This window comes from Acidobacteriota bacterium, assembly GCA_020349885.1.
In the GTDB taxonomy this organism is placed as follows: Bacteria; Acidobacteriota.
This window is the reverse complement of the sequence record CP070701.1, coordinates 277,169-334,839: the sequence shown is the minus strand read 5'-3', so window position 1 is coordinate 334,839 and position 57,671 is coordinate 277,169. Positions and strand designations below refer to the sequence as shown.

General features: G+C 63.2%; 43 protein-coding genes and 2 tRNA genes (1 of these 45 cut by a window edge). 14 read left to right on the top strand and 31 right to left on the bottom strand.

Annotated features, from left to right (window positions below):
- Positions 1-63, top strand: partial view of a GFA family protein gene (locus JSV08_01470; protein ID UCF81120.1) — the 3' portion only. The gene continues 366 nt to the left of window position 1, outside the view; only the last 63 of its 429 coding nucleotides appear in the window; its start codon lies beyond the left edge, outside the window; it ends in the stop codon at positions 61-63.
- A 141-nt stretch (positions 64-204) separates the two neighbouring features.
- Complete coding sequence (locus JSV08_01465; GenBank protein ID UCF81119.1) at positions 205-651, top strand: GFA family protein; 447 nt, start codon at positions 205-207, stop codon at positions 649-651.
- 139 nt (positions 652-790) lie between these two features.
- Here JSV08_01465 and JSV08_01460 read toward each other — a convergent pair whose 3' ends face one another.
- From JSV08_01460 to JSV08_01420, 9 genes are all read right to left on the bottom strand, one after another.
- Positions 791-1,186, bottom strand: a complete 396-nt coding sequence (locus JSV08_01460; protein ID UCF81118.1) for a hypothetical protein — start codon at positions 1,184-1,186, stop codon at positions 791-793.
- Positions 1,183-2,319 carry a hypothetical protein gene (locus tag JSV08_01455; GenBank protein ID UCF81117.1) on the bottom strand — a complete coding sequence of 379 codons (1,137 nt, stop codon included), beginning with the start codon at positions 2,317-2,319 and terminating at the stop codon, positions 1,183-1,185. Before JSV08_01455 ends, JSV08_01460 begins: the two co-directional genes overlap by 4 nt.
- Position 2,320: 1 nt before the next feature.
- Positions 2,321-3,445 (bottom strand): SUMF1/EgtB/PvdO family nonheme iron enzyme, encoded by a 1,125-nt coding sequence (locus JSV08_01450; protein UCF81116.1) that lies wholly within the window; start codon positions 3,443-3,445, stop codon positions 2,321-2,323.
- The gene (locus tag JSV08_01445; protein ID UCF81115.1) at positions 3,429-4,481 is read right to left on the bottom strand and encodes an SUMF1/EgtB/PvdO family nonheme iron enzyme; all 1,053 of its coding nucleotides are present in this window, start codon (positions 4,479-4,481) and stop codon (positions 3,429-3,431) included. Before JSV08_01445 ends, JSV08_01450 begins: the two co-directional genes overlap by 17 nt.
- An 81-nt stretch (positions 4,482-4,562) precedes the next feature.
- Entirely contained in the window at positions 4,563-7,742 is a 3,180-nt protein-coding gene (locus JSV08_01440; GenBank protein UCF81114.1) for a hypothetical protein, read from the bottom strand.
- Positions 7,743-7,744: 2 nt separating this feature from the next.
- Positions 7,745-9,655 (bottom strand): beta-propeller fold lactonase family protein, encoded by a 1,911-nt coding sequence (locus tag JSV08_01435; protein UCF81113.1) that lies wholly within the window; start codon positions 9,653-9,655, stop codon positions 7,745-7,747.
- 2 nt (positions 9,656-9,657) lie between these two features.
- Positions 9,658-10,401, bottom strand: a complete 744-nt coding sequence (locus JSV08_01430; GenBank protein ID UCF81112.1) for a c-type cytochrome — start codon at positions 10,399-10,401, stop codon at positions 9,658-9,660.
- A 425-nt stretch (positions 10,402-10,826) separates the two neighbouring features.
- Positions 10,827-12,170, bottom strand: coding sequence for a sigma-54-dependent Fis family transcriptional regulator (locus tag JSV08_01425; GenBank protein UCF81111.1), 1,344 nt, complete (start codon positions 12,168-12,170; stop codon positions 10,827-10,829).
- Positions 12,170-14,206: a hypothetical protein gene (locus JSV08_01420; protein ID UCF81110.1), complete on the bottom strand. Its 2,037-nt coding sequence runs from the start codon at positions 14,204-14,206 to the stop codon at positions 12,170-12,172. Before JSV08_01420 ends, JSV08_01425 begins: the two co-directional genes overlap by 1 nt.
- A gap of 529 nt (positions 14,207-14,735) precedes the next feature.
- Here JSV08_01420 and JSV08_01415 point away from each other — a divergent pair.
- The gene (locus JSV08_01415) at positions 14,736-15,290 is read left to right on the top strand and encodes a hemerythrin domain-containing protein (protein ID UCF81109.1); all 555 of its coding nucleotides are present in this window, start codon (positions 14,736-14,738) and stop codon (positions 15,288-15,290) included.
- Positions 15,291-15,297: 7 nt separating this feature from the next.
- On the opposite strand, the gene JSV08_01410 is transcribed toward JSV08_01415, so the two are convergent.
- The 6 genes from JSV08_01410 to JSV08_01385 all read right to left on the bottom strand — a co-directional run bounded on the left by JSV08_01410 (position 15,298) and on the right by JSV08_01385 (position 26,932).
- Positions 15,298-15,750 carry a hypothetical protein gene (locus tag JSV08_01410; protein ID UCF81108.1) on the bottom strand — a complete coding sequence of 151 codons (453 nt, stop codon included), beginning with the start codon at positions 15,748-15,750 and terminating at the stop codon, positions 15,298-15,300.
- A 25-nt stretch (positions 15,751-15,775) separates the two neighbouring features.
- Complete coding sequence (locus JSV08_01405; protein ID UCF81107.1) at positions 15,776-16,963, bottom strand: aminopeptidase P family protein; 1,188 nt, start codon at positions 16,961-16,963, stop codon at positions 15,776-15,778.
- 53 nt (positions 16,964-17,016) lie between these two features.
- Positions 17,017-23,952, bottom strand: coding sequence for a hypothetical protein (locus tag JSV08_01400; GenBank protein ID UCF81106.1), 6,936 nt, complete (start codon positions 23,950-23,952; stop codon positions 17,017-17,019).
- A gap of 76 nt (positions 23,953-24,028) precedes the next feature.
- Positions 24,029-25,297: a hypothetical protein gene (locus tag JSV08_01395; GenBank protein UCF81105.1), complete on the bottom strand. Its 1,269-nt coding sequence runs from the start codon at positions 25,295-25,297 to the stop codon at positions 24,029-24,031.
- Between the two features lie 19 nt (positions 25,298-25,316).
- On the bottom strand, positions 25,317-25,754 hold the full coding sequence (locus tag JSV08_01390; protein ID UCF81104.1) for a hypothetical protein: 438 nt from the start codon (positions 25,752-25,754) through the stop codon (positions 25,317-25,319).
- A gap of 14 nt (positions 25,755-25,768) precedes the next feature.
- Positions 25,769-26,932, bottom strand: coding sequence for a radical SAM protein (locus tag JSV08_01385; protein ID UCF81103.1), 1,164 nt, complete (start codon positions 26,930-26,932; stop codon positions 25,769-25,771).
- A 318-nt stretch (positions 26,933-27,250) separates the two neighbouring features.
- Between JSV08_01385 and JSV08_01380 the strand changes: the two genes are divergently transcribed.
- Positions 27,251-28,162 carry a universal stress protein gene (locus JSV08_01380; protein ID UCF81102.1) on the top strand — a complete coding sequence of 304 codons (912 nt, stop codon included), beginning with the start codon at positions 27,251-27,253 and terminating at the stop codon, positions 28,160-28,162.
- A 21-nt stretch (positions 28,163-28,183) separates the two neighbouring features.
- Here the strand turns inward: JSV08_01380 and JSV08_01375 are convergent, their stop codons facing one another.
- From JSV08_01375 to JSV08_01360, 4 genes are read right to left on the bottom strand one after another with little or no spacing between them, the layout of a single operon-like run.
- Complete coding sequence (locus JSV08_01375; GenBank protein UCF81101.1) at positions 28,184-29,473, bottom strand: thiolase family protein; 1,290 nt, start codon at positions 29,471-29,473, stop codon at positions 28,184-28,186.
- Positions 29,473-30,276, bottom strand: a complete 804-nt coding sequence (locus JSV08_01370; protein UCF81100.1) for an ABC transporter permease — start codon at positions 30,274-30,276, stop codon at positions 29,473-29,475. The genes JSV08_01375 and JSV08_01370 overlap by 1 nt, the downstream gene beginning before the upstream one ends.
- Complete coding sequence (locus JSV08_01365; protein ID UCF81099.1) at positions 30,273-31,067, bottom strand: ABC transporter ATP-binding protein; 795 nt, start codon at positions 31,065-31,067, stop codon at positions 30,273-30,275. The genes JSV08_01370 and JSV08_01365 overlap by 4 nt, the downstream gene beginning before the upstream one ends.
- Entirely contained in the window at positions 31,064-31,777 is a 714-nt protein-coding gene (locus tag JSV08_01360) for an endonuclease III domain-containing protein (GenBank protein UCF81098.1), read from the bottom strand. Before JSV08_01360 ends, JSV08_01365 begins: the two co-directional genes overlap by 4 nt.
- Before the next feature lie 89 nt (positions 31,778-31,866).
- On the opposite strand from JSV08_01360, the gene mfd reads away from it, so the two are divergent.
- Positions 31,867-35,367 (top strand): transcription-repair coupling factor, encoded by a 3,501-nt coding sequence (gene mfd, locus JSV08_01355; protein UCF81097.1) that lies wholly within the window; start codon positions 31,867-31,869, stop codon positions 35,365-35,367.
- Positions 35,368-35,432: 65 nt separating this feature from the next.
- Here mfd and JSV08_01350 read toward each other — a convergent pair whose 3' ends face one another.
- Both JSV08_01350 and JSV08_01345 read right to left on the bottom strand, forming a co-directional pair.
- Positions 35,433-35,714, bottom strand: coding sequence for a hypothetical protein (locus JSV08_01350; protein ID UCF81096.1), 282 nt, complete (start codon positions 35,712-35,714; stop codon positions 35,433-35,435).
- 36 nt (positions 35,715-35,750) lie between these two features.
- Positions 35,751-39,032: a response regulator gene (locus JSV08_01345; protein ID UCF81095.1), complete on the bottom strand. Its 3,282-nt coding sequence runs from the start codon at positions 39,030-39,032 to the stop codon at positions 35,751-35,753.
- A 201-nt stretch (positions 39,033-39,233) separates the two neighbouring features.
- Between JSV08_01345 and radC the strand changes: the two genes are divergently transcribed.
- Positions 39,234-39,986 (top strand): DNA repair protein RadC, encoded by a 753-nt coding sequence (gene radC / locus JSV08_01340; GenBank protein UCF81094.1) that lies wholly within the window; start codon positions 39,234-39,236, stop codon positions 39,984-39,986.
- Positions 39,987-40,070: 84 nt separating this feature from the next.
- Here radC and JSV08_01335 read toward each other — a convergent pair whose 3' ends face one another.
- Together JSV08_01335 and JSV08_01330 are read right to left on the bottom strand one after the other, a co-directional pair.
- Positions 40,071-41,237: a threonine synthase gene (locus JSV08_01335; protein ID UCF81093.1), complete on the bottom strand. Its 1,167-nt coding sequence runs from the start codon at positions 41,235-41,237 to the stop codon at positions 40,071-40,073.
- A gap of 109 nt (positions 41,238-41,346) precedes the next feature.
- A complete protein-coding gene (locus tag JSV08_01330) occupies positions 41,347-42,018 on the bottom strand; it encodes a hypothetical protein (GenBank protein UCF81092.1) in 672 nt (223 codons plus the stop codon).
- A gap of 150 nt (positions 42,019-42,168) precedes the next feature.
- Here JSV08_01330 and JSV08_01325 point away from each other — a divergent pair, with 150 nt between their 5' ends.
- From JSV08_01325 to JSV08_01315, 3 genes are all read left to right on the top strand, one after another.
- Entirely contained in the window at positions 42,169-43,134 is a 966-nt protein-coding gene (locus JSV08_01325; GenBank protein UCF81091.1) for an ABC transporter ATP-binding protein, read from the top strand.
- Positions 43,135-43,445: 311 nt separating this feature from the next.
- On the top strand, positions 43,446-43,778 hold the full coding sequence (locus JSV08_01320; GenBank protein ID UCF81808.1) for a hypothetical protein: 333 nt from the start codon (positions 43,446-43,448) through the stop codon (positions 43,776-43,778).
- On the top strand, positions 43,775-44,821 hold the full coding sequence (locus tag JSV08_01315) for a dipeptide ABC transporter ATP-binding protein (GenBank protein UCF81090.1): 1,047 nt from the start codon (positions 43,775-43,777) through the stop codon (positions 44,819-44,821). Before JSV08_01320 ends, JSV08_01315 begins: the two co-directional genes overlap by 4 nt.
- A gap of 25 nt (positions 44,822-44,846) precedes the next feature.
- Here the strand turns inward: JSV08_01315 and purE are convergent, their stop codons facing one another.
- The 6 genes from purE to JSV08_01285 all read right to left on the bottom strand — a co-directional run bounded on the left by purE (position 44,847) and on the right by JSV08_01285 (position 50,860).
- Positions 44,847-45,410: a 5-(carboxyamino)imidazole ribonucleotide mutase gene (gene purE / locus JSV08_01310; GenBank protein ID UCF81089.1), complete on the bottom strand. Its 564-nt coding sequence runs from the start codon at positions 45,408-45,410 to the stop codon at positions 44,847-44,849.
- Positions 45,411-45,412: 2 nt separating this feature from the next.
- The gene (gene purD, locus JSV08_01305) at positions 45,413-46,714 is read right to left on the bottom strand and encodes a phosphoribosylamine--glycine ligase (protein ID UCF81088.1); all 1,302 of its coding nucleotides are present in this window, start codon (positions 46,712-46,714) and stop codon (positions 45,413-45,415) included.
- A 198-nt stretch (positions 46,715-46,912) separates the two neighbouring features.
- A complete protein-coding gene (locus JSV08_01300; protein UCF81087.1) occupies positions 46,913-47,710 on the bottom strand; it encodes a phosphatidate cytidylyltransferase in 798 nt (265 codons plus the stop codon).
- 24 nt (positions 47,711-47,734) lie between these two features.
- Complete coding sequence (ftsH, locus tag JSV08_01295) at positions 47,735-49,627, bottom strand: ATP-dependent zinc metalloprotease FtsH (GenBank protein ID UCF81086.1); 1,893 nt, start codon at positions 49,625-49,627, stop codon at positions 47,735-47,737.
- Between the two features lie 390 nt (positions 49,628-50,017).
- A tRNA-Ser gene (locus JSV08_01290) sits at positions 50,018-50,110 on the bottom strand.
- A 42-nt stretch (positions 50,111-50,152) separates the two neighbouring features.
- Positions 50,153-50,860 (bottom strand): hypothetical protein, encoded by a 708-nt coding sequence (locus tag JSV08_01285; protein UCF81085.1) that lies wholly within the window; start codon positions 50,858-50,860, stop codon positions 50,153-50,155.
- A 128-nt stretch (positions 50,861-50,988) separates the two neighbouring features.
- Here JSV08_01285 and JSV08_01280 point away from each other — a divergent pair, with 128 nt between their 5' ends.
- Positions 50,989-52,485, top strand: coding sequence for a hypothetical protein (locus JSV08_01280; GenBank protein ID UCF81084.1), 1,497 nt, complete (start codon positions 50,989-50,991; stop codon positions 52,483-52,485).
- A 134-nt stretch (positions 52,486-52,619) separates the two neighbouring features.
- Here the strand turns inward: JSV08_01280 and JSV08_01275 are convergent, their stop codons facing one another.
- Complete coding sequence (locus JSV08_01275) at positions 52,620-53,516, bottom strand: hypothetical protein (protein UCF81083.1); 897 nt, start codon at positions 53,514-53,516, stop codon at positions 52,620-52,622.
- A gap of 228 nt (positions 53,517-53,744) precedes the next feature.
- On the bottom strand, positions 53,745-54,365 hold the full coding sequence (locus tag JSV08_01270; protein UCF81082.1) for a hypothetical protein: 621 nt from the start codon (positions 54,363-54,365) through the stop codon (positions 53,745-53,747).
- Between the two features lie 822 nt (positions 54,366-55,187).
- Between JSV08_01270 and JSV08_01265 the strand changes: the two genes are divergently transcribed.
- The 4 genes from JSV08_01265 to JSV08_01250 all read left to right on the top strand — a co-directional run bounded on the left by JSV08_01265 (position 55,188) and on the right by JSV08_01250 (position 57,664).
- Positions 55,188-55,790, top strand: a complete 603-nt coding sequence (locus JSV08_01265) for a sigma-70 family RNA polymerase sigma factor (GenBank protein UCF81081.1) — start codon at positions 55,188-55,190, stop codon at positions 55,788-55,790.
- Position 55,791: 1 nt separating this feature from the next.
- A complete protein-coding gene (locus tag JSV08_01260; GenBank protein ID UCF81080.1) occupies positions 55,792-56,448 on the top strand; it encodes a hypothetical protein in 657 nt (218 codons plus the stop codon).
- 18 nt (positions 56,449-56,466) lie between these two features.
- A complete protein-coding gene (locus JSV08_01255) occupies positions 56,467-57,438 on the top strand; it encodes a PDZ domain-containing protein (GenBank protein ID UCF81079.1) in 972 nt (323 codons plus the stop codon).
- A gap of 149 nt (positions 57,439-57,587) precedes the next feature.
- Positions 57,588-57,664, top strand: a tRNA-Met gene (locus JSV08_01250).
- Positions 57,665-57,671: the final 7 nt, after the last annotated feature.

Below are 57,671 nucleotides of genomic sequence, written 5' to 3'. Positions count from 1 at the left end.
TGGTTTGCGATCACGGACTCCCTGCCCCAGCACGGCGGGGAATCCGGAACCGAGCCCAAGTAGCAAAGAGCGGATCGCCCCTCTGAAGCGGTGGCCGGGAACGTGCGCCACGGGGCGTGCGCTCCGGGCCGGGGTTTGCGCGCTCTTGGAGCGCTACGATGAGGCGGGAAAGCAACAATAAATAAATGAAAGAGAGGTTTCTCTGTGGGAAATGAAAGCTCCAAAAAAGTAACCGGTTCCTGTCTGTGCGGAGCCGTCAAATTCGAGGCCACGCCCCCGGGCCTTTACTTCATTCACTGCCACTGCTCCAACTGCCGGCGGGCGCACGGAGCGGCCTTCGTGACGTGGACGGGCTTCAAGAACGAGAATTTCAAAATCACCTCGAGCCCCGACAACCTGACGCGCTACCACACGGACACCAACGCCACGCGGAGTTTCTGCAAAAAATGCGGCAGCACGCTCTTCTTCGAGTCGCGGGAGGGGGAAGGGGAAGCGGAAGAGGAGGTAGCCGTGGCGCTGGCCAACCTCAACGGGGAGCCCGGCCTCGAGCCAGAAGGCCACTATTTCGTCGACCACAAGGCGAAGTGGTTTCCGATCACGGACTCCCTGCCCCAGTACGGCGGGGAATCCGGAGACGAACCCAAGAAGTAAAGCGCCGGTCATCCCACTGAAGCGGTGCGGCCGGGTCCCGACTCCCCGACCGAAGGCCGGGGGCCGAGGATGCTCGACACAAGTCGGCAGGCGTGCGCCCCGGGGCGTGGTGGTCTGCGCGAACTAGAGACGCAAGCCTCTACCCGGCCGTCTCTTTCCACACGCCGCACACCAGCTTTCCGGCGCATAGCCCCAGAGCTCCCGACACGGCCAGCCCCTTGAGGAGCACCGGAAGGGGCAGATTCATGCTGGCCGCGGCCGCCATGAGCACGGCGACGAGCACCGTGAGCACGACGGCCTCGCCTATGTTATCGAGCGTGAATACGCCCACCAGCCCCGCGAGGCCGCCGGCGAGGGCGGCAAATACCGTTGGCATCAAGCCCAGCCACCACCCGGCCACGGCCGCTGAGACCGCCGCGGCGAGCAGGAAGCCGACGGCGTAGACGAGGGCGCCTGGCTCTTCGGGACCGCCGAAGTCTTCGGGGGCGGGCTCTGTCGGGGTGACAGGCGAGCTACACGATTCGGGCTCTTTCAACAAACGGCCGTGGCCTCGATCTCGATCAGAAGCTCCGGACGGCAGATATCCGTTATGAGCGTGACGGACGGAAACGCCGGCAGGCACAACAAGCGGCTGATCCTTTGGTAGGCCTCGAGAGACTCCTCGTTCTTGCAAAACACGGTGGCCATGCAGATGTCCTTCAAGCTTCCTCCCTCCGCCTCGAGGATCGACGCGATATTAAGAAGCGTCTCCATCGCCTGGCCTTCGGGGTCGTCCAGGTACACGGTCTTGCCTTCCTCGTTGATGCTTGCGGTTCCCGACACGAAGACCATCTTCTTTTCCTCCATGTCAACCACTGCCCCGCGGGAGAAGGCGGAGCCGTACGAAAATGCCTCGTTTTGCCGCTTGTTCCCAAGCAGGCGAGCCTGAACCTCGCCGGATTCTCCGGGGCTCAGCGCGAGGACGTCCATGAGGCATTCCTCGTCGCCGCCCCGCCCCTGGATCCCCGTGCTTGCGGGCAGGTAGCTGTCGCCGTTTTCACGGATGAGGCCATGTTTTTTGAAGTGGGCGGTCCGGGCGGCGTTGAATTTCCCGTACCAGTTCCCGAACCAGGAAATGTAAATCCAGGTTCTCACGACGTGCAAAAAAGACAAGCCGTGCGCGTCGAGGCAGCGGGTGGCGTTGTTGAACATCTGTTCGGCCTGCCTGGGGGCGTCGGGAGGCTGCGCCCCGTTGCTGTTTTTTCCACGAACGCTGGGGAGGTACACGAATCGACCACCTGCCGCCGACCAGGAGCGTCCTTTGATGTTTCCCGGGCATTCGATCGTGGAAACGGCCGCTTCGCCCCGGTTGCGAGGAGAAATCCCCCACAACTGGACGCCGGAAAAGTCCTCGGTCGAGGACGGGCAGCCTTCGATGAAAGTGAGTGGGAGCGAAGGATCCAGCCCATGCTCCCGGAAGACCGCTTTCCGGGTTTCCAAAATCTCCCGCTTCGCGGACAATTTTCCGTAGAGCTTTTCCTGGATGGGTTGTATGCCTTTCTCGGCCAGGAACGCGCCGACCTCCGCCAAGGCCGGCCGCGGGGGTTTCTTAAGTGGCTGGCCTCCTTCCCCGCCCAGCGTGAGGAAATATTCGGTGTATTCCGACCGTTCGACTGTGTGTATTTTCATTTTATTTCGCCTCCATAACGCAACGAAAACCCGTGTCCGCGGCCCAGTAGGAAGGGTTGCTCCAAAGCCTTCTGGCGCAGCGAACGTTGTACCGGGCCTGTCCCGGCATGGTTCCGGACCAACCGCCGCCGCGGAGAGTTTTTCGTGTATTTGATTCGCGCCCCTGTCGGGGTGTGCGAAGAAGATCAGGGTTATTCTGCCGCCATTCCGACAAATCCGAGACCCGTGAAGGATCGTAGTAATTCTCCTTGTACCAGTCCGAGTCTCTGGGACCCTTGGGGTCTTTCGAATTCCGTGAAAAGTCGTAGTAATTCTCCCCGTACCAGTCCGAAACCCATTCCCACACGTTGCCGGCCATGTCCATGCACCCGTAGGGGCTTGCTCCACCGGGAAAACTGCCTACGGGAAGAGGCCCGGCCTCGGGCTCATGCCCGGTGCGGCATCGCTCGGGATCCCAGCTGTCGCCCCAGGGATAGCGGCGGCCGTCCGCACCGCGCGCGGCCTTTTCCCACTCGGCCTCCGTGGGAAGCCGCTTGCCGGCCCACCGCGCGTAGGCCGCGGCGTCCCTCCACGACACGCCGCGCACGGGGAGGCGCACCTGACTCTTTACAAGCTCCTGAATCTTTTCCTCTGTCTTTTCCCCGGTCTTTTCCTCTTTCGCCATGTGGCGTAGAGCCTCGACGGCCGAGCGCCAGCGGAGCCCGGCCAGCCGCTTCCGGGTCGCCTCTTCCTCGTCGGTGTTTTCAGAAGGAATTTTCTCGAACTCATCGAGCGTCATGCCGTAGCGCTTCTCGTAGTAGGCAACGAGGTCGAGGCACCCTTTCGCAGAGAAGCGGAACCAGGGGCCTTCCACCTTGTCGAACGCCTCCGCCGCGCGGACGAACTCGGCGAACTGGGCGTTCGTCACCTCGTGGGCGTCGATAAAGAAGGGCGAGACGTAAACCCGGTGCGCCGGAGATTCATCGGGGCTGCCGTCGTCCGAGCCCATTAAGAACTGCCCCCCGGGTACCAGCACCATGCCGGCGGGCCGGTTCTCCACCGCATGACTCCACGGGGCCGGCGCCCCGGCCGCCAGAAGGAGCAGAAGAATGACGCAGCAAACGGTTTCTTTACAAGTCTTTGGCACAGCGAAATCCCAACGTGAAGTTTCGAAACTCCGGTTCATAGAAAAAGCGCTCGGCGCACCGCGCGTAGCTCGGATAGTTCTGTGAGCCCCCTCCCCGGACGGCACGTTGCGCCCCCGCCTCGGGCCCCGGAGGGTCGGTATCCGGCGCGGTGCTGTAATAATCGCTTCGGTACCAGTCCGCGCACCACTCCAGGACGTTCCCCGCCATGTCGTAGCAGCCGACGGGGCTCACGCCTTTCTCGAAGCTTCCCACGGGGGCGGGATAGATGAAGCCGTCCTTCTCGTACCCCTTGGCGGAGATGTCCATGCCCTTCTTCTCGCCGCCCAGGTTGGCGTATCCCCAGTGCCAGTCGTCCCCCCAGGGCCAGCGTCGGCCGTCGAGCCCGCGGGCGGCGCGCTCCCATTCCGCCTCGGTGGGCAGCCGCTTTCCGGCCCAGGCCGCGTAGGCGAAGGCGTCGAACCAATCGATCCCGACCACCGGAGTGTCGTCCGCGGTGAAGGTCTCCGAGTGAAACGGCGTCGTCCGCGCATAGTCGGAATCCGCAAGGAGAGGGTTATAATCGCGCCAGTACCTCGGAGTATGGTCTTTGTCCCGAGGCTCCTCCGGATGGCAGCGCCCGTGATCGCCCGTGGCTTGGATCCACTCGAGGAATTTCCGGTACCGGGCGTTCGTCACCTCGTAGCGGTCGATGGCGAAGCCGTCGAGTCCGACCGTCCGCGCTGGGCGCTCGTCCTCGTGGCGCCACGCGGGAGCCGCGTGCGCGAGCACCACCTCGAGGGGACGCAGCGGCTTTTCCTCCGGTAGCTCGCGCAACTCGGGATGAGTCTCGGACGTGCCCATCACGAATTCCCCGGCGGGCACCACCACCATTTGAGACTCGTCCCGCCCGTGGATAATCTCGCGGACGGCCTCCTGCGGAAACCCTTCCGGCCCCTTCCGCTCCGCGCCGGCCCGCGTCAAGAACCAAGCCGCGCCCGCCGCGACGACGAGCAGCAGCAGTATGCCTAAGACCCAGCGAATCAAGCTACCCGTCATAAGGCGTACCGCGTGTGCAGCGGCGCGGGCGTCCGCCCCGCGCCTGGAATTACATTGCTCATAATCTCAACGCCCATGGTTCTACTCGATGGTCAGCATGAAGTTGACCAGATCGTCGATTTGCTGCGCCCGGAGGTGCGAAGTGCCGCCGTGCGTGTCCATGCCCATCCGCGCCTTCGAGGCGAAGTGCAACTTCGCCATCTCGGACCGCTCCTTGTACCAGATCGTTTCGTTGAAGCCGACTTCCCGGCGCCCCGGCCTTTCGGGGATTCCGCCGAGGAGCGGGTTGTACTTGAGCTCGCGGAGGGCGAGGTGTCCGGGCGTGGCCGCCACTTCGCGCAGCGTTCGCGCCAGCCCGTTGTGCAGGAAGACGGGAGGCCGGTCCCATATGCCCCGCAGCTGGCTGATCGTGACGTTTCCCTGCTCTTCCTCCGCCCGTCCGGTGTCCCACGGCTCGAGGTCCCGCGCGTACCGGTTTATCGCGTCCAGGCGGTTCATCCCGATAAGGGTGAATGCCCCGTCCCGGGCCGTGAAGGTGACCACCGGCGGCATCGCCTGTTCCCTGCTCCTGTACGAATACATACCCCCCTCCTTGTCCGTGAAGTCGCCCTGGCCCACGAGGTTCTTCCTCGTAAACGCGGGGGGAGTGTGGCACGCGCTGCATCCGACCTGGGGCTCGAAAAACACCTCCCGTCCGCGCAGCACGGATTCGTTCGTCGGATCGTACGGGTTGGGAAGAAGGTGCGGCTCGGCAATCTGCCACTCCCCCACGAAGCGCACGAGGTCGCGCATGGCGAACGCTTTCCCGAAAAACTTCATCGATAAATCCCGAAACATCTCGTCCCGGCGCTCTTCCCTGTTCGCATCGAAGGTCGTCGAGGAGTCCATGCTGGCTTGCACGTCGTCGGTGCCCGTGAGCTCGTAATGGGCTTTAATCCAGGTCAGGTCGTATCCCGGCACGGGGCGCATGAAGTCGTCGGCGGGATTGTGCTCCATGATCATGGAGCGCGGCTCGAAGGCCGAGATCACGCCCTCGTAGAAAAACGGCTGGACCTCGAACAGCCCGCGCATCTGGGGCACGCCCATCGTTCCCCCGTTGACCAGGTGGCCGACCGGGTCGTCCGGAGAGACGAACTCCTGCCCGACGACCTGGCTGACGCCCCACGGTCTGCTGTCCCCCATGTCGAGGTAGTGGCAGTGAAAGCAGGACGTGTCGCCGTCCGAGGAAAAGACGCTGGTGTGCGCGAAGATCTCTCCGCGCTCCGCGTTGGTGTCGGGAACGGGGCGCTTCAGAACGGAGGGGTCGACGACCATTTCCCTGGAATCACCCGTCGCGGTGTCGATCACGGAGAGCGTGCCGCCGAGAAAGTTGGCGACGAAAATTTTTCCGTCCGCGGGGGTGTTTTCCGGGCCAGCCGCGATTCCGATGGGCTGCATCCCCACCGTGTAGACGGTGACCGGCGCGAGGTAGTCGCTGGGCTCCGCGGCGTCCGGGTTGATCTTCCACTCCTGCACCTGGTTGCTTCCCTGCATCGTGACGAAGAGGCGATCGCCCACGAGCGCCATGTTGAACGGGAGCGCCCCCACGACGCGCATGAGATCCGGCGGAATGTCGCCCTTGAAGTCGCCGAACGTCGATTCGGCCGTGTCCGACGTGTACCGCACCCACTTCCTGTGGGCCTCGTACCGATTCGCGACCAGGATATGCTCTAGTTTTCCCGCCGGCGGGTCTTCGGGAATCGACAGCTTGCTGAGATTAACGATAACTATATCGTTCTGGAGGTCGCGGAACTTGATTTCGGAAGTGCCGTCCACGGCCTGGAAAGGCCCGAGGACCGTCTGCTCCGATTTGGGAAAAACCTTGCCCGTCTTGATGTCCCGCCAGACCGAAAAGTGCGCGGCCGGGTTGGTGCGATCCCAGGTTTCTCCCCCGTAAGGATCGCGCTCCCTCGCCCCCCCGAAGCCGATCCCCGCCGTCGAGGCGATGAGATAGTCGGCTCCCGTCGGGGGATGGTGGTAGACCTTGAGATCGTTCACGAAGTTCTGAATGAAGATCGCCCCGACCTCCCGAAGGCTCCGCGTGTCCACGATCGCGATGTCCTGCGTGCCCGTGTTCCCGATGAACAGGTACCGCTCGTCCGTGCTCAACGTGCAAAACCTCGGCTTGCTGCGGGGATTCCCCACGGGGATGCCGGGCCCCACCGACGCCTTGTTTATCCATTCCGCAACCGCCTGGTAGTCGGGGTCCTCCGGCGGATTGTGGAACACGACAGTGCCCCCGGCGTGCCTCAGGTTTTTCGGCTCTATGTTCGCGTAGCCGCCGAACTGCGTTCCGACGACGGCGCGAAGCAGGCGGCTTTCCGAAGCGCTCCCGGGTTGAACGTGCGAGACCGCCGACAGAAAGCTGCGCAGCGGGTCTTCCCCCGCGAAGAAGCCCCCCTCGGATTCCGCGTGGCAGTCGCCGCACTTCTCCTGAAGTATCGTGTGAATGCTTTTCTGGCCGGAATCGCCGTCGAAGAACTCCTTGTCGTCCAGCCCCCCGAGCTCGCGCACCCCGGTACGGAACGTGTCGCCGTCCGCGTCGACTTCGACGACGAAAACCTGGTCGAGGTAGCGGTCGGTAACGTAGCACGTCCGGCCGTCCCGGGTGAAGGCGGCGTCCTGGCAGTAGAAGTCGAGCGGAACCTCCGAGACCACCGCGTCGGTCCGGGTATCGATCACGGACGCAAAGTTCGAAAACCGGCTGTTGACCCACAGGAACCTGCCACCGGGGTGCATTCTCAACTTGAAGGGGCTTGACGCCGCGGGGCCGGCTTCCCCGTCCGGCTTTAGAGGAATTCGCCCGACGACTTTTTCACGCGCAACGTCGTAGACGGCCACCTCGCTGCCCGGCTCAAGCTCTGAGCCTTGCAGGCCGACGTAGACCTTCGTGCCGTCCGTGCTGACGGCCACGTCGATTGGATGATCCCGCCGCGGCTGCGGCTCCGGGCTCGGATGGGGATTCTTCACGGGGACAAGATTGGTCCTTTCGTAAGGCAGGCCGTAAGCCCAGCGCCGGCTGGTCAGTATTCCAAACCGGGAAAGCGGCGTGGGAATTTCCTCCCGGAGCCCGCCCGGCTGGGTCTTCTTCGCGGAAAGCATGGTTGCCGAGAAGAAGGAAATCGTTGAAACCGCGAGCGCGGCCAGCCACACCCACCGCAGCCAGTCCGTCTCACGCCGCATCGCGCGCTCCGATTCGGTCTCGCAGGATTCGTTCGGCATGCCTAAAGCGTCCTCAAGTACGCGACCATGTCGTCGAGGTCTTCTTCAGAAAATCCTCTCACGAGACCGTGGGTCCCGTTCGGGTTATGGTCGGTAAAAATTTCCTTGAGCGTCTTGGCGCGTCCGTCGTGCAGGTAGGGCGCCGTGCGGTAGCAGTCGCGGAGGGCGGGCGTGTCGAAGCGCGAGCGCAGATCGATTTCCGCCGCCAGCCCGAGGTCATGCTTTCGGTTGTCGGAGTATGAGGGGGCCATGTGGCACACGTCGCAGCGCGCTTGCCGGTACAGCCGTTCGCCGCGCTCCACGGCCTCGGTGTTCTTGCCGCGATGGGGATTCGGCATCCGCCGCAGCGAGCCGATGTAGGCCAGCAGCGGTTCGTGGTATTCCGGGTCGGGAAGGAACCCCATAAAGCGCTGGCCCGCGGCCACCGCGACCTCCATGTCCTTACGCACGCCCGACCACATGGCCGGCGGCGTGTCGTGGATGTCGCGGAGGGATTTGACGTTCTTCGGGTTTCCGGCGCCGTCGTTCAGGAGGTCCCAGTTGAAGGCGTCCATCGTGGCGTCCTCCTGGTGGCAGCTGGCGCAGGAGGCCCACCTCTGAAACGTAACAATCGCGTCGTTGAACAATAGCTCGCCCTTTCGCCGAAGCGTCATTTCCTGCGGCGGGCCGAGCCGGACGACCTCTCGGACGGCGCCGGTCGAGGCATCCAGGAGGGAGACGGTGTCGCTGAAGTAGTTGCACACCCACAGCTCGTTTCTTTCCTCGTGGAGCGCTATGCCTCTCGGCCCCAGGCCGCCGGCGTCCACGCGCCTTGCAATATTGCGCAGCAAGAGAATTTCAACGTCCCTCGCCAGGCGCGCCACCTCCTCTGGATAGCTTTCTTTAGCCAGGGATACCGCTTTTTTGAGGTCCACAATCGCGACCTCGTGGACCCCCGCTAGCGAAACGTAAAGCCGCTTGTCGTCGGAGGACACCACCGCGCCCCACGGGTTGGACGCTCCGTCAAGCAGATGGTCCAGAAGAAGGGTAACGAAAAAGCCGGAAGTTTCGAGATCGAGGACGGAGAAGCCGTTCGAGTGCGTGAACCCCCGCTCCAACTGCGTGGGGATGGCTAGGTCGCGGGAGACCAGGTGCACGACGAATGACCATTTACCGCTTCGCGAGCAGGCGACCTGGCGCGGCAGCGCGCCCTCTCCGAGCTTCCTCGTTTCCAGCACCTGACCGGAAGCCGGATCGACCAGCGACACGTCCCGCGAGAGGCCGTTTGTGACCACGAGCCGCGCGCCGTCCGGCGTTTCCGCCACGTAGCGCGGGTTCCTTCCCACCGGCGTTTCGAACACCGTCTCGCCGGTCTTGGCGTCGATGATGGAAAGGGTGTCGGACAGGGAGTTGGCAACGTAGAGCTTCTTTCCGTCGGCAGATACCGTCACGCCGTAGGGGCCGTAACCCGTCTCGATTTTTCGCATGTGGCGCCGTCTCTCAACGTCCAGCACGGCCAGGGCGTTTGCGTAGAGGCTCGTGACGTAGAGCGTGCGGCCGTCCAGAGAGAGGGCGGCGTGGGCCGGCTGGGGAGGCACGGGAATCTCGTCCACCACCTTCAGCGCCCGCGCGTCCAGCACGCTGACGGAGTCGGACGTCTGGTTCACCACGTAGGCCCGGCGGCCGTCCGGAGAGAAACAGACGTGCATCGGAGAGCGGTATACGGGCTTGCTCTCGGCCTCCGTAATCACGGTGGCCTCCGGCGCCGCGGGCCGTCTGATAAGCGCGGGACTGTCGGGGCTTATCAGCACGGGCTCGTTATCGCCGAAATAGTCTCTGGAAGGCTGTCCATCGGGACTGCCGCTGATGACGATCAGCAGGGTCCAGGCAACGACCGTGAAACCAAGCAATGTTCTTAACGCAAACGATTTCATCTTCATCCCCTTCTCAGCCATTGGATATAGGCGACGATTTTGTCCACGTCCTCTTTGGAAAGATGTTCCCGGTAGGCGGGCATGGGGGTTTTCTGATTCTTGAGGAAATAGCGAGCCAGGGGATTGGCCTCGAGACGGCTGATGGTTCCGTCAAGTATCCACTCCCGCAGCTCCTCCTCGTTCCGCACCAGTTTTCCGAAATCCCTTCCGTCCCAGGGCGGAATGAAGCCCTTGAAGCTTCCGGGATTCGGAACGCCTCCATGCCCTCCCGGCCCGTGACAGCCGAAGCAGCCCGTCCGCGCGGCGATCTTTTTTCCTTCGTAGGCGTTTTCGGGCATCTCCGGCTCATACCAGGACACGGCCTGGAAGTACGCCACCAGATCATCCAATTCTTGGGAAGACAGGAGTCCCTCGTAGGCGGGCATGGGAACGAGGGGTTCCGGCTCTTCCTCGCCGCCGGCCGTTTCCTCTGAGACGGCAAGGAAGCGCTGCGACACTCCGTACAGAATCCACTCTCGAATCTCATCCTCGGTCTCGTGGTAGATAACGTCGGCTCCTATATCCCAGGCGGGCACAATGTTCTCCAGGGAGCCCGGATTGGCGATGCCCCCGGTTCCCTCCGGACCGTGACAGGCAAAACACCCCAGCCGCCAGGCGATTTCTTGCCCACGAATGGCCGCGGTGCGCTCCGGCCTTCGGAGTTGGAAGTACAGGATTCCTCCGAGCCCGATGACGGCGACGCCCACAGCGAGCCACCAAAGCCTGCGCCTCTTTATCGGCTTTCCCTCAAGAAAAGAAGAGGTTCCAACCCGCTCCTCTCACGAGGAAAGCCACAATGCCCCGGTCGGGGATTATTGTTGGCAAACATAAAACGTTAAAGAAAAGCAATTGCCGTGCCAGCTTTCCCTTCGGGTCGGAAACCCGTATGCGTTTCGCCCGCAACTCGTTGAAAATAAAGGGTTTTTTCGCAATCCGGGACCGACTCTCCGCGTCACCGTCACGCCCGCTCCGGCCCGGGGCGGGTGGTCAACCGCTGACGCCAGGGGGGATCGTTTGCTGCTTAAAGGAAAATTGTCTTTTATTTACAAGACGTTATAGCGCCATGGTCAGAATTTGAACAGGCTTCTCTTACTAACCATCGGCCGGGAATTCGGTGATGGCCGGGCTTAGGCTAAAGCTTTGCTTTCAGGGTGTTTCGGGAAATGCCGAGGATGCGCGCGGCCTCGGAGATGTTGCCCCCCGTCGCTTCCAGGACGTGGTTGATGTACTGGCGTTCGAGCTCGCCGAGGCTGGCCAGGGAGCCCGGAGCAAAGAAGCCGTGCCGCTTGATGAAAGCGGAGGTCTGGAGCTCCGCGGGCAGGTGCTTTACGTCCACCTCGCCCTGCTCCGACAAAAGGGCCGCGCGCTCCACAACGTTGCAGAGCTCCCGGACGTTGCCGGGCCAGGGGTAGGCGAGGAGAACCTCCTCGGCCGCGGGGGTAAGCGACAGGTTCCCCTTCCGCAGGTCGACGGCCAATTGGTTCAGGTAGAATCTTGCGAGAACTATGATGTCCTTCCCGCGGCTTCTCAGGGGGGGGACGTCGATCTGAAAGACTTTCAATCGAAAGTAGAGGTCTTCCCGAAAGTCCCCGGAGCGGACGAGGGCCGGAAGGTCGCGGTTGGTCGTGGCCACGATGCGGACGTTCGCCCGCACCTCGCGCTGCCCTCCCACCCTGCGGAACGGATGCCCTTCGATGACGCGAAGAAACTTCGCCTGGAGCCCAGGCTTCATCTCCGAAATTTCGTCGAGGAAAAGGGTGCCGCCGTCGGCCATCTCGAAAAGCCCCGGCCGCGCCTCCTTCGCGTCGGTGAAGGCGCCTTTTTCGTGGCCGAAGATTTCGCTTTCAAGAAGATTCTCCGAAAAAGCGCTGCAGTTCGCCTTCACCATGGGATCGCCGGCCCTCGAGGACGACCGGTGGACGGAGTCGGCCACCAGCTCCTTGCCCGTCCCCGTCTCGCCGACCACAAGTACCGGCGTGTCCGCCTCGCTCACTTTTTGTATCTGGCTCCTCAGGGACACGATGCAGGGGCTTTCCCCCAGAATTTCTCCGACGCCGCCCCGCCTGCGCTTTTCGTGCTCCAGCCTCCGCACCTCCTGGCGGAGGCCGCGGGTCTCGAGCGCTTTTTCGACCGTCAGGTGCAGCCCTTCGAGCTCGAAGGGCTTTACGATGAAATCGTGGGCCCCCTCCTTCAGGGTGCGGACGGCCGTCTTTATCTCGGGAAACGCCGTCATCATGATGACCAGGATCTCGCGGTCGATCTCGAGGGCCGAATGGAGCACCTCGAGGCCGGAGGCGTCCGGCAGCTGAACGTCGAGGAGAACCAGATCGACCTTCTGCGCGTGCAGGATTCGCTTGGCCTCGGATACCTCCGCCGCGCAAAGCACGTCGTACGCGTGCTTGCGGAACGACTTTTCCAGGGAGGCGCTGAGGCTCTCGTCGTCTTCGACAATCAGCAGGGTTATTTTTTCGTGCATCAGACTCGCGGCCGGTCTTCGGTGCGGGCGGGCGGCCTTCCGGGAAGCTCCACCGTGATGGTCGTTCCGGCGCCGGGCGCGCTTTTCACGCGGATCGCGCCGCCGTGCTCCTCGATAATCTGGCGGCATATCGCCAGCCCGAGACCCGTGCCCTCGGGCTTCGTCGTGAAGAACGGGTCCCAGATTTTTCCCAGGCGCTCGGGGGCTATGCCCTTGCCCCGGTCGACGACCTCGAGAAAAGCTCCCGCGCTCGGGTCCTGAATGTTCGCGCTCTCGCACCCGAGCCCCGTCCTGACGAGAATCTCCGCGCCGGGCGAGGAGGCGTCCGCGGCGTTGAAAAGCAGATTGATAAGGAGCTGTCGAAGCTGGTTTCCGTCCCCGCGGACGTGCGGCGTGTCGCCCGCGAGCTCCAGGCGCGGGGTGACCTTCCTTCGCTGGAGCTCCGAGTCCACGAGAAGGGCCACCTCTTTAACCAGATCCACCAGCGACACGTCCTGGAAGTTCGGATGGCTGAGTCTGGCCAGGCGCGAGAACGACCGGAGGAACATGGAAAGGCGGTCCACCTCCTTCATGGTCTCTTCGAGAAGCGCCTGGCAGTCGGGACAATTTTTCCCGTCCTCCTGGGCAACCTGGATCTTCGTTTTGAGGGCGGCGAGGGGATTTCCGATCTCGTGCATGACGCCGGCGGTCATCTGTCCGATGGACGACAGCTTGTCGGCGCGCGCAAGGCCGGTCTGCAGCTTGCTCAGCCGCTCCGTCTGGCGCGCGACCTCAGCCGCGAGCTCCTCGTCCCACGTGCCGAGCCGCTCCTGGGCCTCCCGGAGTCTCTGCGTCATGACGTTGATGTCCGACGCCAGGCCCTCGATCGTGCCCCCCGTTGCGACCTCGGCCTGCTTCCACAGGTTGCCCGCCACGACTTCCCGCGTGGCCTGGCGCAGGAGCGACATCGGGCGTGAAAGGTAGTGGGACACGAGTACGCCCGTGACGGCGGCCGCGGTGACGACCAGCACCAGCACCACGGAAAGGAAAACCGGAAGAGGCCGGACGCGGCTGCTGATGGCGGCCTCGGGGTAGGCGATCAAAAGCCACCACCGGCGGGCGCTCGCCTTTTCGCCGAACGCGATGGGCGCGGACAGCACCAGGTGGCTGGCGGTCTCAAGGGCCCGCTGCCTGCTCCCGTCCTGCAGGATGGCGGAAACTTCCGCCGGAGAGTAATCCGCGGAGAGGCGGCGCTGCGCCTCCAGCCGGTAGAGATGGCGTTTTTCCTCCGAGTCGCCGAAATAGCTCAGGTACGCGCCGTCGTCTCCGACAAGCCATGCCTCGGTATTGGGGGGAAAGGGGCTTATCAACGAGAAAAGGTAATCGGCGTAGACGTTTATCACCACCAGGCCCCCTCCCCCCTCCCCGTCCCCCTCGACGGGCGTGACGTAACGGACGACCTCCCGGTGGGGCACCTCCACCTTTCCGCGCTCGATGTTCAGGTCCATGGGCGAGATGTACACCTCTCCAGGCTCCAGCGCCATGCCGGCTTTCACGTAGTAGCGCGTGCTCTTGTCCTGCAATTCCTCGGGGGGAACGACGGACGGCTGACCGTTTTCGACGTTCAGCCGCACGACCTCGCGCCCCGTGCTGTCGAGGTACCTAAGCTGGTAGTAGGCGCGCCTGCCCTGGGAGAAGAGGAGAAACTCCCGCTCCGCCTCCTTCCGCAGGGCGGCGATCCGCCCGGTCGTTCCCGACGCTTCCGCGGCGGCGAGGCCGCGTATCACCCTGCTCTGGGCCAGGAAGCGCAGGTCCTTGAAAACAGCTTGGAGGAATTCCTGCACCTCCTGCGCCCTCGAAACCGTGTCGAACCCTATGAGCTGGACGGTGCTCTCCTTCAGTGAGCCCCGCGTGCGCGAGATGCTGAAAACGCCGACGACCATCGCCGGAATGATGGCGAGGGCCGCCATCGGGACCACGATCTTGGTCCGCATGCTGACGCGCTGCAGGCGCTTTCTCCACGAGCGTTCCGTCCGGGGAAAAACTTCGTCCATCATCACGTCGTGCCGCTAGCGCAAAGAGGTGAAGGTCGCGCCTTCGGGGGAATCGGCGCCCGCCGAGGCGTAGAGCAAGGCAACGGTCATCGAAAACATCCCCAAGGAGTAAGGAATAATGCCTCATTATGTAGGCACTAACGGGCGTTTGCAAATTTCACCGGGAACTTTTGAGGGGCGCCGCTCGTTAGTGTTGAGCCCTTTCCAAACATAGCCAAGCGGGCGACCCGGGAGGATCGCCCGCCTGAACAAGGGAGGAGAGAAGCCTGTGAATAAAACGCTACCCTAGAATAAAAACCCCTTTCTGCAATTCGGGCAACTGCACCGCCTCACGTGCTTATGCATGCTCGCCTTTCCATACCTTAATACCTCATTATACACAATCAACGGCCATTTTGCAAGTTAATTTTGAATTTTAAAACCTCAAAAAAATAGCCCTCATGACGCCCCTCGCGGGCCAGCTATAGCGAAAAAAATGCTAAACTAACGGGAGCATATGAACGGTTAAGCGAAAAACTTCGAGGAGACCCCTATGAGACCACAAGACAACCCTGACTTCAAAACCACGCTGCCTGCGGGCCACGTCCTCCACACCATGATGAGCGAGCACGAGATTATTCTCGACGTCCTCGACAAGCTCGAGGCGTTCGCGGAGGATGTCGGGAAGGCGGAAGGTGCGGCGGTTCCAGAAAATACCCGCGAGACGCTCGCGCACCTCGCCGGGCACCTCATAGGCGCCGAGCCTCACCACCAGCGCGAGGAGGAGGCGCTCTTCACAGAGCTTGAGCGGCGCATGATTCAGGGCCCGACCCGGGTGATGAGGGCGGAGCACCAGGAGCTCCGGAAGCTCAAACACGAACTCGAGGCCCTCGCCAAGGAGAGCGGGGGCATGGAACTCTCCGAGTTCAAGAACCGCCTTGCGGAGCCGGCCCGCGTCCTCGTCGAGATGCTCCGCGCGCACATCCACAAGGAGAACCACGTCCTTTACCCCATGGCCCTTCGCGCCATCCCCGAGGCGGACACGTGGAAGCGCCTCAAAGAGGCGTGCGATAAGATCGGCTACTGCTGCTTTACGCCGGAGGCGTAGCCGCAAATCAGGTCACAGGGGCCGCTCTCCCCACAACGCCCTCGGGGGGTTCCTCAAGTCCCCAGAAAAACATGGCCGGGATTTCTCCCGTGTTCTTTGCCGAGAACTTCCATCCCTTTTCCCAGCATCCGAAATCACCGGCTTTCAGATGTAATTCGTTTTCTTCGCCTTTCTTCAGCTTGGCCGCGTCCTTCCCCCAATACATCGTTATCTCGCCGGAAATGAGAAAGTAAAACTCGAAACAGGGGCCGTAGTATTCATCGGCCGTGCCATCGTCTTCACTTTCCAGGGAGAAAACGGTTGTCTGGCTGCCGGGCTCCATAAAATAAAGCCCGAAACCGCCGAACCCTTCCGCTTCCTTTATTTCCGTATACCGGCTGCCCGGCACAAGGTCGTCGAGGCCGTTGAATTTAAAATTTCTGCTTGTCAGTACTCCGGGTTCCGGGTTTTGATCGGTCATTTTGCCTCCATAAAATCGTTGTTTCTCAAATTTCAAAAATCTTATGCGGAATGTCGTTCAACCGCACCGCGCCGCCCTTCGTCACGACGAACTGATCCTCGATCTGGAAATCTCCTACATCCGGAAAGGAAATCGACGGCTCCAGGGAAATCACCATATTCTCCTCAAGCGGAACATCTTTATAAGCATCCTCGTCAACAATGTGATGGTAGCCGATAAACGGCCACTCGTGCACCTCGAGCCCCACGCCATGGCCGAGCCCCCACCAGTCCTCCTGATCACCCCATGCAGCGGTCACAACTTTATTATGCGCCGCATCCACCGCTGATACCATCACGCCCGGCTTGGCCGCTTCCGCCGCCGCATGGTGCGATTCAAGCAGGACTTTCAGGACGTCTTTTTGTTTATCCGATGCTTTCCCGACGACGTACGGACGGCAAAGATCACAGCAATAATTGTTATACATGGTGCCGAAATCCATACTGATCGGATCCCCGGCTTCTATCGTTCTCCCGCCGCACTTCCACCAGTTACTTCCATGTACTTCATCATTTCCTGAAACGACCATCGTATAGTGGGGAAAGAATTGCGAGCCATGTCTTCTGCATACCCTTTCCACCTCCCCGACGATATCGGACTCGGTGACGCCGGGTTTGATGAAATCAGCCGCCGCAAAGAATCCTTTCGCCGCAATCTCGGCGGCCTTTTTGAGGCAACCCAGCTCAAAATCGGATTTCACCGCACGCTCGGACTCGAGGATTTTTGAGGCCGGCACGGTTTCCGCGGGTTTGAGCCGGTCAATCATACGGAGATACAACGCCGGGCTGACGGAATATTCGCCGGCAATACCGACCCTGCCTTTCGTGAGACCCGTATCCGACAAATACTCCTTTATCACTTTGATATGATCTCCGGTTTCAACCACGTTCGTAATCCAGGTGCATTCTTCCGGAAAATAGTTCGCCGAGTCGGTCTCCAGCAACGGCTCGTGTTTTTCATCCGCCGCGAGTATCATCATGCAGTCCCCGAAGTAAGGCTCGTATCCCGAGAGGTAGAGCACGTGCCCGCGCTGCCCGTACCTTAAGCTGCCGGGTCCGGAAAAAACGACCAGCACGTCGATGCCGCTAGCGACCATTTTTTGCCTGGTCCTTGAAACGCGGCTTGAAAATTCCTCCTCGGGTACGACGACACTTTCAACAGATGGCTTGCCCATACGACATTACACATAAACCGGCGGGCGGTTGCAAGTTTGAGCGGCGGGTGCGCCTACGGACAGATTGTTGTGGGAACTCGCTCCACGCCGTCCGAGTCGACGCCGAGAGGGCCTTCACCGTTTCCGTTCTCCGCGCTCACGAGGTAGAACCACGTCGCACCCGCCGGCGGACTCGCCGCTTCGTCGAACGAGTTCGACGGCAAGTCCGCCTGGTAGCAGTCACCGTAGTCCGGAAGAAGCGCCACGTCTCCACGATACAGGTTATAGACGGTCGCGGCGGCGTCCAGCTCCCACGTCAAGTTCGTCACGCTCGTGAAGATGAGCGGCGGCTCGCCGGGACCGGAGCATTCGCCGGGAGGAGACGGCGCGCCGCAGTCCTGCACCGGGCCGTGGCTGTCCGAGCCCTGGCACCCGTCGCCGTCCGTCACTATCACGCTGTAGGATGACGCGCCGTTTCCCGCCACGACAATCGTCCGCGTTTTCGCGCCCGTGTTCCAGAGATAGGCCAAGTAGCCCGCGCCCGCGTCGAGCGTAACGTTGTTCGGCGTCGGCACGCCGCACGCCGATTCGGTAATCACAGGCGTCGGCAGCGGGTTCACCGTCACTTCCTCGGGCGCCGACGTGCCAGAGCAGCCGTTTCCGTCCGTCACCGTCACCGCGTACGAGCCGCCCGTTGTTACGTTGATGGTCTGCGTCGTCGCCCCCGTGCTCCACGAGTAGCCCGACCACGCGCCTGCATCCAGCGTTACGCTTCCGCCCTCGCAGAAAGTCGTCGGGCCGTCCGGGGTTATCGTCGGCGTCGGACCGTCCACCGTTGTCGAGTCCGGGGCGGACCACCACGTGTACTCGCAATCGTTCGCTGCGCGGACGCGGTAACAGAAGACGCCCGGAACGGCTTTCGCCAGCGTGAGGAACGTATCGGACGTCGTGTAATCCGCCGTCCCGTCGCAATCCTCGTCCACGTCGTAGGTTGAAGCCGAAGCCGCGACGGTCCAGGTAACCGTGTAGGGCGTCCCGACGCATGCCGTCGGGGGACAGGAAATCGTTGGAACGTCGGGGGGCAAGGTGTAAACGCCGCCGCTGTCGAAAGAGCGTGACGACGTGCCTCCTCCCCAAACGATCATTTGCCCGTATTCGGGGGCCCACACGGCCGCATGGTTATACCGGGCCGACGGAGCACCCGCCGTAGGTAGGGATTTCCACGTGTCCGTGACGGGATCGTAACGGCTGCCGTCGTTGAATCTTTCGGAGCCCATGCTGCCGCCCCAGACGATCATTTCCTTCCCCGTCCAGATGCTTGAATGGCTGTCGCGTTCGGATGGAGCGCCAAACAGCTGCGTAGCGGCCCACGAATCCGAGGTTGGATCGTAACGTCCACCGCTGTTGAAGTGGTCGCTGGAATCGGAGCCGCCCCAGACGATCATCTCCGTGTCCGTCCAGACCGCCGTGTGGTAGTGTCGTCCCATCGGAGCGTCCACCAGAGTGACGGGCGTCCATGAGTCCGTCGAGGGATTGTAGCGCCCGCCGTCATTTTTGTAGCTAGGACTGCTGCCGTAGCCGCCCCAGACAATCATCTCCGTGCCCGTCCACACGGCGGTGTGACGAGCACGCGCACTCGGCGCGCCCGCCGTAGACATAGGTTGCCAGGTGTCTGTCGCCGGGTCGTACCGTCCACCCGTGTCCGTCAAACCCACCGTGTCGTATCCACCCCAAACGATCATCTCCGTCCCCGTCCAGACGGCGGAATGACTCAAACGTGCCGCCGGGGCACCCGCCGTAGACGTGGCTTGCCATGAGTCCGTGATTGGGTCGTACCGTCCGCCCGTGTCCACTTCGGTTGAACCGTCGTACCCGCCCCAGACGATCATCTCCGTTCCCGTCCATATGGTGGAATGACTCGAACGTGCCGAGGGAGCTCCTGATTCGGCAGTCTCGGTCCAAGAATCTGCTGCAGGATCATACCTTCCACCCGTGTCGAGGCGATTGCCTATACTGTATCCTCCCCACACGATCATCTCCGTGCCCGTCCACACGGCGCCGTCTATCCAACGCGGCTCGGGAACACCATAGCGGGGCATCTCAATCCAGGAATCCGTTGCGGGGTCGTAGTGCGCGCCGCTGTTCGAGCCCCCCCAGTCACCCGCCCAGACAATCATTTCCGTCCCCGTCCACACCGCCGTGTGGTCGGAGCGAATGGAAGGTGCGTTCGTCATGGTCGTGGCCGTCCAGGAGTCGGTCGCCGGATTGTAGCGCGCACCGTCGTTCCGTCGATAAGGCCAAGGCCCGGTATTGTTGTAACCGCCCCACACGATCATCTCCGTTCCGGACCAAACGACGCTGTGCCGCTCGCGCGCGAAGGGAGCGCCGGTCATGGTGGTCGCCGTCCACGTGTCGGTGGAAGGGTCATAGCGACCGCCCGTGTCCAGGAAACTTCCGTCGTAGCCGCCCCAGACGATCATTTCCGTCCCCGTCCAGACGGCCGTGTGCTTGTAGCGCCCGGTTGGAACACCCACGGTCGAGGTCGCCGTCCATGTGTCCGTGGCAGGGTTGTAGCGTCCGCCCGTGTCCAGGAAACTTCCGTCGTAGCCGCCCCAGACAACCATCTCCGTGCCGGTCCACACTGCCGTATGCTCGCGTCGGGAGGATGGCGCATTCGTCGTGGAAACAGGCGCCCAGGTATCCGTCGCAGGGTCGTATCGTCCTCCCGTGTCACCCGCTCCAGGACCGAATCCTCCCCAGATGATCATCTCCGTTCCGGTCCAGACGGCCGTGTGGTAGTAGCGAGCCGGAGGCGCGCCGACCGTGGACGTCGGGGTCCAAGTATCCGTGGAAGGATCGTACCGTGCTCCCGTGTCTAACCGACCACTTGCTCCCCCGTCTCCTCCCCAGACGATCATCTCCGAGCCCGTCCAGACGGCGGTGAAATCGGATCTTGGAGAGGGCGCTCCGATGAGAGACGTAGGCGTCCATGTTTTCGTGGAAGGGTCGTAGCGCCCGCCGGAGGAGTCCCCCGCCGCCCCCCAGACGATCATCTCCGAGCCCGTCCAAACCGCGGTGTGGCCGTAGCGCGGTGAGGGCGCGGAAACCTTCGTATCTTTCCAGCAGCCGCGGCCCGCACCGCAATTGGCGACGCACGTAAGCTGAACGTCGTAGCCCTTGCCGCTTCCGTACGCGCCTGCGGGCTCCAGCACGCGGACAAGGAAATCGCTCGTCTCGTCGGCCGTCCAAGTGATGAGCGACGCCAAGCCGCCGCCTCCGTTGTCGTCCGAGTCCACCAGCGTCACCCCGTCGGAGCGGTAGAGCTCGATGAGCGTATCGGCGCCGCCCGTAAGGTTGAGCGTTCGAATCTCGTAGGTCTTGGCCGCGTCCGCGGAAAAGCGCAGCCAGTCCTGGTCGCAGAGGGAGTGGCTTTGCGTCTCCCCCACGCTGAGAGACGACGCAAGCGGGGACGTGTCGTTCTCCTCGTAGCCGTCCTCCGGCGCGCAGGCGAACACGGTGAAGCCGCGGCACTCCGACCAACCGCTGTCGCAGTACCATGTGCCGTCCCCTATGGCTCGCACTCTCCAGAAATAGTCGCCGTCAGCGAGGGGAACGTCGGCACTTCCTTGGTTCACGCTCGTCGTCCCGCTCGCGGCGATGTCCGCGATGCACATGTCGTTGAACACCTGCCACTCGTAGCCGGTTTCGCCGAGCACATCGTACCACCGGAGGGGGACAGTGGAGGACGTAACGGTTACGCCGCTCGGGGGCGTTTGAAGCGACGGTGTCGGAAGCGGGACGCAGATTGCCGGGCAGTCCGGTGTATAGAGTCCCATCGAGTTCGTCGCAAGCGTTCCGCCCCATATGATCATTTCCGCGCCCGTCCAAGTGGCCGTGTGTTTAGAGCGAGGCACCGGCGCGTTCACGGTGGACGTTGGTGCCCAGCTGTCCGCGGAAGGGCTGTATTTGCCGCCCGTATCCGTTCCTCCGCCCCACACAATCGTTTCGCTGCCAGTCCATACTGCCGTATGGGAAGAGCGCGCCGAGGGAACTCCGACAAGCGAAGTTGGAGCCCATGAGTCTGTTGAAGGCTGGTACCGCCCTCCCGTATCCAGCGAGGCCGTTCCGTCGTATCCTCCCCATACGATCATCTCGTTTCCCGTCCACACGGCGGTGTGGTATTCGCGGGCCGTGGGTGCGCTTGCGGTCGAGGTCGCCATCCAGCTGTCCGTCGCCGGATCGTACCGTCCGCCGGTGTCGAGGTAGGCGGTGAGCGAGCATGTAGGAGGATCAGAACATCCAAAGCCACCCCAAACAATCATCTCCGTTCCCGTCCACACCGCCGTGTGGCGGTAGCGCGCCGACGGCGCGTCCGTCGTGCCCGTGGCCGTCCAGCTGTCCGTCGAAGGGTTGTAGCGTCCGCCGGTGTCGAGGTAGGCGGTGAGCAAGCATGTAGGAGGATCAGAACATCCAAAGCCACCCCAAACAATCATCTCCGTTCCCGTCCACACGGCGGTGTGGTAGTAGCGCGCGGACGGCGCGTTCGTGGTTGAGGTGCTCGTCCATGAATCCGAGAGCGGATCGTAGCATCCCCCATCATCTTTCGCTCCTCCCACGAGACCGCCGTATCCTCCCCACACGATCATTTCCGTCCCGGTCCAGACGGCGGTGTGAAAGCGCCTCATGGAGGGAGCGCCCGTGAGCGAGGTATCCAGCCAAACGTCGAGCGCAGGATCGTAGCGTCCGCCGGTGTTCGTAGAAGAAAGAGAGCTGCTACCTTTGCCTCCCCACACGATCATCTCGGCCCCCGTCCACACCGCAGTGTGGCTGTCTCGCGGTGAAGGACCGGTATTCACCATGGGAATCCACGTATCCGCCGAAGGGTCATACCGGCCGCCCGTGTGATAGGTGCGATTAAAACCTCCCGCGTAGTAGTATCCGCCCCAGACGATCATTTCTGAGCCCGTCCAGACGGCGGTATGCCGGGCACGGGCGTCGGGCGCGCCCGTCGGGGAGGTTATGTTCCATGCGTCCGTAACAGGATCGTAGCGGGCCCCGTCTCCGTGATACCAGACGTCACAGTAGCAGTCATAACTGTACGGACAGAACCCGCCCGCATAGATCCGGCCGCCCCACACGATCATTTCTGTCCCGGTCCAGACCGCCGTATGCTCCGAGCGGGGCGTCAAGGGAGCCGACAGCATAGAAGACCAACTGTTGGTGGAGGGATCGTACTTTCCTCCGGTCGAAGTCTCTCCGTAGGCGGGGAAGAATACGGGTTCTATGCATCCAAGCGTATCGTAGAGGTATTCAATGCCGCCGTAGACGACCATCTCCGAGCCGGTCCAGACCGCCGAGTGCTTGTAACGACCGGAAGGAACGCCCCCCATCGAGGTGGCCGTCCATGTATCCGTCGCAGGGTCGTAGAAGCCGCCGCTGTTGGAGGTGTTTACGTCCCAGCCGCCCCAGACGACCATCACGGGAGTGAGAATTCCGGAGGCCCAGACGGCTGTGTGCTCCTGTCGCGCAAGAGGGGCGCCGACAGTGGACGTCGCGGTCCACGAGTCCGTCGCGGGATTGTACCGCCCGCCGTCGTCAAAGAAGCCAGGTGCATCGTCATCGCCTCCCCAGACAATCATCTCCGTCCCTGTCCAGACGGCCGTGTGGTAGCGGCGGCCCGAAGGCGCACCCGTCGTCGTGGTCGCGGTCCACGTGTCCGCGATTGGGTCGTACCGTCCGCCCGTGTTGAAATAAGTGACGTTGGTCTGTCCTCCCCACACGATCATCTCCGTTCCCGTCCATATGGCGGTGTGCCGTGCCCGTGCCGATGGCGCGCTCGCCGTCGAGGTCGCCGACCACGTATCAGTCGACGGGTCGTAGCGCACTCCGGTATCAAAAGTACACCCAAGTCCGCAATACCCTCCTCCCCAGACTACCATTTCCGAGCCGGTCCACACGGCCGTGTGATCATCCCTGGCCGCAATCCCCAGCGTGTTCACCCACGAGTCCGGCGTGCAAGGATCGGAGGTCGGGAGCGGGGAGAGCGAGGGTAAAGGCTCCCAGGGAGAGTCAAGAGTTGAGGAGCTTTGAAGTTGCGAAGTTGAGGGCTCGGATGGCTCGGCGTAAAACTCCCCAACTCCTAAGCTCTCAACCCCTAACTCGCCAACTTGTTTATCAAACCACTCCTCGTAGGGGCGCTTGCGAATGAGGATGGATTCAACGTCCAGTTCAGAAGGTTCAGAAGGCAGAAGCCGCTCAATGGCAAACCCTGACTCCGTCTCACGCATCCGGGGCGCCCGTTCCGTTCCTTTCAATTCCTCGCGCCGCCGTGCGAGTTCGTCCGGCTCAATTTCGACGGTGTTCCCACCGCGTCCCTGAGGAGCGTCCCGCCGCCCTTCGTGACGGCCTTCGGCCTCCTCAGGAAAACGGCGGGACGCGTCACGAAGGGCGCGCAACGCCGTTTGAAGATGCTCCGCCCCATGCACCCTCGCCGTCGCCTCCATCTGTCCGCCCTTCATCAGGCGTGCCTCGTCCAGGATGCGCTCCGCCTTCTCCCGCTCCGGGCGATGAAACTCCGCGTCTCCCCGGTACAGCGCCCGCGTCATCTTCTCCGCCAGGATGGGGCGCACCAATATTTCTTTGACGAGGTAGGCGTTGTTGTCCAGCGCCGCGAAAAGTTCCTTCAAAACGCCCGGTGCCTTCGTCGAGCGGCAGATTCGCTCAAGCTCCCGCTGGAGACGCTCCTCGTCCAAAGCATAGCTCCTTCCCCGCTGCGCCTGCTCCTCCACGAGGGCGCTTTGAAGAAGATGTTTTTCAACCTTGTTCGCCAGCGTTTCCCGAGAAAGGGTCTCCTCAAAAGGCGGCTTCGCGCCGGTGCGGTGGTTGTAATAGACGCGCTCGATTCTCTCCTGGTAGTAAAGGCGCTCCTCGAAAGAAAGCTCTGCCCCCGATGCCCATACGGACGGCACCCAAGCGAGAGCGGCTGCCAGCCATAGAACGCGTATCCTCAAAATTACACCTTCCGTGTGCGGAGGGTAATTTGTGCTCCTTGGAATGTCCGATTCTAATCCTTTATGTGCGGTTAAGTCAAGTCGCGGCGGGTGCGCGGTAGGGCTCCGGGTCGCGCGAGTCGGCCTTGACCTCGCGGGGGCGCAGCTGGGGGGCGAAGTAGAGCCTGGCCCCGAAGCGCATGACCGCGAGCTTCGTCCGGTACCAGTAGTAGCCCGGCGCGCGGTCGGCGAGATAGGCGGCGTCCTCGGGATTGACGATGATGCTCACCTCGATGTTCGGGGCCATGCCGATGGGGATGCCGTTTCGCCGGCAAGCATCGAACATGTGCTTCATCACCACCTGCATGTCCTCGTAGCGCGGCGGCGGGACGCTCTCCATGTCGGCGCCGACGGTGGGCCGGAAGATGCACACCGTGGGAAAGGCCCCCACCCCCGTGATGTAGTCGATCGCCTTGAGCGTGTCCTCGATGGGCTCGACGCCCGTGATGATTTCCCCCGAGACGGTGCCCTTGCCGAGCTTTTTAGCCGTGTACTCCATCGCCCTGAAAAACTTTTTCTGGCCGATGAGCTTTTCCTTGCCCGGCAGGTACCTGGCGAAGTACTCGGGATTGTGGAACTCGTAGCAGAAGGAGAAATGGTCGGTGCCCAGGTCGATGAGCCAGTCGTATTTCCACAGGTTGCTCGTGGGCGAAACCTGAACCCCCGTGAGCAGGCCGACCTTCTCCTTGACCGTCTTGACGTAGGGCGCGGCCTTCTCTAAGTCGGTGTCGTCGGGGTGGAAGCCGGCGTTGAAATGCACGAACGTGATGTCGGACTCGTCCTTCGCCGCCTGGCAGACCTCGGCCACCTCGTCCTTGTCCTTATCCGCCACCTCGTTGACCCCCACGTTCGCGCCCGTGGTGCAGAACTGGCAGTTGAGCGGCGTCGGGTAGTACCAGAAGCCGCAGGAGTTGTCGATGTAGATGCCGAGGTAGGTGCCCTGGAGAACGCCGATGCGGCACATGTCGTGGCCGCGGCTCGTCTTCGCCGTGTACCAGCGCGGCTCGTGCGGGATGCGAACCGCGTAGGAGGGGCCGCGCTCGTCGAGGATGGCGTACTCGCCGCCGCGCTTGACGAGGAGGTAGGGCGAGACCTGGGCGAAATCCTCCTCGACGGGGGTGTTCACCCAGACGTCCTTCATGGTTCCTTGCCCGGGGATTACGAGTTCGAGCCCGCTGCCGAGGCCCGCGCGCGTGCGGGCGAAAAGGCGCGCGTCTTCCTCCAATGTGCATGAAGGGTCGATACGCAGTCCCTTGCAAAACAGGTCGATTTCAAGCTCGCATGGATTCAGTGTCTCTAGGCTCATCTTGTTTCCTGTTTCCTGATTACTCCGGCACCTCGAACGGGACGCCGCGCATCCATCCGGCCGGACGCTTGTCCACGGCGAACCCGCTTTCGGAGTATTCGAACCAGGCCGCGACGTCCGACCCCGACGTCTTCTCCGGGCGAAAAACGCAGCAGCCGTACGCGAAGCGGTCGCGGCTGTGCGGGAGGAGGCTACTCTTGTAGAAAAACGCGACCATGCGCTTCTGCCCCTTGTGGCGGAAAAACTTCAAGCGCGCGCGGTTGGGAAGGTCGTTCACGGTGTTCTCGAACGAGATGTCAAGCCCCGCCGTGTCCGTATGGAAACGCGGGCGCACGGGGCGGCCAAGCGCCGTCTCGAAAAGTTCATTAAAGAAAGGCTCTTCCTTCGCAAGGGCCTGGACGTGGGCCCTGAGCGCGTGGTCGCTACCGGTGGCCGCGCTGGCCTGCTGTGCGGTCATCGTGATGGTTCTCTCTACGCCCGCTGCTGGGCGACGTCGGAAGCACGCTGCCTCCTGGGCACATAGATACAGTAAGGCTCTTCATCCATGAAACTTCCGCTCTCGTAAAACGCGCGGGCGCGGCAGCCCATGCAGACTTTTTTGAACTCGCAGATGCCGCACTTGCCCTCGAGGCCGTCGTCGTTGCGGAGCATGGCAAAGACGGGGGAATTTTCCCAAATATCCTTGAAACGTTGTTTTCGAATGTTCCCGCAGGAGACGGGCAGGTAACCGCATGGGAACACGTCGCCCTCGTGCGAGATGAAGCAAACGGCCGTCCCGGCGAGGCAGCCCTTGGTGAGGGCGTCCATGCCGTGGGTTTGCGGGGTAATTTTTCGGCCTTCCTTCTTGGCTTCCTCGCGCATGATGCGGTAGTAGTGCGGAGCGCACACGGCCTTGCAGTGGAGCTTCTTCTCCATGGACTTTCGATAAAGCCACCGGAGCACTTCCTCGTAGGTTTCCGCGTCGAGCACGTTGCTCTCGGCTATCTGTACGCCGCACCCGACGGGCACGAGCATGAAAAAGTGGAGGGAGTCGGCCCCCATCTCGAGCGCCAGGCGGTAGAACTCCTCGAGCTGGTGCACGTTGTGCTTGGTGACGGTCGTGTTGACCTGTATGCTTATCCCCTGCTCCTTGACGCGGCGGAGGCCTTCGAGCGCCGCCTTGAGCGAGCCCGGCTGCCGCCGGAAATCGTCGTGGGTCTTCTCGTCCGTTCCGTCGAGGGAGATGCTCACGCGCTGGATCCCGGAGGCCGAAATTTTCTTCGCCATCTCCCGGTCGATGAGCGTCCCGTTCGTTGCGAGCGCAACGGCGAGCCCCTTTCCGCAGGCGTAGGATGCGATGTCGAAGATATCCGGGCGGAAGAGGGGCTCGCCGCCGGAAAGCACCAAAATAGGGGTTCCGACCTCGCGGACCGAGTCGACCAGCCGGAGCGACTCCTCCGTGGTGAGGTCGGTCTTCATGAGTTCCTTCGCCACGTCGAGGCGACGGCAATGGACGCACTCGAGGTTACAACCGGCGGTCGTCTCCCAGAAGACGAGGCGCAGCTCGTGCGCCAGGTTTTTCGCGTAACGAGCCGCGAGCGCCGCGGCGTCCGGATGATTCCGCAGCGCCTCCGCTGTCTCCTTTATATTGGACATATCGCTTCCTACGCCTTAATATAAGCGAACGTTCTCTATAAACAGAGATAACGCCGCCTTAATTCATATTATGCTTTTCAGGGGTAATTGTCAACAGTGAGAGTCGGGATGTGCTCACGCGGCAGGCTCGCTTCGGCGCGCCCGAAAGCGGGCATGGGGACGCTTTCATCGCACGTGCGCGCCGGGCCTGGCAAGAATCGCCTCGTTGTGTGCTAAGATTTTGAAGATGAGAACGTTCGACAACCACGGCATTCAGCACATACACGGCTCGGGGTGCGCGCGCGTGCACCGGAAGCCGCAAGCAAAGAAGGCGTAACCATGAAAATCCAAACCATTGTCGTCCCTACCGACTTTCGACAAAATTTCCGAAGAGTTCTCCCTTATATCGCCCAGCTTGCGAACGTGAGGCGCGCAAAAATCCACCTCCTCCATGTGGTAGAGGCCTCGTGGGCGCCCGGCAAGGAGAGCGTGCTCATGAAGCGCCCGATCCGCGACGCACTCGTCGAGTCCGCCAACGACCGCATCCGCCGCCTGATATCCAAGGACCAGGCGAGGCGCCACGGCCTGGACGTTACGCGGCACGTAACGGTCGGCGTTCCCGCCGGGGCCATTCTGGATTACGCGAGGGCGAAGCGGGCGGCCCTTATCGTGATGGGCACTCATGGGGCCTCCCAAGTGGCCCGCGTGTTCGCGCTGGGCGGCGTGACGGGCAAGGTGCTCGCCGCCTCCACGAAACCGGTGCTGGTTTTACCCCACATTATTCTCAGGAGAGCCGCCATACGGCGCGTTCTTTGTCCCACCGATTTTTCCCCCACCGCCAACAAGGCGTTCCGGGCGGCCGTGGCCATGGCCCGGTCGCTGGGCGCGGAGCTCCACGTCCTTCACGTCCAGGACACCTATACCTACGGTTATCCGGAAGACGAGGAGGCCGCATGGGTCCTGAAGCGCATCAAGGGCATGATGCGAAAGAGGGCGAAGAAGCATTTCGACGGCGTGCTGAAAAGGGCGAGCCGCCTGGACATCTGCTGCCGGGTCACGGAAGACCCGTTCACCAGCAGGGGCATCGCCCGCTACGCCAAGCGGGCCAGGATCGACCTCGTCGTCATGGGAACACGCGGCGAGTCCAACCTGCCGAAGAAGATTCTCGGGTCGAACACCGAGCGCCTGGCGTGGCTCTCCCCCTGCCCCCTGCTTGCGATTCCCGCGGGACGCGGCAAGAGCGGGCGGTAGGTGCGAGCGAGCAGGCGCCGGTTATTTCCTCTCTAACAGAAGCGCCCCGCCCTGGCCCCCGCCGACGCAGAGGGCGGCGAGGCCGAGCGCCCGCCGCCGCCGCTTCATCTCGAGCGCGAGCGTGAGCACCAGGCGCGCGCCGCTCGCCCCCACGGGATGCCCCAGGGCTATGGCGCCCCCCTTGGGGTTTAGGCGCTCGCGGTTCAGCTCGCCCGGGGCGCCGTCGAGGCCGTAGCGCTTCGCGAGCGACGCGGAGGAGGACACGCGCTCGCAGGCTATCGCCTGGGCCGCGAAGGCCTCGTTCAGCTCCACCAGCTCGACGTCCGCGAGCCGGACGCCGGTCTGTTTAAGAAGCTTCTGTACAACGAACACGGGGCCCAGTCCCATGCGCGCCGGGTCGCACCCCGCGTACGCGTAAGCGCGGACGAAGCCCAGGGGACGGTAGCCGAGCGCCCGGGCCTTGTCCTCGCGCATGACGAGAAGCGCCGCGGCGCCGTCGCTGACCTGCGAGGAATTGCCGGCCGTCACGGTGCCGAACTTCCGGTCGAACACGGGCTCCAGCTTGGCGAGGGCCTCCGGCGTCTGGTCGCGGCGGATTCCGGTGTCGAAAGAAACGGCGTCGTGGCTCGGTGCCGGGTAGAGCGTCATCACCTCGTCCCGGAAGCGCCCTTCGTCCCAGGCCCGGGCGGCGCGGCGGTGGCTCTCGAGCGCGAAGGCGTCCTGCTCCTCGCGCGATATTTTCAGCTCCTTGGCGAGAAGCTCGGCCGTCTCTCCCATGCCGAGTCCCGAGACGGGGTCCGTGAGGCAACACCGCAGGGCCTCGACGGGTGAGAGTAAGTCCTTGGGGCGAAAGGAAAAGACGGCGGCGAATTTTTGGGAAAAAATTTTCGCACGGCCGAGAGCCATGAATTTGCGCTGCGCCGCCTTGGAAAACTGGAGCGGAACGTTGCTCATGGACTCGACTCCGCCCGCGATGAGGCATGACGCCTGTCCCGTTTGAATCTTCTCGCACGCCGACGTGAGCGCCTGCAGTCCGGAGGCGCAGTTGCGCGCCACGGTGTAGGCGGGAACGCTCCTTGGAATGCCGGCTTCGAGCGCCGCGACGCGCGCGACGTTTACGGCCTCGGCCGGCTGCGACACGCAGCCCAGGATGACCTCGTCAACCTCCTTCGGACTCAGGTCGGCGCGGTCGACGATTTCCCGAATCACCAGGCGCGCGAGCTCCCGCGCCGCAACGCCGTCGAGGGCCGTCCATGCCTTGACGAACGGCGTGCGCACGCCCGCGACAACGGCCGCGGCGCCCTGCGACATCAATACTGCACCAGCGTGCCGTTCCGGCGCGCCAGGTCCACGGCGCGTCCGAACGCGACCACGCCGAGAGGAAGGAGCACCAGGCAGAATCCGGCGAGGACGAGCAGGCTGGGCGCAATCTCCGAGAGGGTTTTTCCCAGAAGCAGGCTTCCCCGCATGGCGTCGAGCGCGTAGGTAAGCGGCACGACCTTCGCCACGGGCTCGAGCCAGGAGGGAAGCACCTGCGCGGGGAAGAAGACGCCGCCGAACAGCGCCGAGAAGGCCGTAATCAGCATGTTGATGGGATCGCCGCGCTTGAACACGATGATGAAGGAGGCCGAGAGCATGCCGAGCGCCACGGCGCAGCCGACCGTGAGGACGAGCGCCAGGGCGAAGCCCACGAGGCCGGAGGCGTGGAGCGGCATGTCGAAGAACGCGGCCGCGATCGCCACGTAGAGGATGACCCCGAAAGAGCTCATGAGGAAATCCCACGCCAGGGTGCCCACGACGAGCATCCGCATCGAGAGCGGCGTGGCGAGGAGCGCCTCCAGCGTTCCCGTGAGCTGCTCGGCGCGCAGCTTTCTCGAGAATCCTCCGAGCGCGGTCTGAAGGTAGCCCATCGCCGCGATGCCCAGGAGGACGTAAGGAAAATAGTCGACCGTCTCGCCGCTTCCGGGAAGGGTCACGTCCTTGCCGAGGAAGCGTGAGATGAAGAACCAGAGCGTGACCAGGAAAAGTATCCCGACGAAATTCAGGGCGAAGGCGAAGCGGTAGGACGCGTCGTTGAGGAAATCGCGCTTGAGGAAGGCCGTCAAAGCTCTCAAGAGTGCTCCTCCCTCGAAAGCATGTGCTCGAGCGCTTCTTCCATGGTGCGCGGCGCCGGCCCGGAGCCCTCGCCGCCCGCTGCGAGGAACTCTTTCGAAGTTCCCCGCCAGGTGAAGCGGCCCCGGTCGAGGACGTGGATGCGGCGGGCCAGGCGGAGGTCGCGCGCGGTGTGCGTGGCGAAGAAGACCGTCAGACTCTCCTCGCGCGAGATTCTTTCCAGCAGCTCCAGAAAGCGCGCGGCCGAGTCGGCGTCGAGGCTTCGCGTGGGCTCGTCGAGCAGGAGCAGGCGGGGGCGGTGAAGGAGAGCGCGCGCGAGCCCCATGCGCTGCTGGACTCCCGAGGAAAGGCTTCTAAACGGCCGGTCCAGGTGCTCGCCGACGTCGAGCATCCCGGAAACCTCTTCCACGCGCGCCGCGGCGGCGCCCCCGCGGAGGTCGTAGAGGGCCGCGAAGAATTGCAAATTCTGGCGCGCCGTGAGGCGCCAGTAGAAGGAGCGTTCCTGGGAGCCCATGAAGCCGATGCGCCGCTTCGCCTCCACCGGCTCTTTTAAGACGTCGAAGCCGCCGACGCGGGCGCTCCCGGAGGCCGGAAGCACGAGGCCGGCGAGAATCTTGAGAAGCGTCGTCTTGCCGGCGCTGTTCCGACCGACGACGGCCGCGGTCTCCCCCTCGCGCACCTCGAACGATACGCCGCCGAGCGCGACGTGCTTGACGGGTGCGGAAAAAAAATCGCCCACGTACCGGAGCGAGACGCTGCGGTACACCATGCGCAGCTCGTGCACCTCGATCACGGCACTCGCTCCTTGTGGATGGGCGTGAAAGGGCTCAGGGGGCACGCCCCGCACCGCGGCGCGCGCGGGCGGCACCATGTCTTGCCCACGTTGACAAGCAGGGCGTGGAATTCGTTGTAGAGCCGGGCCGAGCGCGGAAGGCGCGCCTCCAGAAAGAAGCGAAGCTCGTCGTAGGAAAGGCCCAGGACGGGAAAGCCGTGGCGCGCGAGAACGCGGCGCGTGTAGGCGTCCACCACCAGGACGCGCTTCCCGGCGGCGTAGAGAAGAATGGAGTCGGCGGTTTCGGGGCCGATGCCGTCGAGCGAGAGGAGCTCGCGGCGAAGCGCCCCTAAGGGTCGCCTGTACCAGCGCTCCAGGTCCCCGCCGTGGCGCTCCATGGCATGCCGGAGGAAATGCTTGAGGCGCCGGGCCTTCTGGCGGAAATAGCCCGAGGGGCGCACCCACTGCGCCAGGCGCGCCTGCGGCGTCGCGTGGAGCATTTCGAGTGAGCGGCGCATGTTTTTCGTCAGGACGCCGGCGCGCTTGAGGTTCGAGAGGGCGCGCTCGACGTTCGTCCACGCCGTGTTCTGCGTGAGGATGGCCCCGATGGAAATCTCGAGCGCCCCGTCGCCCGGCCACCATCCCTGGGGCCCGAGCGCGCGAAGGAGCGCGCTATGCATGCGGAAAATCTTTCCCCGGCTCGTCGAGGGTTTTCTTCGGTGCACAAGCATAGTTTACAGGCGGGAGGGAAAAAAATAAAACGCCGGAAATTTCGCTGTTTTAATTCGCCAACGCTTCCGGGACGCCGTAGAATAAAACCATGCTTCCCGCTTCCGTATTGAACCGCCTCCGAAGGCGCGCGCCGACGCTTCTTTTGGGCGCGGTCGAGGGCGCGAAGGCGTTCCTTTTGGCCGAGGCGCAGCGCCTGCTGGGCGCTCCCGTCGTCGCGGTCGTTCCGGACAACGACGCGCTCCATCGCCTTTCGGAGAATCTGCGGGCCTACGCGCCGCGGGAAATCCTTCTGAAATTCCCGGCGCTCACGGGCAATCCCTTCAAGGGCGAGGCGCCGCACGCGCGCCTTTTGCACGAGCGGGCGGCGGCGCTCGGAGCGCTCGCCTCGGGCGAGGATTTTTCATTTCTCGTCGCGGCCGCGCCGGCCGCCGCGATGCGGCTCGCGCCGTTTGCGGTCTTCGACGAGGCTGCCATGGCACTTCGGCCGGACGGCGCGATGAGCCTCGAGGAGTTTCTGCGCCAGCTCGAAGCCGCGGGCTACCTGCACGCCGACCGCGTCGTCGAGCCGGGAGAGTTCTCACATCGCGGCGGCGTCGTGGACGTGTTCCCGCCGTTTGCCCCGCAGCCCTCGGCGGGCGAGCCCCTCCGCGTGGAGTTCTTCGGCGACCGGATCGAGTCGCTCCGGCGGTTCGACCCGGCCACGCAGCGCTCCGCGGGACCCGTCGAGCGCGCGCTGGTGACGTGCGAGAGCGAGATCGTCCTGAGCGACGCCGCCGCCCGCCGCTGGCGCGACGCCGCGCTGGCGCGCGGCGCCTCGCAGGATGCAGCGGAGCGCACGGCCCGCGGGCTCGAGCGCCGGGACCGTTTTCCCGGAATCGAGTTCCACGCCGCGTGGCTTTACGAAAACACCTCGTCGCTCGAAGCGCTCCTTCGGGGCCGGTTCGAGCCCGACGAGATGCTCCTCGCGGCGGACGAGCCGCCCCTCTGCCGCAGCGGCGTCCGCCGCGCGCGCGCGTCGTACGCCGCCATGGCCGCGGCTAGCGGGGAGACGGCCGCCCCGGGCGCGGAGGAGATTTTCCTGGAAGAATTGCCACTCCTCGACTCCCCGCACGTCTCGCTGCACGAGCTTCCCCAGCCCCCGGCCCCTCTTCCGCAGGGAGAGGAGAGAGAGGAAGGCCGCGTCGTCTCGCTTCAAACCGCGAAGCCGCCCCGCTTCGACGGCAACCTGGAGATGCTCGCGGAATACTTGCAAGAAATCCTCCAGCCGACAGGCCCAGAGCGGCAGGAAGGCCGCCGCGTCGTGCTGGGCGTCTCGTCGCTCGGGCGGGGGCGCAGGCTTGCCGACTCGCTTGCGCAGGTAAAAACCCCGCGTGCCGGCGGCCTCGACGTCGAATACCGGCCCGAGATTTCTCTGGAAACCTTTCACGAGACGGCGCCCACTATCGGAAAGCTTCCGGTGCTCGACGGCTTCGAGTGGCCGGAAAACAATCTTTTCATCCTGGCGGAGTCGGACATGTTCGAAGAGGCGCGCCTTCTGGCCCCCTCGAAGCCGGCGCACGCGGCGGCGGCGTCCGTCGCCGAGGTGTTTTCGGAAGGACTGCGGGGACTCGCCGAAGGCGACTACGTCGTGCACGCCGACCACGGCGTGGGGAAATTCGCGGCGCTCCGCACGCTGCGGACGGACGGCTACGACGTGGAATGCCTGGAAGTGCAGTACGAGGACGGGAAAATCTACGTTCCCCTGGAGCGCCTCGGCGTCGTGGAGAAATTCGCCTCGAAGGACGCGTTTCCCCCGCCCTCGCTCGCCCGCCTGGGAAGCGCCTCATGGAAACGCCTGCGCACGCGCATGGAGCGCTCGATGGCGAGTCTGGCGGGCGAACTCCTGGCGCTCAGCGCAAAGCGCGCAAGCCGCCCGGGACATGCGTTCCCTCCCGACACGTCGGCGCAGCGCGACTTTGAAGAAACCTTTCCCTTCGAGCTTACGCCCGGCCAGGCGCGCGCCGTGGAGGAGGTCAAGCGCGACCTGGAATCGCCGCATCCGATGGACCGGCTCCTCGTGGGCGACGTGGGGTTCGGGAAAACCGAAGTGGCGGCCCGCGCCGCCTTCAAGGTCGTCTCGGCCGGCAAGCAGGCCGCGCTCCTCGCGCCCACGACGGTGCTCTCCGAGCAACACATGCTCACGTTTCGGGAGCGCTTTCGCGGGCTTCCCGTCCGCATCGCGCACCTGAGCCGCCTCCAGGACGCCGGCGAGCAGAAAAAAATCGCCGCCGAGCTTTCCGAGGGGAAGGTGGATATCGTCATCGGCACGCACCGGCTCCTCTCGAAGGACGTGCGCTTCGCCGGCCTTGGTCTCGTGGTGCTGGACGAGGAGCAGCGCTTCGGCGTCGCGCAGAAGGAAAAAATCAAGCAATGGCGCGAGACGGTGGACGTGCTCTCGATGAGCGCGACGCCCGTGCCCCGTACTCTCCAGATGGCGCTCGGCGGCATCCGCGACATGAGCCTCATCGAGACGCCGCCTCCGAACCGCCTCGCCGTCCACACCATCGTCCTGCCCTTCGACGAGGACGTGGTGCGGAGCGCCGTGGAGCGCGAGCTGCGGCGCGGCGGCCAGGTGTACTACGTCCACAACGACACGGCGACCCTCTCCTACCACGCGAAGCTCGTCGAGCGCCTCGTCCCGCGCGCCCGCACCGTGTCGCTCCACGGCCAGATGCCGCCGCGCCGGATCGAGCGGACCCTCATCGATTTTCTCGCGCGCCGCTACGACGTCCTCGCGGCGACGAGCATCGTGGAAAACGGCGTGGACATCGCGTCGGTGAACACGCTGGTCGTCACGAACGCCCACGCGTTCGGCCTCGCCGACCTCTACCAGCTGCGGGGGCGCGTGGGGCGCTCCGACGTGCGCGCCTACGCGTATCTGTTCGTCCCGACGGACGCGGCGCTCACGGATGAGGCGCGCGAGCGGCTGCGCGCCCTGCAGGAGTTTTCCTTCCTCGGCGCGGGCTTTCAGCTCGCGGCGAGGGACCTCGAGATTCGCGGCGCCGGCAACCTGCTCGGCCACGAGCAGTCGGGGCACATCGAAGCCGTGGGATTCGGCATGTACCTGAAGCTCCTGGAGCAGAAAATAAAGGAGCTGAAGGGCGAGGCCGTCGAGCACGAGGCGGAGCCCACGCTGCGCTTCGCGGAGCCGGCGCGCGTTCCCGAAAGCTACGTGCCGGAGATGGCGGAGCGGTTCCGGCTCTACCGCCGCCTGGTGGAAGCCCGCGGGGCGGAAAGCGCGCAGCGGATTCTCGACGAGACAGAGGACCTATACGGGCCCGCGCCAGAAGAGGCGCGCCGCCTTTTCGAGGCGGCGGGGTTGAGAATGCTGGCGCGGCGCCTGCAGATGGAAAAGATCGAGGAGCGCCGGCGAAGCCTCTTCTTTACCTTCCATGCCGCCGCGCGCGTGGACGGGCGCCGCTTGGCCGCGTTCCTGAAAGCCAACCAAGCGGCGTCGCGCACGCCCTCGGGCCAGATTCGCGTGGATATCCCCTCGGAAGAATATTCGCCCATGGACGTGGCAAGGAAAGTGCTGGAAGCGCTTCTGTAGGGGCGCCGCCGCGTGGGCGCCATGTTGCTTTGTCGGGATTCGGGCGGCCACCCGGGGCCGCCCCCCTAATCTATCTCTTCTTCCTCGTCGTATTCTTCCTCCTCTTCCTCCTCCTCGTCTTCTTCTTCCCCTTCTCCCTCCGTCAGGGCGAGGTCGTTTTCCACGTCCAACCGGTCGCAAATCCCCGCATAGATCTTCAAAAGGGCGTCCATCTGGCCGCGCAGCCCTTCGATGCGCTCCTTGACCCCTGCAAGTATCTCCGCCACCTGGCGCTCAAGCGAGAGGTATTCCTTCCGGGTGCGCTCGTGGAGCTCCTCGTAGTAGCGGCGCTGCTTGTCGTCCAGCATGCGCCCATTCTACTATGCCGCAGGCGCACAAGTCGACTATTCCCCCCGGGCAAAGGGCACGGGAACGGTCAGCCAGACGGCCACCTTCCGCCCGTCCTTTTCGGCCGGCGTGAACGTCCACGTGAGCACCTCGGCCTCGGCCAGCCTGGAAAGCACCGGCTCGTCGGACGGGTTGTGAACCGTGCGCGCCTCCTTGACGCTGCCCTCAACCGTAATGTGCGCGCTCACGAAAACCTGGGTCCCCGACGGAGCCTCCGAGTCTTGCGGCAGAAGCGGCGTCGTCGTTCGCAGGGGCTGCGGCTTCTTAACGCCCTCGAGATTCTTGAGAGGTTCGCTGGAGACGGGCGCGGGGGAGGGAGCCGTTTCCTTTATTGTCTCCAGACCTTCAGATACTCCGCGGGAGACTTTGTCAAAAACCGCGTCGCGAAAGCGGAAGAATTTTTCAGAAACCGCGTCGCGAAATAGGTATCCCGCAACGGCAAGCGCCGCCACAACGACCAGACTCGCGGCAATCTTTAAAATTTTCCCGCTTTTCACCCGCCGGCGAGGCGAAAGCGAGGGCCTGGGACGCGCGGCCACCTCGGCGAGGTCGGCGAGAGTCGGCTCCGATTCCTCCTCCTTCGGCGCCTCCGAAGGAACCGCTTCGGCGGAAACAGCCAGTGCCTGCCGCTCTTCTTCCACCGGCTCTTCGGCCGAAGCTTTTTCCTCACCCTCACCGGTCGCGACTTCGTCCATAAGGAGCGAAGGCTCCTCCTCTTCGGCCTCGGAGAGAGAAGGTCCTTGCTTATCCTCTTCCGGCGTAAAATGGAGATTTACTTCCTCCGAGGATTCTTCCTCTTTTCCGCTTCCCTCGTCATCCGCCAGGGAAATCTCTTCCCCGCCTTCAAGCTCAACCGATTCGGCGGTTTCAAGCGCCGCTTCCTCAACAGCGGGCTCCTCCCGGGCGGCTTCCTCCTGCGGCATCTCTTCGGCAGGCTCAATCTCAAGGGGGGAAGAATCCTCCTCAGTGGAAGCTCCCTCTTGCACTTTTTCTTCTTCCGCTCCGGTCCACATCTCCTCCGGCGGCATGCTCTTGCGCATCTCTTCAACGAATTCGTCGCGTTCGATTTGCGCCGTGCTGTCCTTCGAAACCTCCTCCTCCGCCGGCGCCTCAACCTGCCGTTCCTCCTCCGCTTTCTCGGGAGGCTCCGCCGCCTCTTCCGCTTCTTCTTCAACCGCTTCAAAGGGCTCCAAGTCCCCCACTTCACCTTCCTCAGCCTCCTCCGGCGCTTCCCGTGCGGCCGGCTCGGAAGCATCGAAAACTTCGTCCAGTGAACCTATGGCTTCTTCTTCCGAACTGAAATCTTTCTTTGAATCCAGAATTTCTTCTGGAGCGGAAGCAGAAGTTTCCTCTTCGGAAGCCGCAATATCCTCCCCGGGCAGCGAGGGCAGTTCTTCGCCGACAGGAACGCTTTGCTCTTCCTCTTCTTCCTTTTCCTCTTCCTCCTCCTGCACGGACACTTTTTCCTCGAGGTCCGTCGAGTCTTCTTCAGAAGTCTCTTCGAGTACGGGCGATTCCTCCATTTCCTCAGGGGAAAGCGTCGCGTATTGATCTTCGGGATGTTCCGCGTCCAGCGCCTGCGTTTTGTACTCTTCCGTTTCCTCGTCGCTCTCCGACTCAGCCGAGGCTTTTTCAGGAAATTCCTCTTCTCCCTCCGCAGCGTTTTCGGGAAGCTCTTCTTCCTCCGCCATGCCTTCCGTGGCATCGACAGCCTCAAGGGCCGGCGCCTCTTCTTCCTCGTCGTCGTGCAGTTCCACAACGCGGGGCGACGAATCGGCCTCATCTGAAACGGCCGGCTCAAGCTCCTCCGAAATTTCTTCTTCCTCTTCTTCCTCGTCAAACTCTTCGCCGGAGGGGGCCTCTTCCAGGTCCTGTTCCTCCTCTGACTCGGTAAATAATTCGTCCGGCAGATTTCCGCCTTCGATGGCGCCTTCAAGCGCATCGAGCGCGTCGAGCGACGGCGTGCCTTCCCGTCCTAAATCTTCTCCCTCGATCACCGCTTCTTCCTCGTGAGATTCTTCAAGTGATTCCGAAAGCTCCTCAATTTCTTCCTCGGAAGAATCCGCTTCGTCCGATTCCAGCTCGTCCCGGGCGGCGATTTCTTCCTCCAGGCCCTCCCCTTCGACGGCGCCTTCAAGCGCATCGAGCGCATCGAGCGACGGCGTGCCTTCCTGTTCGAAATCTTCTCCTTCTTCCCCTTCTGCCGGAGCCTCTTCGGGCTGGGCTTCTCCAAGCGACTCCGAAAGCTCCTCAACTTCTTCTTCGAAAGAACCCTCTTCGTCCTCGGCGGCGATCTCATCCAGATCTTCCCCCTCCTCGGCGCCTTGCGCATCTTCGGCCGCGGGCTTGGCTTTTGAAGGATACTCAAACTCCGGAGGCGTCTCCTCCGCGAGAATGTCTCCAAACAGGTCTTCCGACGTGAGCAGTTGTTCTTCCGAGGCCTGGGCACCCGGGGCTTGGGGCAAAGACTCCTCCTGGGGCTCCGGCTCTTCCGGCGACTCTTCCCACTGGAACGGCTCAAACGAACGCTCCTCAAGGTGTTCCGCCCCCTTCTTCAAGCCGTAGGGCGAAGCATCCTTTTTCTTGCGCGTTTTCTTGAGGTCCTTGAGAGTCTGCTTCAGGGAGGCCTTGGCTTTCTTTATGTCCGTTTTCCGCCGCTTCTTCGGCGGCTTGAGAAAGTCTTCCATGGCCTGCGCGGTGACGTTCGCGGCCTCCTCGGGAGAGAGCTCCGGCGCTTCTGGTTTCTCCTTCTCTCGCGTTTTCTTCTCCTTCCGTCCGATCTGCCGCATTTCACGCAGGAGTGCATCGCGGTCAACGTCGTGCACCACCTGTCCAGTGGTTTTGGCCGCGGCGGACGCCTCCGCAGAAGCTCCGGCCCCTTTAGCCCTGGAAGGCTTCGGCCCTAGCAGGTCCAGGCCCAAAGCGCGTCCCACGGCTTTCAGCAGCACGTCGTCGGTCACGGGCCGCTCCAGGTGTTCGAAGGCCTGGTACTTCTGAAGCGCCTCGCTGCGGTACTTTCTCCCTTTGTAGGTCTTGGTGCACCAGATGAGCGGCACATCCGACCGCGGCCCCGACTTGATTCTTTTGCAAACCTCGAAACCATGGAGCTTGGGAAGCATGGGTTCGATGATGACGAGGTCGGGGTTCCAGTTTTGAAAGTGCTCGACCGCATCCTGGCCGTTGTTGACCGTCTGGACTTCGAAGCCCTTCCCCGCCAAGATGGTCTGAAGGTAGGTCAAGTTCTTGGGGTCGTAGTCGGCAATGAGAATCTTTTTCATGGCCTCAGAAATACGACGTCGCGGCGCGAGACTTTCAGCTTTTCTAGAATAGCCCTCTTCTCATAACTTGTCAACAAACAAGGGGTTTTCGCGCCTTTCGTCGTTGAATCAACCGGGCAAAGAAGCGCATGAATTTTCTCGCCGCTCGTGAGCCCCCGTGCCCGTCCGAGTCTTGGGAGTCGTATGCTACAATAAGCGCTTATGAAGTCCCGCGCCCGCAGGCCTTCAGCCAAGGAGCGAGAAAAAACCTCCCGTAGCCGCGGCCGTGTTTCTCCCGCTTGCGAATCGACTCCGAGAGACGCCGTCGGCCGGGGCGCGTTCCTGCGCGACGGCGGCAGCCGCCTCGAGGACGAGGACCTCCTCGCGCTCGTGCTGGCGTCGGGCGCCCGCCGGACGGAGGCCGCGAAGAAACTCGCGGAGCGCATTCTCGACCAATGCGGCGGCCTGGCGGGCCTTGCCAAAACGCCCCTTGAAAAGCTTCTCGAAATCCGGGGCGTGGACCGCGCCCGCGCCGGACGCATCCTTGCGGCCCTCGAGCTCTCGCGGCGCGCGCAGGAGGTCTCGCTCAAGGCGGGAGAGGCGCTGCGCCATCCGGCGGATGTGGTGCGAACCATCCTCTCGCGCCACGCGCAGGCGAACAAAGAGGTGTTCGGCGTGCTCCTGCTGGACGTGAAGAACCGCCCGCGCGGCTACCGCATCATCTCCGTCGGCACCCTCGACCAGAGCCTTGTGCACCCCCGGGAAGTTTTCAAGGAGGCCGTTGCGTTAAACGCCGCGAAGGTCGTCCTTTTCCACAACCACCCCTCGGGCGACCCGACGCCGAGCGCCGAGGACGTCGACGTGACCAAGTGCCTCGTCTCGGCGGGTCACACGCTGGGCATCCCCGTGCTCGACCACATCATCGTGGCCGAAGGCGGCTACGTGAGCCTCAAGGAAAAGAAGCTGTTCCCCTGAGCAGAAGAACCGCCAAGGGAATTTTCAGAACCCGCGCCGAAGGAGCCCGCCTGCGCCGAGCAAGACTTTCTCGACGGCCTCCTCTTAAAGCAGCTCCACATAGCGGTCTCCCGTTGCGGCATTAATAAGCACCACGGAGGCTGAGGAAGGAATTTTTTCCGACTCCTGGAGCATCCTCAAGGCCGCAAGCGTCGCCGCCCCCTCGGGCGCCGGAAAGACGCCCGCGCCCGCCGCCATCTCGCGCATGGCCTGCCGAATCTCGTAGTCGCTCACCGAAAGGGCGAAGCCGTCGCTGTCGTAGAGGGCGTGGAGCGCCAGCGTGTCGCCCAGGGGCGAGGGAACGCGCAGGCCGAGCGCGATGGTCTCGGGGTTTTCCCAGCGCTCGGTTTGGGCCGCCTTCTCGCGGAACGCCTTAACGATGGGCGCGCATCCGTCGGGCTGCACGGCGACGAGCCGCGGCTTCTTCCCGTTTTTCAGCATGCCCGCTTCCTCGAGCTCCGAAAACGCCCTCCAGAGTGCGGCGATTCCCGTGCCGCTCCCCGTGGGATAGAGGATGATGTCGGGCAAATTGCCGTCCATCTGCTCCCAGAGCTCGAAGCCCATCGTCTTTTTGCCCTCAAGGCGGTAGGGCTGGCGAAAGGTGCCGACGTTGTAGGCCCGGCGCGCTTCTTTGTCCTGGCTCATCACCATGGCGGCATGGTCGAGGGCGCCGTCCACCCGGTGCACTGCGGCGCCGTAGTGCTCGCATTCGCTCGAAAAGGCCTCCGGCGTATCCGAGGGCATGAAGACGTGCGCCTTCAGGCGGGCCGCCGCGGCATAGGCGGCCGCGGCGACGCCCGCGTTTCCGAGCGTGGCGAGGGCGATGCGCTTTGCGCCCATCTCCTTGGCCTTCGCAACCACGACGGCCATGCCGCGCGCCTTGAACGAGCCGGTCGGGTTTTGCCCCTCGTCCTTGACAAAAACGCGGTGCAGCCGAAACTGCCGCTCCCAGCGGGGCACGCGAAGAAGCGGCGTGCATCCCTCGCCGAGCGTGACGAGATTCCTCGCCTCGCGGAGCGGCAGAAGCTCGCGGTAGCGCCAGAGGTAGGCGCCGCGCCCGCTCCACGCCCTCGGGAGCGACGCGGCGCTCGGACGCAGGTCGTAGCGCACCTCGAGCGGCTTGCGGCACTCGGTGCAGCTTTGGTGCTCCAGGTCATCGGGATAGACGTTCCCGCATGCGGTGCACTGCAGGTGATGAATGAGGGAATCCATGCGCCAGCCCATTGTAACATGGGCCCGCGAAAACAAAGGGCGCACCGCAGTGCGCCCTTGCAAAATCTGAATCCTGACGGCTTGCCGCCCGACGGCCCTTAAGCCGAGGCTACTTCTTCTTCCCCGGCGGCCCGGCGGCCGTGCATGTTCCCGTGCCCCTGCTCCTGCCTTTGCCTTTAGCCGTATCTTTGCTTTTTTCCTTCTCCGCGGACGGGCCGCCCTTGTGTTTCTCGCGGTAGGTTTTTCCGGCGATGGCCGAAATTTTTTCCCCGTTGGCGCGGCGGGCGAGCACCTCGTCCGCGCCGATGCCGAGTGACGCCGAGAGCACGCGCGCGTTCACCCAGTCGACGATTTCCACGTCCGTGAGGCGCACCTTCGTCCTCGGTTCTTTTTTCCAGTAGCCGTAGGCCTTGCCGTAGGGCGGGCCCGGCCGGCTCGGGAGGGAAACGAAAATTCCGCCGACGTCAATCTTCAGCTTCTCGAAAACCACCTGCCACGAGTCGCCGCCTCGGCGCAGGCCCAGTATGTAGTTGTAGTCCCTGCCCGATTCCTTCGAGAGATAGCAGTAGACGGCCAAGTGCTCCGGGCCGTCCCTCGAGCCCTTGAGCAGGACCCCGAACTGCACGTCGTCGGGCTTGAAGTGCTCGCGGTAAAGACTCTTCAAGACCGACACGTCGTCCGAGGGGTCGGGCGAGCGAATCGCGTCGAGAATTCCCGCCTGTGCCGCTCCGGCCAGGCCAAGCAACGTTGCCAGGAGAACGAGAATCGTCTTTTTGCCCATGGGTATGCCTCCGTTCTTCAAGGTTTCTTAAGGTTTTTATGATACCCGGTCGGGCGGCGCAACGCAAACCCGGGATCCCGGGATATCCATCGGCGGCCGGTCCCCGATTCTTGACTCCGGGGGGAAGGCGGCGCTACAGTGAAATTTCCCATGGAGCCTCTCCTCAAAATCCGCCGCCTCAAGACGCATTTTTTCACCGAGGACGGCGTCGTGCCCGCCGTGGACGACGTCTCGTTCCAGATCCATGCTGGCGAGGCCGTGGGACTCGTGGGCGAGTCGGGCTGCGGCAAGAGCGTCACGGCGCTTTCCATCCTTCGCCTCATCACCCACCCCGGGCGCATCATGGGCGGCGAGATTCTCTACAAGGGGAAAAACCTGCTGGCGCTCTCCGAGGAGGAGATGCGCCGCGTCCGCGGAAACGAAATTTCCATGATTTTCCAGGAGCCCATGACGAGCCTGAACCCGGTCTTCACGGTGGGCGACCAGATCATGGAGGCGATTCGCCTGCACCAGGGGAAACCGCGGCGAGAGGCGCGCGAGGAGGCCGTCCGCATGATGCGGCTCGTGGCCATCCCCGACCCCGAGAAGCGCGTGGACAACTACCCGCACGAGATGTCGGGCGGCATGCGCCAGCGCGTGATGATAGCCATGGCGCTCTCGTGCCATCCCTCGCTCCTCATCGCCGACGAGCCGACGACGGCGCTCGACGTCACCATCCAGGCGCAAATCATGGAACTCCTTGCCGAGCTTCAGGAAAAGCTCGGGCTCGCGGTGCTCCTCATCACGCATGACCTGGGCGTGGTCGCGGAATTCGTGGGCTGCGTCCTCGTGATGTACACGGGCAAGATAGTCGAGGAGGCGCCCGTCGCAAAGCTTTTCAAGGACCCGAAGCATCCCTACACCCGGGGGCTTCTGCGGAGCATTCCCAAAGTGCACGGCGAAGCCGCGGCGGAGCGCCTGGAGACCATCGAGGGCGCCGTGCCCGACCTGGCGCGGCTCCCGGACGGCTGCCATTTCGCGCCGCGCTGCCCCTTGGTGAAAGAGGTTTGCCGCGAGGGCATGCCGGACTTCCGCGCCGTCGCGAGCGAGCACACCGCAAGATGCGTGCTGTATTGAATAGGAGTTTTGGAGTTGTGGAGCTTAGCATTTCGGAAAGTTACCAAGCTAACTTCCAAAAGGAGGTCAACATGGAACTCGAAGTGACATGGGGAAGAACCGTTCGCGTATGGTGGGCGTATGTTTGGCGCTTAATGCTCATCACTTCCATTATTGGTTTTGGTCTTGGTCTTTTTATGGGGGTTCTCGGCTCACCACCTCAACTGGCTAACATAATCCTAAACCTTACAGGTATCATAAGCATAGCAATTTCGTTTGCTGTGATGCAGAGGATTCTCGGCAAGGATTTCGGTGAATTTCGCCTCGTATTGATTCGCAAGGAGGTCAACACGGAACTCGAAGTGACATGGGGAAGAACAGTTCGCGTATGGTGGGCGTATCTTTGGCGCTCTATGCTCATCACTTTTATTATTGGTTTTGTTATGGGGCTTCTCCAGGCCCAGGGGGCTTTCAACTCCGACTTGCCGATTCAACTGGTGGGTATCATAATTAGTCTGGCGTTTTCGCTTGTTGTAATGAAGATGATTCTCGGCAAGGATTTTCGCGAATTTCGTCTCGTATTGATTCGCAAAGACGACAAATCACCTAACAAGCTAGGATTGGAGTCGCCCAACTTTCCCTCTCCTAAACCTTCGAGCCCATGACCGCCCGGCCCCAGGAACAAATTCTTCAAGCCCCGCCGCCCCCCGAGGCGCGCGCGCGGCCCGCGGAGGACGCGCTCCTCGAGGTGCGCAACCTGAAGAAATATTTTCCGCTCTACCGCGGCGTCTTCCAGCACGTCTACGCGCACGTGAGGGCCGTGGACGGCGTGAGCTTTTCCATCCGCCGGGGCGAGACCTTCGGCCTCGTGGGCGAGTCGGGCTGCGGCAAGACCACCGTCGGGCGCTGCATACTGCGGCTCACCGAGCCGACCGAGGGCGAGGTTCGGTTCGAGGAGGAAAACATTCTCGACTTCGACCGCGAGCGCATGCGCCTCGCGCGGCAGGACATGCAGGTAATTTTTCAGGACCCTTACGCCTCCCTCAACCCGCGCATGACCATCGGCGACATCGTGGGCGAGCCGTTCGTCATCCACGCTATCGCCAGGGGAAGCGAAAAGCGGGACCGCGTGGCGCACCTCCTGCGCACGGTGGGGCTCGACCCCCAGCACATGAAGCGCTATCCGCACGAGTTCTCGGGCGGCCAGCGCCAGCGCATCGGCATCGCGCGGGCGCTTGCGCTCCAGCCCAAGCTCATCATCGCCGACGAGCCCGTCTCCGCGCTCGACGTCTCCATCCAGGCGCAGGTCGTGAACCTCCTTCAGGACCTGCAGGAAAAGCTTCGCCTCACCTATCTCTTCATCGCGCATGACCTGAGCGTCGTCGAGCACATCTCGCACCGCGTGGGCGTGATGTACCTGGGAAAGCTGGTCGAGGTGGCGACGAGCGAAGAGCTCTACGAGAACCCGCTCCACCCCTACACGAAGGCGCTTCTTTCGGCCGTGCCCGTTCCCGACCCGGCCGTCAAGAAGGAGCGCGTCGTCCTTCCGGGCGACGTGCCGACGCCCGTGAATCCCCCGTCGGGCTGCCGCTTCCGCACGCGCTGCCCCATCGCCGAGGCGCGCTGCGCCGAGGAGGAGCCGCCGCTCGTCGAAAAGACTTCCGCCCGAGAGGGCGAGCACGTCGCGGCGTGCCTCCTGGTGGAGTAGGGGCGCGGAAGGCCGCGCCAGCCGTTTATTTTTTCCGACGCTTCAGCATTTTCAGAATCCGCTTCGTCGCCGGGTCGGAGGAGAGAACCTTCTTGCGGTTGCGGCTGCGCAGGGCGCGGAGGCGGCGGGCAAGAGCGGCGTCGTCGAGCGCGAGGATGGACGCGGCGAAGAGCGCCGCGTTGCGCGCCCCGGCCTTCCCGACGGCCATGGTCGCAACGGGAATGCCGGGGGGCATCTGCGCGGTCGAAAGGAGCGCGTCGAGGCCGTTCAGGGCCGAGCTGTCGAGAGGGACGCCGACTACGGGGAGCGTCGTGTGCGCCGCGACGGCGCCCGCAAGGTGTGCCGCCATGCCGGCTCCCGCGACGAGTACTCGGACGCCCCGGGCGGGCGCCGCACGGACGTAGCGCTGCACCTCGCGCGGCGTCCGGTGCGCCGAGAGCGTCACCGATTCGCAGGCGACGCCCAGCGACTCGAGAGTCTTTTCGCACTCCGCCATCACGGGGCGGTCCGAGGCGCTGCCCATCATGATTCCCACGCGCGGCGTTCGCGTCTTCCCGGTTCGGCGAGCGGACGATTTCGGCGCGGCCATAATTACTCCTTTCCCTCCTTGTCTTGCGAGGCGCGCCCCTTCAAAGCCGCAAGGCCGATGTCGCGCCGGAAGTGCATGCCCTCGAAACGCACCCGGCCCACGGCTTCGTAGGCGCGGCGGATGGACTGGCTCAGTTTTTCTCCCATGCCGGTGACGCCGAGAACGCGCCCTCCGGCGACGACCGTCTGGTCGTCCTCCCGCTTGGTGCCGGCATGGAAGACGAAAACGTCTTCCATGTCCTCCACCTCTTCGAGACCCTCGATGGGCATGCCCTTCTTGGGCGCCTCGGGATAGCCCTCGGCGGCGAGCACGACGCACGTGGCCGCTCTCGTGTCCCACTCGACCTTGGCGCGGCCGAGCTCCTTGCTCGCCACGGAATGAAGGAGGACGACGAGGTCGCTCTGAAGGCGCGGCAGGATGACCTGCGCCTCGGGATCGCCGAGGCGGCAGTTGTATTCGAGCACCCGGGGGCCGTCGGGCGTAAGCATGAGGCCGACGTAGAGGAATCCCGCGTAGCGCCGCCCTTCCTTTTCGAGTCCCACGAGCGTGGGCTGGACGACGTCCTGCATCACGGAGCGGAACATGTCCTGCGAGAGATTGGTCGCCGGAGAAAACGCGCCCATGCCTCCCGTGTTCGGCCCCTTGTCCTCCTCGAGAAGGGTTTTGTGGTCCTGCGAGGTCACCAGGGGGAGGGCACGGCGGCCGTCGGAGATTACGATGAAGGAGGCCTCGGTGCCTTCGAGAAATTGTTCGATAACGGCACGCTCGCCGGCGCCGCCGAATTTCTTCTTCACCATAATCGCCTCAACGGCCTTGTCCGCGTCGTCGGGCGTCAGGCAGACGAAGACGCCCTTGCCCGCCGCAAGGCCGTCGACCTTGATCACGGCGGGCAACCCCGTCCGGTCGAGAATCTGCCGCGCTTCATCCGGGGAGTGGGCGACCTCGAAGGACGCGGTGGGAATGTCGTATTTCTGCAGGAACTCCTTGGCGTAGACCTTGCTTCCCTCGAGCTCCGCCGCGAGCTTGCGGGGGCCGAAAATGCGCAGGCCTCGCTTGAGAAATTCGTCCACGATGCCCATCGTGAGCGGAAGCTCCGGCCCCACGACCGTGAGGCCGACGCGGAGCTCCTGGGCGAAGTCGGCGAGCTCGATCGAGCTCGTCGGGTCGAGGGCCACGCACTCGGCATGCTCGGCGATGCCCGGGTTGCCGGGCGCGCAGTAAATTTCGTCCGCGAGTGGGCTCTGAGAAATTTTCCAGACCAGGGCGTGCTCGCGTCCGCCGGAGCCGATGACAAGGATTCGCATGACCAAGAGTCCGCGCGCGGGGCTACGTCCGCAGCGCGGCAAAAAATAATCGCACACGCGCCGCGGGCAGTCAAGGGCGAAAAAAATCGCGCGCCGCCGCCCGTCAAGCGTTTTGTCCCGATCCCAACGCTAAGCGTCAGGCTTGTCCGCCATAGGCGGGGTTGCCGCACCTTTCCCCTTGCCCCGGCGATATCGGGGCTAGGACACAATCCTGCTGTAGATAAAGAGCAGGGGGGCCGCAAAGAGAAGCGAGTCGGCGCGGTCGAGGACGCCGCCGTGCCCCGGAAGCAGCGCTCCAGAATCTTTCGCGCCGGCGGCGCGCTTGAGGAGCGAGATGGAAAGGTCGCCCAGTTGGGCCGCAAGGCTAAGAAGGATTCCCGCGATCACCGCGATGTCCCATCCAGGGGTGTGGAAAAACAGCATCTTCGCCGCGATGGCGCCTATAAGACCTCCGAGCACATGACCCACGGCCCCCTCCCATGTTTTGCGGGGGCTGACTTCCGGAGCCATGGGATGACGGCCAAGTGTCCGACCGACGTAAAAAGCGAACGTGTCACCAAGCCAGACCGCAAGGTAGAGCAGGAAAATCCACTCGGCGCCGTGCGCCCGGAGCGGAACCTGGATGCCCAAGCCCATCCCGACGCAGCATGCCCCGAAAAGCGACGCGCCGATCGAGAGGAAGCGCTGCTCCATGGAGCGCTGCGGACGCGCGAGCGAGGCCACGAGAAAAACGACGGCGAGCGACGCCGACGCGGCCAGCATCCGGTGCGCGGACGGCTTGAAGGCAAGCGTCGCGGCCGAGGCGAGCCCCGCCGCGACGAAAACGAACCTTGAAGCCACCCAGCCGCGTGCGTGCAAAAGCTGCGCGTATTCCCAAAGCGCCGCCAGCGCTCCCGCGCCGATGAAGACGGCAAACGCATAGACGGGGAGGTATCGGACCAGTCCGAAAAAGAGCGGGATGAATACAAGGGCGGTGAGAACTCGTTTCCAGTGCACGACGGAGAGGAAACAGCGCCGCGGCTACTTTTGCGCGGGAGCAGGCGTAAGGACGGGCGCGGGGGCTTTCTGCTTTTCGGCCTCTTGCGGTGCGGGCTCGGGAGCGGGCTCCGCGACCTCGAGCGGAGGAAGCTCCTCACCGCGCACCACGGCGGCGGCCTCCTCGGCCGTGAGCGTCTCGCGCTCCAGCAGATGTTTCACCATGCGCTCCATCGTCTCGCGGTTTTCGTTCAGAACGTCCTTCGCGCGGTCGTAGCTTTCGCCTAAAAATTTTTGCACTTCCGCGTCGATGCGCCGCGCGGTTTCCTCGCTGTAGTCCACCATGCGGGTGATCTCGCGCCCCAGGAATACGTTATCGTCTTTTCGGCCGAAGGTCGCGGGGCCGAGTCCGCTCATCCCCATCTCGCACACCATGGCGCGCGCGATGCTCGTCGCCTTCTCCAGGTCGTCGCGGGCGCCCGTGGTCAGGTGGTCGAGAAAAAGCTCCTCGGCGGCCCGCCCGCCCATGAGGACGGCGAGCCGGTCCACGAGATACTCCTTGCTGTACGTGTGGCGGTCGTCGACGGGAAGCTGCTGCGTGACGCCCAGCGCCATCCCCCGCGGAATGATGGTCACCTTGTGCACGGGGTCGGCATGCTTGACGGACATGGCGACCAGCGTGTGCCCCGACTCGTGGTAGGCGGTGGTGCGCTTCTCCTCGTCGCTGATGACGCGGCTGCGGCGCTCGCTTCCCATCAGGACCTTGTCCTTCGAGTCTTCGAACTCGGTCATGAAGACCTTTTCCTTGTTGCGGCGGGCCGCAAGAAGCGCCGCTTCGTTCGCGAGGTTCGCCAGGTCGGCTCCCGTGAAGCCGGGCGTTCCCCGGGCGATCGTCTCCAGGTTCACGTCGGGGGCGAGCGGCACTTTTCTCGTGTGCACCTTCAGGATCTCGGTGCGTCCCCGGAGGTCGGGAATATCCACGATGACCTTGCGGTCGAAGCGGCCGGGGCGAAGGAGCGCCGGGTCGAGGACGTCGGGGCGGTTCGTCGCGGAAAGAAGGATGACGCCGAGGTTCGTCTCGAATCCGTCCATTTCGACGAGGAGCTGGTTGAGCGTCTGCTCGCGCTCGTCGTGCCCGCCGCCCAGGCCCGCGCCGCGCAGGCGCCCCACGGCGTCCAGCTCGTCGATGAAGATGAGGCAGGGGGCGTTTTTCTTGCTCTTTTCAAAAAGATCGCGCACCCGCGAGGCGCCCACGCCCACGAACATCTCGACGAAGTCCGAGCCACTGATGGAGAAAAACGGGACGTTCGCCTCCCCCGCGACGGCCTTGGCGAGAAGCGTCTTCCCCGTGCCCGGCGGGCCGACGAGGAGCACGCCCTTGGGAATCTTTCCCCCGAGGCGCTGGAACTTCTGCGGGTCTTTCAGGTACTGGACAATTTCCGAAAGGTCATCCTTCGCCTCCTCGCATCCGGCGACGTCGGCGAAGGTGACGCGCTCGCGGTCGCTCGAGGCGAGCCGCGCGCGGCTTTTTCCGAACGAGAGCGCTTTCATGGAGCCGGCCTGCATCTGCCGCAGCAGAAAGACGAAAAGCCCCACGAGCACGATGATGGGAAGCCACGTGTAGAGGAGCCCCCAATACACCCCGGTGTTCTCTTCCTTGACCGTGATGGCGACCTTGTGTTTGCGCAGGAGGTCCACCAGGCCGTCGTAGCGGGGCGCGATCGTGGCGAAGGCTTTCTCGTTTTCGCGAAAGGTGCCCGTGATGTCCGATTCCCCCGCGATGGTTATCTCCTTGACCTCTTTGCGCTCGACCGCCGCGAGGAACTCGCTGAAGGTAAGAGACAGCGGCGCGGGCTTCGTATCGGCGAAATACTGCCACACCAGGAGCACCGCGATTAACAGCACGAGCCAGATGGTAAGCGTCTTCAGCCTTTGCATAGAAAATTTCCTTATCTTACTAGTATAGCATAAGGCTCCGCTCCCTGGCCAACCTCCCCCGGCGGCCGGCAAGTCCAGCCGGTAAGGGGTAATTCCTTCCGGTTACCCGCGGGAGGTGCTTCCAATGTAGTACCGCCCGTTCCGTTTGCTCTCTAGAACGTACGCGCAATAGCCGCGCTGGGCATCCACGGCACCTCCGTTATGGCGGAGAGGGTGGGATTCGAATCCGCCGCAGGCGGACAAGCCCACCCAGGGCTTGCTTTACCCGCCGCAGGCGGGCCACGGCACCTCCGTTATGGCGGAGAGGGTGGGATTCGAATCCGCCGCAGGCGGACAAGCCCACCCAGGGCTTGCTTTACCCGCCGCAGGCGGGCCACGGCACCTCCGTTATGGCGGAGAGGGTGGGATTCGAACCCACGGAACCCGGTAAAGGGTTCATCCGCTTTCGAGGCGGACCCGTTATAACCACTTCGGTACCTCTCCGCATCCTCTCTCCCAACTCAATCCCGGCTCCCGAAACCCCGCTCAGCGGTGATACCAGATGTTCCGCAAGGGGCCCACAACGCCGTCCTGCGCCTGGCTGAAACTAAGGTCGTCGCGTCCGCCGGCGTTTCCGTCGGCGCCGACCGAGCGCACCTCGAAATTAAAAGGTAGCATCGAAGGGTTGAGGATGTCCAGCGCGTAGGTGAGGCGGTGCCCCCAGAAGTCGCGCTGCGGCGCGCTCCGCGGCGGCCGGAAGAAGAATTCCTTTTCGTATTCCGGCAGATACCGCTGGTAGTGGGGTTCAAGGGCGGCAGCCAATTCCGCTCCCGAAAGGCGCGCCTTGAGGTCTCCCTGTTCCATCGCATGCGCCGACACGGCCAGGCCCGCGACGAACAAAAGCGTGCGCGTATCGGAAAGGCGGAACGATTCCATCTCCTCCGCGAAGACCTCCGGCAGCAGCCATCCGCCGAAGCGGTCGTAACAGGCGTCAAGCTCCCAGCCGCGGAAGTCGTGATAGACGAAGCGCGCCTTGAAGCGAATCTCTTCCTGGAGCTCCGGAACGGTGAACGGGACGACGGCTTCCTTTCGCTCGCGATCGATCTCGATCTCGCCGAGCTCGACCGTCTGCGGGGCGACGCCGCACTGCCTGACGACGGCCTTTTCAAACTCGCCGAGGTCGGGCGCGGGAATCCGGCTGCATCCGACGCATAACAAGATCGCCCCCGCGAGCCGCCGCGTGTTCTTCTTCATGGCAGGCGTCATGATACCCCCTTGCAGGGGCAAGAACAAAGCGCGCGGCGAAGCGCGGGGCGGGCACGGCGCGGGTGCGGCCAAAACTTTACGGAAATCGGAGCGTTCGATATAATGGGAAACCGCGTATGAAGCATACTGTCCTGGAGCGCGCTTCCGGAACACATCGGAGGCGATGGTTCGTCCTCGCCGCCGGGCTGGCGTGCGCCGGTCTGGCCGTCTCGGTGCTTTTCCCGCAGGACGCCGACCCGCCCGCCGCGGCGGACTCCGGCGAGGAAGCGGCGGCCGGGGAGAAAGCCGTGGGGCCGCTCGTGCCCGAGGGGGAATCCCCGGATCTGGTGCTTTTCGCCACGGGGGACGTGGCCGGCCATCTCGAGCCGTGCGGCTGCCCCGTCAATCCCATCGGGGGGCTGGACCGGCGGGCGGGCTACGCCCGGGAGTTCCGGAAAAAATTTCCCGACGCGCCCTTCCTCTGGGTGGACACCGGCGCGCTCTTCGGGGCCCTCGACGCCGAGGAGGGGCGCATGCGCACGGAGACCCTCGTCGAGGCTTACAACCGTCTGAACTACGCCGCCGTGAACGTCGCCTACCTCGACGTGAGCCAGGACTTCGCCTTCTTCGAGCGGATGCGCGAGAAGGCGTCTTTTCCCTTCATCACGGCCTCCTGGATAAACGCCTCGACCCGGAAGACGATCGGGGACATGCCCCACGCCTCGGCCTCGTTCGGAGAGGGAAGGAGCATCGCCTTCCTGGGCCTCCAGCACCGCGCAGGCGTCACGGTGACGCTTCCCGACGGGCGCACGGCGGAGGTGGCCGACCCGATCAAGGCCGCGCGCAACGTTTTTCCCCGCCTCCGCAAGGAGCACGACCTCGTCGTGGCGCTCGTTCGCATGGACGAGCCGGACGCGCGCGAGCTCGCGCGGGCCGTTCCCAAGGCGGACCTGGTTATCGCGTCCCTGGGGGCGCGGGTCGAACAGGAGCCTCTTTTCGAGGCGGACGTGCCCATCGCCTACACGGGCTACGAGGGACGCACGATGGTGGAGGTGCGGTTTTTCCTGAACGACAGGGGGCGCAAGGAGCGCGTCGAGCTCAAGCTTCATCCCCTTTCCGAGCGCTACCTGCCCGAGCATGACATCGAGCTTCTCGTTCTCGACACCCTCGACAAAATCGCGCGGAAGGAAGCCGAGGAGGGCGTTTCATCCTCCGAGCTCCTGCGGCGGCTCGCGTCCGACGTTCCCCGCCCGAAGAGCTACGAGACTTTCGCGGGCTCGGAAGTCTGCAAGCCGTGCCACGCGAAGCAGTTCGCGCAGTGGGAGGACTCTCCGCACGCCCGCGCCTTCGAGACGCTCGTCAAGGTGGCGCAGGATTTCAACCCCCAGTGCGTCGCCTGCCACGCGACGGGCTACAAGAAGGGCGGGTTCCGAAATGTGCGCTCGACGCCGGAGTTCGCGGGCGTCGGGTGCGAGACGTGCCACGGCGCCGCCTCGGAGCACGCCGCCGATCCAGGGAATCCCCCTCCCGCGTCGGGGAAATCGGCCTCCGGCGGCTGCGAGGGCTGCCACAACAAATTCCAGGACCCCGACTTCAACCGCGCCGCCGCGACGGAGAAGATCCGGCACTGGTGACGGGGGGCAGGGGATAGGGATTAGAGATTAGGGGTTAGGAGATATCTCTCCTTACTTCTTTCCCCTTTCTCAAAAAAGCTGCGCCCGCAAGAACGACAAAAACCAGCGACCAGCGGGCGACTATCCCCAATTTCTTATTCCAGATCCTCAAAAGCATCCGGATCAGGCGGAGGCCCCATGTTGATCAACCCGTAATGGCCCTCGAACTCTAAATAGGAATTGGGATATTTCTTGATAAGTTGGCCGTGATGATGACGTGCATTGTCCTGATCCTTTACTTTTGAGTACGCACCGATTAAGTAAAGCTCTGCCCGCCCTGCTAGGCAAAAACTTTCCGGGTCGAGTAAATCTGAGAGCAGGGAAATAGCATTTTGGGCCTTCAGCTTGGTTACAATCCCTGTTGCGCCCAGTGCGAAATGGAATTTCGCATACGGCGCATAGGTGCTGTCAGGAAATTGAGTAAATACTTGTTCGCAGACAGGATCAAAGCTCCCAAAGCATTTTCCGTCCATTAGCTCCAGTGCCGCCTGATCCACAGCTTTCGACGGCGGCACTACCGTGAATTGCATCTCCGTTTCAAGCTCCGCTGCTACGCAGGAATGCACCTGCGGCTTCGCCCCCTTGGGCTCTGGCCACTTTCGCCCGTAGTACTCCTCCTGCGACTTGTAGATTACCTTCACCGTATAGACCCCGGTCTTTTCGAACGCTCCCAGTTCCGCCTCCTCCAGTAGAAGCGTCTGTCCCTTGTGAATTTGCATACCCACTGAGGATTCAGTGAACAACTGGCCCGGACTCACAGTCTTGCCATCCGGGTCCAGCACTTTTACGGCTACGGGCTCTACGCCCTCATTACCGTAGGCTTCGACAAAGAGCGGCTTTGACCCTGTATGTGTCAACGTCACTCGAAGAAGACCAGGTTCCCCTATCAAAATGGGATTCTTGCACATCGCGGCCTTGAGTTCGAGGTCTTGGGCGTAAGATAGTCCGCTAAATCCAATCGCTAATACAAAAAGGACGACACATCGTTTCATCGTCACGCCTCGGTGCACATGCTTGTTCTCGGGTATCGCCTTTTCATTCTACCCCCCTTCGCTGAGGAAATCACCTGCTTCGGCGGGGCAAGTCCCCACGCCGGAGGCGGGCAAGCGGCGGGGCAAGCCGTTTAATTTTTATCGTAGTGGTTTGAAACGGGCAAGCTAACCGACCACAAGTGGACGGTTGAGGAGCTGCTTTCTATTCATGCCTAAAGCGCAATAACCTTATTGGTCGTCGCCCCTTAAGATATAATAGCCCCGCCAAAACATAAACCATTTAAAATGTTTTTTGTAAAGTTCTTCCGCCTCCTTTTGGGGGTCGCCCTTCGCGTCTATTTTTTTCCTCCACTCCACTACAAGAGGATTGTCGCAAAGCGGAACGATATTATGCTTCCACCAAAAATCCAGATTGCACAATATTTTTATGTCAAAGGCCCTATGTGTCCTTGTTGCAATTGCGCCGTGTAGGTTGAGATACTTTACAAGCATCCAGTCGCGCACATCATTTTGTGATAGCTCTAATTTGTCTTGATTGACCCTCTTTTCTCGGCAATAATCAAAAAATTCCTTTGTCCATATCTCTGCCCTTTTATTTATAAGCCTATTTGACAAGTGGATGAATAAAAGAATCGCACAAAAGAGAAGAGAAACAACCACGGGCTTGTCAAATCCCAAGCGCAGCATTCCAAAGTAAAAAATCACGCTGTAAATCACTCCCAATGCCGCGATGCTCACCCAGTCGCTATCGTCGCGCATTTCAGTCAACGTCCGTGGTGTTGGGGAGGGAAAAGAGGAAAGCGTGTCTGGTAGCATAGCGCATGCTACCATGCCGCGCTTCAGCGGCATAGTGCGTCGTGAAGCGGCTGGAGCAGCCCGTGTGGCTACTTTTCCAACTCATCTACGCCACTCCCAAATCACGAAACAAACCCGCTAAGTGGCGTGAAAAGACGATTCCTCGACAGGGCCTCGGAATGACACGAGGGGAGCGGGCCGGCAATCCCGCCGCTTCGCACGGGACAAGTTTTACCCGCCAAGATTTGTTAGGGCGGGCCGGCAACCCAGACTAAGAGTCTGGGCAAGCTCCGGCAAATCCGGCAAAATCCTTGACAAATCGCACGGACGGCATACATGGAGAAGTATGGAGTATCGCGTATGGAATATAGCGTATGGAGTATGCAAGGATTCGGTCATCCGGTCATCGGTCATGGGGAGGATGCACCCCCCGCCCCCCTCAATTTACAAAACGAACCTACCAACTGCGCATAAACAAAGGATTTTTAAATCGGCCCTAGGAACGAACCTACCAAGTGCGCATGAATAAAGGATTTTTAAATTGCCCCTAGGAACAAACCCAGACGATAGTCTGGGCAAGGTTTACCCCGCCCAGGGGGCGGGGCCGCTAAGTCTTATGAATAAAAGGTTTTTCCGCCGTTCGGTCATTGGTCACTCGCCTTCGCGTAGCCGCTTCGGCGGAGCGAGGTCGGCCATCCGCCCTACAATTAATTGTAAAGAGGCTTCGTATGCACTACACTAGACCCGATGTGCCGAGAGGAGAGCATGAAATATCGCCGCGAAGACCCCTTTTTTGGCCCCGGGCCGGGGGAAGCGAGCCCGCTACGGGCGGGAACTTTTCCCGGAACCCCTCGTTTGATTCCATAAGGAGCACGTATGGCCGGGACGGATACGGAACGACGAGACAAGCCGAGCGATGAAGAGATTATCGAAAGCGTCAAGCAAGGATCGACGGACGCTTTCGGAGTCATCGTCGAGCGGCACCAGAGCGCCATCGTGAACTACGTGACAGGCATTCTCCGGGACCGCGCGAAGGCGACGGACGTCGCCCAGGAAACGTTCCTTCGAGCCTACCGCGCCGCGCCGCGGTACGAGCCCGTGGCGCCGGTCAAGACGTGGCTCCATACCATCGCCACGCGCCTCGCCATCAGCGAGATCCGGCGCGAGAAGCGCTGGGGCAAGCTGCTCTTCAGCGCGAGGGACAGCGAGGCGCACGAGGGCGTCATGACGAACGCCCCCTCGAAGACGCCGTCGCCCGAGGCGAATCTGACGCGGCAGGAGGTCGTGGAGCGGGTGCGCGGGGCCGTGAGGAGTCTTCCCGAGAAATACCGCGTCGTGGTGGCCCTGCGGGACCTGCAGGGGCTCTCGTACGAGGAGATCGAGAACGTGGTGGGCTGCCCCCTGGGCACCGTCAAGTCGCGCGTCAACCGCGGGCGGCTCATGCTCAAGGACGTGCTGCGGGAGTTCGTGGAGAGCTGATATGCCGCAAAAGTGCGCCGCGCTCCGCCATTATTACGCCCGGTACTACGAGGGCGGGCTCTCGGACGGGGAGCGCCTGCACGTCGAGCGCCACCTGCGCTCCTGCGCCGAGTGCTACGAGGACTACCAGGCGTACGTGAGCACCTGCGACCTCCTGCACGGCCTGCCGCCCGTCGAGGCCCCGTTCGGCTTCGCGAGCCGCGTGCGCTTCGCCCTGCGCGCGGAGCCGGAGCCGGCGAAAAGAATTTTCCTGCCTTCATTTCAAACCCCTTCCCTCACCTACCTCCTACCTTCCCTCGGAGCGGTGGCCCTCGTGGTCGCCGCTTCCGCCTTTATGATGACCCGTTATACCCCGTGGGAGCGGGGCGCGCCGTCCCCGCCGCCCGATTCCCCCCGCGTCGCGACCGCCCGCGCCGAGGCGCCCCCGCCCGCCGCGCATGTTTCTCTTCCGGCGGACCGGGCCGCCATGGAATCCGACAAGGAGGTGGAGGAGGTGGAGGCGCTCATCGAGGACATCAACGCCCTCGCCTCCCAGATCCGCTCGGAGCCGATCTTCCTCGGCGGCGACGACGCGCACGAGCTCGTCTTCGACCCCTACGCCATCTACCACCGCCCCGCCGAGCCGGTGGAGGCGGCCGCCGCGGCGTACTCCCCGTAACACAGGAAGGTGCCGAACATGAGAGCCTTGCCTTTCGCTTTGTTTGCGGCGTGGACGGCGGCGCTGCCGGCGTTCGCCGGCGGCTGGGCCGGCATGTGCGTCAAGGACACGCCGCGGGGCGTGCGCGTAACGTGCGTCTGCCCCGACGGGCCGGCCGAAGACGTCGGGGTCCGGATCGGCGATATCCTCGAGTCCGTGGAGGGCCAAAGCGTGGATTCGGTGCACACCCTGGCGGCGCACATCGACGCCGCGCAGCCGGGAGAGCGCATCGAGCTTCGGATGCGGCGGGAGGGGTCTCCGCCGCAGCCTTTCTCGCTCGTTCTGGAAGAGCGCCCGGAGACGCCGGAAAACGCCGGCTGCGCCGTGGGGTGGCCGAACCTGAACGTTCCGGACCTCATGCGGCACATCCACCCGCACAAGGTGCGCGCCGCCTATCTCGGCGCCACCGTCCAGGAGATGACGCCCGAGCTGCGCGAATACTTCGGCGCGCCCTCCGACCGCGGCGTCCTCGTCGCCGGCGTCGACGAGGACAGCCCCGCCGCCCGCGGCCTCGAGGTCGGGGACGTGATCCTGGAAATCGAAAAAATTCCCGTCCGCTGCGGAAGCGACCTGATCTCGGCCGTGCGCGAGCGCGAGGCGGGCGAGAGCGTGTCGCTCCGGGCGCAGCGCCGCGGCCGGCCGCTCGAGCTCTCCTTCCGGCTCGAGGCGCGTGAAAAAACGCGGTTCGACCTCGGCATGCTCCTCTCCGGCCACGGGGATTGCCCCGCCGAAAAGGGCGGCCAGTGCCGGTTCCTGTGGCACTGGAGCGAGGAGGATTTCGAGACGAGTCTGAAGCGCCTGGAGGACATGATGCAGACGGAGCGGTTCCAGAGGATGATGTCCGAGCGCGCCCAACGCCAGAGGATGCTCGAGGAGAAGCTCAAGGCGCTCGAGGAGAAGCTCGAGGCGCTCGAAAAGAAAGCGCGCATGCCGAAGGCGCCGGCCATCTGAGAAGCGCTGAATCTTCTCTTCCTTCTTCATCTGTTCTGCTCCAACCCCGGCAACTTGCTTCCTGCTTGTACAGGCAAGGTGCAAGCGAGCCGACCTTGACAAGGCGCGGGAATTTCCCTAGACTGAAGCCTCGTCTTTGCACCACTTGTTGCGGGGTGGAGCAGTCAGGTAGCTCGCAAGGCTCATAACCTTGAGGTCGCGGGTTCAAATCCCGCCCCCGCTACCAATGTATG

Coding starts and splice junctions, on each gene's coding strand:
- mfd (UCF81097.1), top strand. CDS start 31,867: ATGCTTCCCGCTTCCGTATTGAACCGCCTCCGAAGGCGCGCGCCGACG.
- JSV08_01435 (UCF81113.1), bottom strand. CDS start 9,655: ATGAAATCGTTTGCGTTAAGAACATTGCTTGGTTTCACGGTCGTTGCC.
- JSV08_01330 (UCF81092.1), bottom strand. CDS start 42,018: ATGGGCAAAAAGACGATTCTCGTTCTCCTGGCAACGTTGCTTGGCCTG.
- JSV08_01335 (UCF81093.1), bottom strand. CDS start 41,237: ATGGATTCCCTCATTCATCACCTGCAGTGCACCGCATGCGGGAACGTC.
- JSV08_01325 (UCF81091.1), top strand. CDS start 42,169: ATGGAGCCTCTCCTCAAAATCCGCCGCCTCAAGACGCATTTTTTCACC.
- JSV08_01385 (UCF81103.1), bottom strand. CDS start 26,932: ATGTCCAATATAAAGGAGACAGCGGAGGCGCTGCGGAATCATCCGGAC.
- JSV08_01445 (UCF81115.1), bottom strand. CDS start 4,481: ATGACGGGTAGCTTGATTCGCTGGGTCTTAGGCATACTGCTGCTGCTC.
- JSV08_01255 (UCF81079.1), top strand. CDS start 56,467: ATGAGAGCCTTGCCTTTCGCTTTGTTTGCGGCGTGGACGGCGGCGCTG.
- JSV08_01380 (UCF81102.1), top strand. CDS start 27,251: ATGAAAATCCAAACCATTGTCGTCCCTACCGACTTTCGACAAAATTTC.
- JSV08_01440 (UCF81114.1), bottom strand. CDS start 7,742: ATGCCGAACGAATCCTGCGAGACCGAATCGGAGCGCGCGATGCGGCGT.
- JSV08_01345 (UCF81095.1), bottom strand. CDS start 39,032: ATGAAAAAGATTCTCATTGCCGACTACGACCCCAAGAACTTGACCTAC.
- JSV08_01455 (UCF81117.1), bottom strand. CDS start 2,319: ATGAAAATACACACAGTCGAACGGTCGGAATACACCGAATATTTCCTC.
- JSV08_01265 (UCF81081.1), top strand. CDS start 55,188: ATGGCCGGGACGGATACGGAACGACGAGACAAGCCGAGCGATGAAGAG.
- purD (UCF81088.1), bottom strand. CDS start 46,714: ATGCGAATCCTTGTCATCGGCTCCGGCGGACGCGAGCACGCCCTGGTC.
- JSV08_01350 (UCF81096.1), bottom strand. CDS start 35,714: ATGCTGGACGACAAGCAGCGCCGCTACTACGAGGAGCTCCACGAGCGC.
- JSV08_01260 (UCF81080.1), top strand. CDS start 55,792: ATGCCGCAAAAGTGCGCCGCGCTCCGCCATTATTACGCCCGGTACTAC.
- purE (UCF81089.1), bottom strand. CDS start 45,410: ATGGCCGCGCCGAAATCGTCCGCTCGCCGAACCGGGAAGACGCGAACG.
- JSV08_01425 (UCF81111.1), bottom strand. CDS start 12,170: ATGCACGAAAAAATAACCCTGCTGATTGTCGAAGACGACGAGAGCCTC.
- JSV08_01375 (UCF81101.1), bottom strand. CDS start 29,473: ATGTCGCAGGGCGCCGCGGCCGTTGTCGCGGGCGTGCGCACGCCGTTC.
- ftsH (UCF81086.1), bottom strand. CDS start 49,627: ATGCAAAGGCTGAAGACGCTTACCATCTGGCTCGTGCTGTTAATCGCG.
- JSV08_01275 (UCF81083.1), bottom strand. CDS start 53,516: ATGAAACGATGTGTCGTCCTTTTTGTATTAGCGATTGGATTTAGCGGA.
- JSV08_01390 (UCF81104.1), bottom strand. CDS start 25,754: ATGACCGCACAGCAGGCCAGCGCGGCCACCGGTAGCGACCACGCGCTC.
- JSV08_01270 (UCF81082.1), bottom strand. CDS start 54,365: ATGCCGCTGAAGCGCGGCATGGTAGCATGCGCTATGCTACCAGACACG.
- JSV08_01285 (UCF81085.1), bottom strand. CDS start 50,860: ATGAAGAAGAACACGCGGCGGCTCGCGGGGGCGATCTTGTTATGCGTC.
- JSV08_01410 (UCF81108.1), bottom strand. CDS start 15,750: ATGACCGATCAAAACCCGGAACCCGGAGTACTGACAAGCAGAAATTTT.
- radC (UCF81094.1), top strand. CDS start 39,234: ATGAAGTCCCGCGCCCGCAGGCCTTCAGCCAAGGAGCGAGAAAAAACC.
- JSV08_01395 (UCF81105.1), bottom strand. CDS start 25,297: ATGAGCCTAGAGACACTGAATCCATGCGAGCTTGAAATCGACCTGTTT.
- JSV08_01360 (UCF81098.1), bottom strand. CDS start 31,777: ATGCTTGTGCACCGAAGAAAACCCTCGACGAGCCGGGGAAAGATTTTC.
- JSV08_01315 (UCF81090.1), top strand. CDS start 43,775: ATGACCGCCCGGCCCCAGGAACAAATTCTTCAAGCCCCGCCGCCCCCC.
- JSV08_01415 (UCF81109.1), top strand. CDS start 14,736: ATGAGACCACAAGACAACCCTGACTTCAAAACCACGCTGCCTGCGGGC.
- JSV08_01280 (UCF81084.1), top strand. CDS start 50,989: ATGAAGCATACTGTCCTGGAGCGCGCTTCCGGAACACATCGGAGGCGA.
- JSV08_01405 (UCF81107.1), bottom strand. CDS start 16,963: ATGGGCAAGCCATCTGTTGAAAGTGTCGTCGTACCCGAGGAGGAATTT.
- JSV08_01420 (UCF81110.1), bottom strand. CDS start 14,206: ATGATGGACGAAGTTTTTCCCCGGACGGAACGCTCGTGGAGAAAGCGC.